Origin of the sequence: Microcoleus sp. B3-D2 (assembly GCF_036705345.1) — a bacterium.
Lineage (GTDB): Bacteria > Cyanobacteriota > Cyanobacteriia > Cyanobacteriales > Microcoleaceae > Microcoleus.
In genome coordinates, this window is sequence record NZ_JAUBUG010000027.1 from 1 (window position 1) to 57,671 (window position 57,671).

The 57,671-nt window shown below is 46.0% G+C and carries 43 protein-coding genes; 28 read left to right on the forward strand and 15 right to left on the reverse strand.

Annotated elements, in window-relative coordinates; all coding sequences use genetic code 11:
* Positions 1-172 precede the first annotated feature (172 nt).
* From QUB14_RS12360 to QUB14_RS12375, 4 genes are all read left to right on the forward strand, one after another.
* Positions 173-3,346: an SNF2-related protein gene (locus tag QUB14_RS12360; RefSeq protein ID WP_333217265.1), complete on the forward strand. Its 3,174-nt coding sequence runs from the start codon at positions 173-175 to the stop codon at positions 3,344-3,346.
* A gap of 129 nt (positions 3,347-3,475) precedes the next feature.
* Positions 3,476-3,781, forward strand: coding sequence for a small RNA NsiR4-regulated ssr1528 family protein (locus QUB14_RS12365; RefSeq protein WP_015178377.1), 306 nt, complete (start codon positions 3,476-3,478; stop codon positions 3,779-3,781).
* A gap of 342 nt (positions 3,782-4,123) precedes the next feature.
* Positions 4,124-4,393 carry a type II toxin-antitoxin system Phd/YefM family antitoxin gene (locus QUB14_RS12370; RefSeq protein ID WP_333217266.1) on the forward strand — a complete coding sequence of 90 codons (270 nt, stop codon included), beginning with the start codon at positions 4,124-4,126 and terminating at the stop codon, positions 4,391-4,393.
* Positions 4,380-4,658 carry a type II toxin-antitoxin system RelE family toxin gene (locus QUB14_RS12375; protein ID WP_015178374.1) on the forward strand — a complete coding sequence of 93 codons (279 nt, stop codon included), beginning with the start codon at positions 4,380-4,382 and terminating at the stop codon, positions 4,656-4,658. The genes QUB14_RS12370 and QUB14_RS12375 overlap by 14 nt, the downstream gene beginning before the upstream one ends.
* 51 nt (positions 4,659-4,709) lie before the next feature.
* On the opposite strand, the gene QUB14_RS12380 is transcribed toward QUB14_RS12375, so the two are convergent.
* The 6 genes from QUB14_RS12380 to deoC form a co-directional block, all read right to left on the reverse strand.
* Entirely contained in the window at positions 4,710-5,621 is a 912-nt protein-coding gene (locus tag QUB14_RS12380; protein WP_333217267.1) for an NAD(P)H-dependent glycerol-3-phosphate dehydrogenase, read from the reverse strand.
* A 111-nt stretch (positions 5,622-5,732) separates the two neighbouring features.
* Positions 5,733-6,161 (reverse strand): NUDIX hydrolase, encoded by a 429-nt coding sequence (locus tag QUB14_RS12385; RefSeq protein WP_333217268.1) that lies wholly within the window; start codon positions 6,159-6,161, stop codon positions 5,733-5,735.
* 90 nt (positions 6,162-6,251) lie between these two features.
* Positions 6,252-7,478: a glycosyltransferase family 4 protein gene (locus tag QUB14_RS12390; RefSeq protein WP_333217269.1), complete on the reverse strand. Its 1,227-nt coding sequence runs from the start codon at positions 7,476-7,478 to the stop codon at positions 6,252-6,254.
* A gap of 26 nt (positions 7,479-7,504) precedes the next feature.
* Entirely contained in the window at positions 7,505-9,076 is a 1,572-nt protein-coding gene (locus QUB14_RS12395) for an MFS transporter (protein ID WP_333217270.1), read from the reverse strand.
* Positions 9,077-9,307: 231 nt separating this feature from the next.
* On the reverse strand, positions 9,308-10,183 hold the full coding sequence (gene recO / locus QUB14_RS12400) for a DNA repair protein RecO (protein ID WP_333217271.1): 876 nt from the start codon (positions 10,181-10,183) through the stop codon (positions 9,308-9,310).
* 238 nt (positions 10,184-10,421) lie between these two features.
* Complete coding sequence (gene deoC, locus QUB14_RS12405; protein ID WP_333182041.1) at positions 10,422-11,102, reverse strand: deoxyribose-phosphate aldolase; 681 nt, start codon at positions 11,100-11,102, stop codon at positions 10,422-10,424.
* Between the two features lie 396 nt (positions 11,103-11,498).
* Between deoC and QUB14_RS12410 the strand changes: the two genes are divergently transcribed.
* The gene (locus tag QUB14_RS12410; RefSeq protein ID WP_190662530.1) at positions 11,499-11,861 is read left to right on the forward strand and encodes a hypothetical protein; all 363 of its coding nucleotides are present in this window, start codon (positions 11,499-11,501) and stop codon (positions 11,859-11,861) included.
* Positions 11,862-12,210: 349 nt separating this feature from the next.
* Positions 12,211-13,233: a tetratricopeptide repeat protein gene (locus QUB14_RS12415; protein ID WP_333217272.1), complete on the forward strand. Its 1,023-nt coding sequence runs from the start codon at positions 12,211-12,213 to the stop codon at positions 13,231-13,233.
* A gap of 89 nt (positions 13,234-13,322) precedes the next feature.
* Here the strand turns inward: QUB14_RS12415 and QUB14_RS12420 are convergent, their stop codons facing one another.
* The 3 genes from QUB14_RS12420 to QUB14_RS12430 form a co-directional block, all read right to left on the reverse strand.
* Positions 13,323-14,069 carry a hypothetical protein gene (locus tag QUB14_RS12420; protein ID WP_333217273.1) on the reverse strand — a complete coding sequence of 249 codons (747 nt, stop codon included), beginning with the start codon at positions 14,067-14,069 and terminating at the stop codon, positions 13,323-13,325.
* A gap of 576 nt (positions 14,070-14,645) precedes the next feature.
* Positions 14,646-15,368, reverse strand: a complete 723-nt coding sequence (locus QUB14_RS12425; protein WP_333217274.1) for a pyridoxine 5'-phosphate synthase — start codon at positions 15,366-15,368, stop codon at positions 14,646-14,648.
* A 62-nt stretch (positions 15,369-15,430) separates the two neighbouring features.
* A complete protein-coding gene (locus QUB14_RS12430) occupies positions 15,431-16,216 on the reverse strand; it encodes a nucleotidyltransferase domain-containing protein (RefSeq protein ID WP_333217275.1) in 786 nt (261 codons plus the stop codon).
* Positions 16,217-16,314: 98 nt separating this feature from the next.
* Here QUB14_RS12430 and QUB14_RS12435 point away from each other — a divergent pair, with 98 nt between their 5' ends.
* Together QUB14_RS12435 and QUB14_RS12440 are read left to right on the forward strand one after the other, a co-directional pair.
* Complete coding sequence (locus QUB14_RS12435) at positions 16,315-16,455, forward strand: hypothetical protein (protein WP_333167734.1); 141 nt, start codon at positions 16,315-16,317, stop codon at positions 16,453-16,455.
* A 32-nt stretch (positions 16,456-16,487) separates the two neighbouring features.
* The gene (locus QUB14_RS12440) at positions 16,488-17,348 is read left to right on the forward strand and encodes a Tab2/Atab2 family RNA-binding protein (RefSeq protein ID WP_333217276.1); all 861 of its coding nucleotides are present in this window, start codon (positions 16,488-16,490) and stop codon (positions 17,346-17,348) included.
* A 252-nt stretch (positions 17,349-17,600) separates the two neighbouring features.
* Here the strand turns inward: QUB14_RS12440 and QUB14_RS12445 are convergent, their stop codons facing one another.
* Positions 17,601-17,723 (reverse strand): hypothetical protein, encoded by a 123-nt coding sequence (locus QUB14_RS12445; protein ID WP_333217277.1) that lies wholly within the window; start codon positions 17,721-17,723, stop codon positions 17,601-17,603.
* Between the two features lie 80 nt (positions 17,724-17,803).
* Here QUB14_RS12445 and QUB14_RS12450 point away from each other — a divergent pair, with 80 nt between their 5' ends.
* The 6 genes from QUB14_RS12450 (at position 17,804) to QUB14_RS12475 (ending at position 25,388) form a co-directional block, all read left to right on the forward strand.
* Positions 17,804-19,099: a TldD/PmbA family protein gene (locus QUB14_RS12450; protein WP_333217278.1), complete on the forward strand. Its 1,296-nt coding sequence runs from the start codon at positions 17,804-17,806 to the stop codon at positions 19,097-19,099.
* Positions 19,100-19,248: 149 nt separating this feature from the next.
* Positions 19,249-20,205 (forward strand): GDSL-type esterase/lipase family protein, encoded by a 957-nt coding sequence (locus tag QUB14_RS12455; RefSeq protein WP_333217279.1) that lies wholly within the window; start codon positions 19,249-19,251, stop codon positions 20,203-20,205.
* 14 nt (positions 20,206-20,219) lie between these two features.
* A complete protein-coding gene (locus tag QUB14_RS12460; RefSeq protein ID WP_333217280.1) occupies positions 20,220-20,918 on the forward strand; it encodes a haloacid dehalogenase type II in 699 nt (232 codons plus the stop codon).
* A gap of 148 nt (positions 20,919-21,066) precedes the next feature.
* Positions 21,067-23,880 carry a chloride channel protein gene (locus QUB14_RS12465; protein WP_333217281.1) on the forward strand — a complete coding sequence of 938 codons (2,814 nt, stop codon included), beginning with the start codon at positions 21,067-21,069 and terminating at the stop codon, positions 23,878-23,880.
* Positions 23,881-24,021: 141 nt separating this feature from the next.
* Positions 24,022-25,143 (forward strand): glycosyltransferase family 4 protein, encoded by a 1,122-nt coding sequence (locus tag QUB14_RS12470; protein WP_333217282.1) that lies wholly within the window; start codon positions 24,022-24,024, stop codon positions 25,141-25,143.
* Between the two features lie 11 nt (positions 25,144-25,154).
* Positions 25,155-25,388, forward strand: coding sequence for a hypothetical protein (locus QUB14_RS12475; protein WP_190662553.1), 234 nt, complete (start codon positions 25,155-25,157; stop codon positions 25,386-25,388).
* A 119-nt stretch (positions 25,389-25,507) separates the two neighbouring features.
* On the opposite strand, the gene QUB14_RS12480 is transcribed toward QUB14_RS12475, so the two are convergent.
* Positions 25,508-26,443 (reverse strand): exopolyphosphatase, encoded by a 936-nt coding sequence (locus QUB14_RS12480; protein ID WP_333217283.1) that lies wholly within the window; start codon positions 26,441-26,443, stop codon positions 25,508-25,510.
* Between the two features lie 66 nt (positions 26,444-26,509).
* Here QUB14_RS12480 and bioF point away from each other — a divergent pair, with 66 nt between their 5' ends.
* The 7 genes from bioF to QUB14_RS12515 all read left to right on the forward strand — a co-directional run bounded on the left by bioF (position 26,510) and on the right by QUB14_RS12515 (position 38,560).
* On the forward strand, positions 26,510-27,682 hold the full coding sequence (bioF, locus tag QUB14_RS12485; protein ID WP_333217284.1) for an 8-amino-7-oxononanoate synthase: 1,173 nt from the start codon (positions 26,510-26,512) through the stop codon (positions 27,680-27,682).
* Between the two features lie 311 nt (positions 27,683-27,993).
* Positions 27,994-28,143, forward strand: a complete 150-nt coding sequence (gene pirA / locus QUB14_RS12490) for an arginine synthesis PII-interacting regulator PirA (RefSeq protein ID WP_006635290.1) — start codon at positions 27,994-27,996, stop codon at positions 28,141-28,143.
* Between the two features lie 980 nt (positions 28,144-29,123).
* Positions 29,124-32,066, forward strand: coding sequence for an ATP-binding protein (locus tag QUB14_RS12495; RefSeq protein WP_333217285.1), 2,943 nt, complete (start codon positions 29,124-29,126; stop codon positions 32,064-32,066).
* Between the two features lie 150 nt (positions 32,067-32,216).
* The gene (locus QUB14_RS12500) at positions 32,217-35,156 is read left to right on the forward strand and encodes an ATP-binding protein (protein ID WP_333217286.1); all 2,940 of its coding nucleotides are present in this window, start codon (positions 32,217-32,219) and stop codon (positions 35,154-35,156) included.
* Positions 35,153-35,524, forward strand: coding sequence for a response regulator (locus tag QUB14_RS12505; RefSeq protein WP_333217287.1), 372 nt, complete (start codon positions 35,153-35,155; stop codon positions 35,522-35,524). Before QUB14_RS12500 ends, QUB14_RS12505 begins: the two co-directional genes overlap by 4 nt.
* A 152-nt stretch (positions 35,525-35,676) precedes the next feature.
* Complete coding sequence (locus tag QUB14_RS12510) at positions 35,677-37,011, forward strand: ATP-binding protein (RefSeq protein WP_333217288.1); 1,335 nt, start codon at positions 35,677-35,679, stop codon at positions 37,009-37,011.
* Positions 37,012-37,168: 157 nt separating this feature from the next.
* Positions 37,169-38,560 carry an ATP-binding protein gene (locus tag QUB14_RS12515; RefSeq protein WP_333217289.1) on the forward strand — a complete coding sequence of 464 codons (1,392 nt, stop codon included), beginning with the start codon at positions 37,169-37,171 and terminating at the stop codon, positions 38,558-38,560.
* 256 nt (positions 38,561-38,816) lie between these two features.
* On the opposite strand, the gene QUB14_RS12520 is transcribed toward QUB14_RS12515, so the two are convergent.
* Positions 38,817-40,184, reverse strand: coding sequence for a TldD/PmbA family protein (locus QUB14_RS12520; RefSeq protein ID WP_333106075.1), 1,368 nt, complete (start codon positions 40,182-40,184; stop codon positions 38,817-38,819).
* Positions 40,185-40,706: 522 nt separating this feature from the next.
* Here QUB14_RS12520 and QUB14_RS12525 point away from each other — a divergent pair.
* The 4 genes from QUB14_RS12525 (at position 40,707) to QUB14_RS12540 (ending at position 50,710) form a co-directional block, all read left to right on the forward strand.
* A complete protein-coding gene (locus tag QUB14_RS12525; RefSeq protein WP_333217290.1) occupies positions 40,707-45,365 on the forward strand; it encodes a PAS domain S-box protein in 4,659 nt (1,552 codons plus the stop codon).
* 231 nt (positions 45,366-45,596) lie between these two features.
* Positions 45,597-46,454: a DUF1361 domain-containing protein gene (locus QUB14_RS12530; protein ID WP_333217291.1), complete on the forward strand. Its 858-nt coding sequence runs from the start codon at positions 45,597-45,599 to the stop codon at positions 46,452-46,454.
* Positions 46,455-46,664: 210 nt separating this feature from the next.
* The gene (locus QUB14_RS12535; protein ID WP_333217292.1) at positions 46,665-48,638 is read left to right on the forward strand and encodes an ABC transporter ATP-binding protein/permease; all 1,974 of its coding nucleotides are present in this window, start codon (positions 46,665-46,667) and stop codon (positions 48,636-48,638) included.
* Between the two features lie 428 nt (positions 48,639-49,066).
* Positions 49,067-50,710 (forward strand): NB-ARC domain-containing protein, encoded by a 1,644-nt coding sequence (locus QUB14_RS12540; protein ID WP_333217293.1) that lies wholly within the window; start codon positions 49,067-49,069, stop codon positions 50,708-50,710.
* Between the two features lie 67 nt (positions 50,711-50,777).
* On the opposite strand, the gene QUB14_RS12545 is transcribed toward QUB14_RS12540, so the two are convergent.
* The 3 genes from QUB14_RS12545 to QUB14_RS12555 all read right to left on the reverse strand — a co-directional run bounded on the left by QUB14_RS12545 (position 50,778) and on the right by QUB14_RS12555 (position 54,590).
* The gene (locus QUB14_RS12545) at positions 50,778-52,508 is read right to left on the reverse strand and encodes an NAD(P)H-quinone oxidoreductase subunit 4 (protein ID WP_333217294.1); all 1,731 of its coding nucleotides are present in this window, start codon (positions 52,506-52,508) and stop codon (positions 50,778-50,780) included.
* A gap of 291 nt (positions 52,509-52,799) precedes the next feature.
* A complete protein-coding gene (locus QUB14_RS12550) occupies positions 52,800-53,558 on the reverse strand; it encodes a Uma2 family endonuclease (RefSeq protein ID WP_333217295.1) in 759 nt (252 codons plus the stop codon).
* A gap of 102 nt (positions 53,559-53,660) precedes the next feature.
* Positions 53,661-54,590, reverse strand: coding sequence for an ADP-ribosylglycohydrolase family protein (locus QUB14_RS12555; RefSeq protein WP_333217296.1), 930 nt, complete (start codon positions 54,588-54,590; stop codon positions 53,661-53,663).
* Positions 54,591-55,016: 426 nt separating this feature from the next.
* Here QUB14_RS12555 and minC point away from each other — a divergent pair, with 426 nt between their 5' ends.
* From minC to minE, 3 genes are all read left to right on the forward strand, one after another.
* Positions 55,017-55,820, forward strand: a complete 804-nt coding sequence (minC, locus tag QUB14_RS12560) for a septum site-determining protein MinC (RefSeq protein WP_333217297.1) — start codon at positions 55,017-55,019, stop codon at positions 55,818-55,820.
* 410 nt (positions 55,821-56,230) lie between these two features.
* Positions 56,231-57,037 carry a septum site-determining protein MinD gene (gene minD / locus QUB14_RS12565; protein ID WP_006635273.1) on the forward strand — a complete coding sequence of 269 codons (807 nt, stop codon included), beginning with the start codon at positions 56,231-56,233 and terminating at the stop codon, positions 57,035-57,037.
* A 216-nt stretch (positions 57,038-57,253) separates the two neighbouring features.
* Entirely contained in the window at positions 57,254-57,625 is a 372-nt protein-coding gene (gene minE, locus QUB14_RS12570; RefSeq protein WP_445243823.1) for a cell division topological specificity factor MinE, read from the forward strand.
* Positions 57,626-57,671 lie beyond the last annotated feature (46 nt).

Sequence of the window (57,671 nt, forward strand, 5' to 3'; positions counted from 1 at the left end):
GGAAATTAGTTTCCACCCATTCCCCCCCAGATGTCAAGCCTGATTTTGTTAAGAAAGATGTGAGTAAGGCATAGCTTAATAAGGGGGGGACAAGAGTTTAATTCAAAGTCCCCCTTCTTAAGGGGGATTTAGGGGGATCGAAGATTGTGGCACATAACAAATAACTCATAACATGAATTTAACCGATTACCCCTGGCGGATTAGCTATTCTAGCAACGAAAATAACCCGATCGCCGATTTCTACATTCCCGCCCTAGAATGTGCTCTACAGTACGATCGCAAATCCGGCTTTTTCAACAGCGCCATCCTCAGTAAAGTAGCGCAGGGATTGGGCGCGATGCTGCACAATCAAGGGCGGATGCGGTTAATCATGGGCTGTCAGTTCAGCCCGCAAGACTTGCAAGCTATCCAACAAGGTTACGCCCTCCGAGATGCAGTTACCATCCGCCTCGATACCGATTTACAGCCGCCCAAAACCTTCGCCCAACTCAAACATTTTGAAATTCTCAGTTGGCTGATTCAAAACAGTTATCTCGATATTAAAATCGCCGTTCCCCTCAAATCTAACGGCTTACCAATAGATACTGAAAGTTTACTCGATCGGCAGCATATTTTTCACGAAAAAGTCGGCATTTTCACCGACTGTAACGGCGCACAATTAGCTTTTAGCGGTTCCAATAACGAATCTCTCAGCGGTTGGGAAAGCAACGTTGAATCTTTCCACGTTTATTGTGCTTGGGAAGGCGGCAGAGATGCAGAACGAGTTTCTGATGAGATTTTTCGGTTTGAACAGTTATGGAACAATTTATCGCCGAATGTGCGCGTTTTTGAAGTGCCGGAAGCGGTGAAAAATAAGCTGCTCAACTATGCGCCCCGCAGTAAACCTGTGTGGAATCGGGAGGAAGGTTCGGCAACGGATTTTGTAACGGATGTAACGGATGTAACAGATGAGGAAGGTTCGGCAACGGATTTTGTAGCGGATGTAACGGATGTTAGGAGTCGGGATTTAGGAGGAGTTGTTGGGGATTCTGAACTATTCCTAGATTATGCTAAATTTGAACCGCTTCTCAATTTGTACGCATCACCGACTTGTCTCGATTATTGTTTGAAATCTATTCCGATTAAACCTTGGCCGCATCAGATTAAGATATTGCGTAGAGTGGCGGCTAATTTTCCGAAAAGTTTCTTAATTGCGGATGAAGTCGGATTGGGAAAAACCATCGAAACTGGGTTAATTCTGCGTTACTTACTCGTCAGCCAAAAAGTTAAGCGCGTGTTAATTTTAGCACCCGCCAGCATTCAGCCGCAATGGCACGAAGAGTTGCGCGAAAAATTCAATTTGCACTTTTGGAGTTATAGCAAAGGTGAATTAAAAAATTCGTATGGGGAGAGGAGTCAGTCAGGCGAAGAGAATATTTGGAATTCCCGAAATCTCATTTTAGCATCATCTCATTTAGTCCGTCGGAGCGATCGCACAAAACAGCTTTTAGACGCGCAACCGTGGGATTTGGTGATTCTGGATGAAGCGCATCACGCCCGCCGCCAAAGCCCGCAAAACCGCAAGGAAACTCCGAATCGGTTGTTACAGTTAATGCAGCAATTGAAAGAAAAAAGCCGATCGCTGTTATTATTATCCGCCACGCCGATGCAGATTGACGCGATCGAAGTTTTCGATTTATTGCACCTTCTCGGACTCCAAGGACATTGGTCTTATGGTGAGAATTTCTGCACTTATTTTAGCACATTGTCGGAAAAGCCCGATCGCCAAACCTTGAATTTTTGGCAACTGATGTCTGTAGATTACTTCCAGCAAGGAGGTTCGCCCTGTTTGCGGTTGCAGGAATATTTACAGAAAGGCGATCGGCTACTATATTATAAGTTGCGCGATGTCTGGGAAAAAAACCAGCGAGTCAACCCAAAACAAGTTGCTGAAGACACGGATTTTATCGCCGCTTCCCGCCAATATTTGACAGTGAATACTCCCCTCAAGGATTTGATGTTCCGCCACACGCGCGACACCTTGCGCCAATACTATCAGCGGGGATTGTTGGATCGCGATATTCCCCACCGCGCAGTCACAGACAATGCGATTACTTTAGAAAATAACCGCGAAGTCCCCCTTTATCTCGCCGTCAGCAATTACGTGCGGCACTTTTATAATCTAGCGCAAAAAGACAACCGCAAAGCGTTAGGATTTTTGATGACTCTTTACCGCAAACGCCTGACAAGTTCGTTTTATGCGATTCGCGAATCCTTACAGCGCCGCCTCGAAGGAATTAGCATTACTGAGGATGATTTTCACGATTTAGATGAGGCCGATGATGTGATTCTGGAAGGAATGGAATCTTATTTTGAACCAGCCGATCCTGAAGAAATTAAATATTTAGAAGATTTACTTTATCAATTTGAGAATACAGGCGAAGATAGCAAGCTTTCGCATTTTATCACAATTTTGCGTCAAGAACTAATCGAGCGCGAAAGTGCGATCGTCTTTACGCAATACACCGACACAATGGATTATATCCGCAGCGCTTTACAACAATTATATGGTGCTCAGATTGCTTGCTATTCCGGGCGCGGCGGAGAATTGTATCAAAATGGCCAATGGCGAATTTTTCCGAAAGAACAAATCAAAACCAAATTCCGAGAAGGAATCATCAAAATTTTACTTTGTACCGAATCCGCATCAGAAGGGCTAAATTTGCAAACTTGCGGCGTTTTAATTAACTACGATATGCCTTGGAATCCCATGCGAGTCGAACAACGCATCGGCAGACTCGATCGCATCGGACAGATTTATGATACCGTCAGAATACATAATTTTTATTACGACGGAACGGTAGAGGCGAAGGTTTACAAGAAATTGCGCGATCGCATCGATGCTTTCCAAACCGTAGTCGGCAATTTGCAACCGATTCTCGCAACAGTTCCCACTTTTATCGAACAGGCTGTGATGAGTGCAGATCCCGAAGAAGAGGGCGTTTTGTTGGGAGAGTTCGATCGCATTTTAGACGCGCCGCCTTTGCGCCTTGCCCTCGATGAAATGGTAGCGATGGATGTAGAATCAGATTTGCAAGAAATCCGTCAACCTTTGTCGCCGACTTCTCTGTTTCCTGAAACCATCGAAGATTTGTTTGTCAATTCTTTGAGTTTAAAGCAGATTGGCGCTATCTTCGATCGCTCTGAAAATCGCACTTGGCATCTCAACTATAAAAGTCGCGATTATTATATCACATTTTACCCGGATATCTTTGACGAAAATGCTTCACTGCAATTGATGAGTTTTGGCAATCCGTTGTTTGAAGAAATGCTAAGTGCGATCGCCCTTGTGGCAAACTGTGCTTAATCGAATATTTTTAGCTTGTTTCACGAGTTTACGTTATTTTGAGCTGTACTAGAGTTTGGTGCTCAACTGTGGCACTTTTAGGACTAAACTACTTTTTATGACGATCGTCCTTTTTATTTTATTTGCACAATGTCTTCAGAAACAAACTCAGCGGCTCAATCTACAACTGGTGCAGATGCGATCGATGTTGCGATCGCCTCTGGAATCGACTTTGACGGTACTCCGATTCCGCAAGCAAAATTAGACCTCTACAAGCAAGTGATGGGCTTAGAAGCCGGCAGACAGCGCAGTGGCGTGTCAAATACAATGCGATCACGCATTGTCCGAATCGGTGTCAAACACATCGGACAAGAGGAACTCGATAAAATGCTGGTGGCGGCAAACTTTGCACCGCTGAAAGAGAAAGAAATTGCGTTTTATTACGGCGGTAAATAGATCGTATTTATCCCGCTTATATCATGTCTGGTTGCATCCTTCATGTAGGGGCGGGGCGGGTTTATTAGATCCTTAGTTTTCAACAATTGTGGTTGGTGAAACCCGCCCCTGATGATAAGGAACAGTCTTAGATGGTAGGGTCACTCTAGAAGGCGGTATTACGCAATGCAGGAAAAATACGGCTGGCGACTGCTGCGAAATTTCTCCCAGAGGTGCAGGATTTTTCTCAAAAACCGGGTTTTTTGCGTAAGTCCTACTTTTGTAATCCCAAATATCGATCGACCTCCCAATCCCTGCCGATTTGGCCTAAAATAGACATAACCCACGCTCATAACATCTGTCATGCAAAGTTACACCCTCGCAGAAGTATGTAATCCACAGGGGACAGTCTTTAACCGAGCTGCTGTGGAGCCAGTTTTACTCACAGATAAATCGCAGCCCAGCCACGTAATTATGTCGGCTGATGCCTATCAGCGCTTGATAGAGCGACTGATGGAATTAGAAGATATGCTTTTAGGAAAAGCAGCAAAATCGGCCATGAGTCAGTCTCAAATGGTTGGTACTAAAACCTTTGTAGAAACACTACAACAACTGGCAAATGGCGAAACTTGATGGTTTACAAACAGTTCTCGACTTTCTCAAGGGTTTGCAACCTAAAATAGCGGCTCAAATTGCTAAAAAAGTGTTAGCGCTGAATGTCGATCCTTTACCTAATGATAGCAAGCAATTAATCGGATATCCGGGTTATTATCGGGTAGATAGTGGCGAGTATCGGATTATTTACAGCTTTAATCCCGAAGAAGATTTGGTAGAAATTATTCTAGTTGGTAAGCGTAACGATGATGAAGTGTACAAAAAATTAGAGCGCCTTTTTTAAGAAACTCATTCTCAGTGATGCTGCTCTAAATATCTGGTAAGTATTTTGATATTACTCCGGTTTCAAAGTGCGTTCCATCAGCGATAAAACGGCTTGTTCTGGAGTAATTTCACTATTTAATAAGCGATAAACTTGACGAGAAACAGGCACTTCAATGCCGCGTTGATTGGCCAAATCAATCAACACATTAGTAGTATTGACTCCCTCAGCAGTGCTCTGCAATTCCTGCAAAATTTGCTCTAGAGATTTGCCTTTAGCTAACCCGAAACCAACCCGATAATTGCGCGATAAAGGACTGTTGCAAGTAGCAAGCAAATCTCCCAAACCAGATAAACCGTAAAAAGTTTCTGCGCGAGCTCCCAAACGAACTCCTACCCGAATCATTTCCGGCAAAGCGCGAGTCAGCAAAGCAGATTTAGCATTAGTTCCTAATTGTAAACCGTCGCAAACACCAGCAGCGATCGCAAATACATTTTTCAAAGTTCCACCTAACTCAGTTCCCAGCGGGTCTTCATTCACATAAACCCGAAAAATATCGGAACTGTAAATATTTTGCACTTGCTTGGCCGCCGCTAAATCCCAACTCGCCGCTACAGTTGCAGCAGGCAATCCTTGCTGGATTTCCTCGGAAAGATTAGGGCCCGAAAGTACCACTATTGAATTGTTAGGAAAGGCATTTTGCCAAATTTGAGATGGAGTGCGCGTACTCGCGGGGTCTAAACCTTTGGTGACAGTAACTATAATTGTACTCGGACTTAACTCTAAAGCCAAAAGTCGATCGACTGTTGCTCCAACTCCTTTCATCGAAACTGCCGAAACAACAACATCCGCACCTGTTATAACTGATTCTAGATTAAAAGAACTGCTGCGCGACCACAAATTAACTCGAGATCCTTTTTTGCCTCCCAGATTTGCCAGTGCCGAACCCCAAGCACCTCCGCCTAATATTGTCAAGCTTGGCATAGAATTTAGTTTAATGAATTTAACCGCAGATTAACACAGATAAATCACAGATAAATCATAGCAATCAACCTGCGTTAATCCGCGTGCATCTGCGGTTAACAAATCCTCACCCTACAAACGCGGCCGCAATCCATAATGACGGTAACGCCAATAATCGCGCAAAATGCGATCGTGATCGAAACATAATTGCTGGGGAATCTGCCAAGATTCAAAAATCTGTAAATTTTTAGCATCGTCGGCGGCTTGAGGTTCGCCCGTTGCAGAAGCCAAAAATACAATACTAATAGTGTGTTCGCGGGCGTCGCGATTTGGGTCAGAATAAACGTAAAATTGCTCGATTAATTCTACATTCAAGCTTGTTTCTTCTAAAGCTTCGCGTTTTGCCGCCGTTTCTACCGCTTCCCCGTAATCGACAAAACCGCCGGGAAGTGCCCAGCCGTAGGGAATATTGCGGCGTTCGATGAGTATGATCGGCCGATGGGGGCGATCGGCTAACTCGATGATAATATCAACTGTAGGAGCAGGATTTCGGTAAGTCATTTGTAAAGGAAGAAGGAAGGCACGACACGAATTTTGACACGGATACACGGATTAATTTCAACTGGTTCGGAGTTCCTTCTTCCTGTTGAATCATGCTAAACCGCGAAGTGGCACCCGCTGCTTTTGCAAAACCTCAGAGTACAGCTTTTCCAACTCAGTAATATTCTGACTGAGAGTGTAGCGGTCGAGCGCCCGTTGGCGTGCTTTTTGACCAAGCAGCATTCCCAACTCAGGATGATCGCAAAACAGCGGTAGCAAAGTTTGCAACTGACTCCGTACCCGCTGAGTGTTCAAAACAATCCCCGCGCCTTCCTCCAAGGCCTCGCCGTCAGCACCGGCATCCGTTGCCAAACAAGCCAAACCGCAGGCCATCGCTTCCAGCAGCGACAGCGACAGTCCCTCCACCAAAGAAGGCAAAATAAATACGTCGGCACCCCGCAGAATTTCGATCCGGCGTTCCTCCTCCGCAACAAATCCGAGCCACACAATGCCATCATCTTCGCCGTAAAACAGTTGCAGCGAGGCGGCTAGGGGCCCATCGCCTACGATCGCCAATACGTTCCCAGGGCCAAAATTGCACTGTTTCCATGCTTTGAGCAAAGCCTCGACATTTTTCTCCTGGGCAATGCGGCCTTGGTAAACAAAAACTCGATCGGCCTTTAATTCCGACTTCAACCCCGAAGGCCCGGGCGAATATTTAACAGCATCCACGCCATTGGGAATCACTGCCACCCGTTCTTCCGGCACTCCCAAGCGCACCAAAATATCCCGCTGAATGTAAGAAAATACGATCGTCGAGTCGTAGTTCGCCAAAAACGGAGCGTAAAGTTGATACATCAGGTGTTGGGTTCCCGATGTCAAATTCCGCAATTTGCGATCGAACGGCGGGTGAAAAGTCGCCACCAGAGGCAAATTCAATTCTTGACAAATTTCCGGCAGCAGAAAGTCTAAAGGCGAAAGCGTCAGGGAAGCGTGAACAACATCGGGTTTCAGCCGCCGCAGAGACTTCATCAGCACTGTGCGGGACTTGAGAGTGGGAATCGTATAAATTTGCGACTTGTAGTGACAGGGTAAAGAGACTTCGTTGCAACTAGCGGGCGATAGCGAATTCGTATATGAGGTTTGAGCAATTCCCTTTCCCCATGAACCATTTACCATGTTCCACCCCGTATTGTTCCTGTCCAGCGGGCCCGCTTCTTGGGCGAAGTGCAGGAAACTGACCTGGTATCCCCGGTCTAATAGTGCGTTGGTGACTTCCCTGGAGTAAGTGACGTTACCGCAAAAAGGTGATTTTTTTCCTAGCCAAGCGATGTGCATTCGAGTAAATCAGGGTTTGTTATTTTTTAGCTTCGATCGACTTTGCTATTACTGCTACGGGAAATATACCAGGTTAAGACACCGCCAGCGATCGCTAATCCTGCTAAAGCCAAAAATACTGTCGGCAAACCCAGAAATGTTTCGGCTACCCCGGCCAAAGCCAAGGGTAAACTCAAAGCGATATTAGTGGCATTGTTTTGCAGCCCGAAGACTTTTCCCCGCATTTCTTCTGGGGTTTCTGCTTGAATTGTAGTCTGCATCGGCACTCCCACCAATGAGGCAAATAAACCCAATAGGGTAATGAACAGCACCGAGAGCCACAAATGGTGTGTAAATGCAGAAAGGCCCATCAGAGCAAGTGCCATGCCGATCGATCCGATTAAACTCAGTTGGGAGTGAGAAAATTTATGGCCGAGATAGCCCACTGTCGCCGCCCCAGCAGCCATGCCAACGCCCACCGCAGCCAGCAAAAAGCCAAATTGCGACGCTTTCATACCGGGGAGGATTTCTGCCAGCCGAACTGCTAGAACTGCCAAGGCTGCAAAAATGGAAAATAGAATAATTAGTTGAATTAAAGCATTGCGGACTTTAGGTTGATCGTTGATGTAACGCAGGCCGTCTTGCAAATCTGCTAGGGGGTGCGGCGGTTCGTGTTCGGCATCGTTTTTTTCGCCTGTTTTCATCGACAGCAACAGCACTCCGGCGAAGGCGTAACTTCCGCCTACTACTAATTCTTTGCCGATGCCGAGTCCGCCGCCGAGGTTGGAAAATAAGGTGTCGGCTAAAGCTAGTAAGGGTTCTCCGACTGCAAAGCCAATAATCACCGAACCCATCATGGTTGTGGTGTAGAGGGAGTTTGCCGATAGCAGGTGGCGGCGTTCCACAATTAGGGGAATCACTGACTGTTCTGCTGGGGCGAAAAATTGAGTTAGGGTCGAAACGAGGAATGTCACTAGCAGCAGCAAGCAGAATCCGAGCGGCAGTTGACCGAGTTCCCACCCGTCAGAGAGCCACAGCAGCACGGGCAATGTTAAAACAAAGCCTCCCCGCAGCAGGTTTGTGGCTACGAGCACTGCTTTTTTCGACCAGCGATCGACATACACGCCTGCGGCGGCCCCGAACAGCACTGCGGGAATGGTAAAGGCGATCATGATTGCCGATACCCACCTGCTGATGGTTTGATCTGGCGCTTGAAAGCGGCTGGCCACGAGGGCGATCGTCAGTACGAGATAAACTTTATCTGCTAGTTGGGAAAAAACTTGCCCGCTCCACAATGCTAGAAAATTTGGGTTTTTGAGCACTGGCAGAAATCCTGTTTCTTCTTCGGGAGTTTCGGCTACTGCTTCGGAGAGTTCTGCTGCTGGCTCTGGTGTGGGAACCGGCGGGATTGCTTCGGCTTGTTGGCTTTTGCGGTTGCTTGACTCTGTTTCGGGAGTTGTGGGAGATTTATCCATTTCTGGGTGTTCGACGTTGCTCCATTGTCGATCGGCCAAGACGGGATCGGAGCGAAAATCGGGAAAATTTTCTCGTTCTTCCATTTTGTGGTGGGTCACAGCTAAAACAGATATTGTCAAATCAGAATCGGACAGTCGCATCATAGGATTTGGGGGGGATCGCCTGGGATGGTGGAGGTTGGGGGGACGGGAATTTCAAATTGAGGTGTTAACCCCTAAGTTTATTAATAATCTCGTAACTTTATCTCTATCTATTATCTGATGTCGCAACAACCTTGAGAATTTACCTGAAATGGCCGGCTGGTTCGGGTATCCGGCAGGCTGGGGGTGCGATGTACGATCGCCCGTTCCCCTATTTAACTCAACACTCAAAATTTAAAACTCAAAACTCTCTAGGTAGGTGTCGATCGAGCTTCCCGAGCGAATCGTGCAACCTAAATGATACTGGGCATATTGTCGCAAAATATTTTCTACTGATACCCATGTTGTTCGATCGGCAATCCCCTCTCCTAGTTCTGGACTAGCCAACTGTTGCAGCGCTGCTAATTCATTAGCATTAATCTCGAAATTTGTCAAGTGTTTGCTGCTATTCATTTGGCGGGAACGGGAGGGGGATTTGTACAAGCTACCGGTTTGTGAAGAGAGTTCTGCCTCTAAGTTAGCTAGTTCGGACAAGCTGAAGGTTCCCCCAGAGGGTATACTAAACCCGGTTTGCCAGTTCGGATCGGTGAAGTTTGGGATGAGCGGCTGTCTGGTGGCGCAGCAAACTTGGACTTGGGGCGCGAGGCCGGCTAAAGCTAGCAAGTGAAAAATGCCGTGGGCGAGGTGAGCAATCAGCACGGCGGCGGATTCGATTTCTGTGCGATCGGACAAACGCTCTAAACGGCTCAAATGTTCGCCCAGCAACCAAAAGAGTTCTTCTTGGGGCTCATCGGAAAGGGCACTGGCGATCGCCAATTCGGCCAGATATTGCGCGGCGGAGAGTTTCCCGAGGTTGCGGCTCAAACCCGGATGGGATTGTACGGTGTCGGCTTGGGTAATTTTGTCGAGCGATCGGCCTTTGGCAATTAGCAATTCGTTGACAACAAATAATTCGCTTCTACCGCCAATGGTCGATCGCTGTTTGCGAACACCCGGTGCTACGGCTCGAATTAAGCCGAATTCCCGCGTCAAAATTGTCAGCACTCGATCGGATTCGCCCATCGCCGCACTCTTAAGATTGATTCCAGTTGCTTTGTAAGTTCGAGTCACTCGATTTTAGATTTTAGATTTTAGATTTTAGATTGACTACATTACTTCGGACAGTTTCATTGTCCTCGTTGGTCGATCGAGCTGGAACAGTCATTCTACAGTTGGCAATCAAAAACTGTCCGAAGTATTGTTATTAGACAGTAGCAAAAACAGTCCAAGAGGCAGAACTTTTAGTTGTAGGGTGGGTAAGGGCGAACCAATTCCCAATTAGTCATTAGTCCTTGCTAATGACTAATGACTAATGACTTTTATCTAAATTATCGCGCTGGCGGATTAATTCCGGGCCGCGAGAAGTCCCCAAACGAGTTGCCCCAGCTACTACCAAATCTAGAGCTTGTTCGTGAGTACGAATTCCGCCGGCCGCTTTAATTCCAATTCGTCCCTTCGTAACTTCCTTCAGCAGTCGCACATCGTCAACTTTCGCCGGACCAAAAAAGCCAGTGTTGGTTTTGATGTAGGCGGCGCCGGCTTCCATACAAATCTCAGCCGCTAATTGTTTTTCGGCATCGGAAAGGAGCGAACTTTCGATAATTGCTTTAATGGTGAGATTAGTTTCTTCGCAAATTTGGGCTAATTCCCGGTGGAATTCGTCGATTCTTCCAGCTTTCAACAATCCTAAGTTAACGGAGACATCTAACTCTACGGCTCCATTATCTGCAGCTTCTAAAGCTTCGTAAACTTTCACGGTTGAAGTCGAAGCACCGGTGGGAAAACCTATAACTGTACAGACTTTGGGACGTTTGCCGTGCAGCAGTTCAACTGCTTGTCTGACGTAGGCGGGATACACGCAAACTGTGACAAACCCAAATCTCTCTGCTTGTTGGCAACAGTATTCTACTTGCTCTGGCGTAGCGGTGGGGTCGATCAGGCCGTAGTCGATCAAGGGGGCAATATCGATGTCTGCCTGGTTTGCAGCCATTGCTGTTTTTTCTCCGGAGTAACTACTTTATTAAGTATGTATCGAATTTACCCATTTTTGACCAAAAGCAGCCTGGGTACAACCCCCCGGATTCCTCCGTGAGGTCGCTTTCTCCAATTCTTCAATTCTTCAATCGATTGACTTTACTCGGGGTCTTAATAAGTACAAATACTCAATTAGCTGCTGGTGAAAACTCTTGTGGGAATTGGTTGACAGATTTATTTAAAAAAAATATTTTCGTATCTGCCTTTAGATACATTTTTAATCCTTCTTTAGGTATACTTTGTTAAAAGAGTTGCGGTAGAGCCTGCGTCAGCTACGCTAGGGCAGAGCCTGGTAGCGGCTACTGTTTTTACTTTTAGTAGTGCTTTAAAAACATAAAAGCCAGTGCCAAGCATGAATCATTTAGAACTCGAACAAGAAATTGGGAAGATGGCTAGAGCGATGATGAGTCGCAATAGCTTAATTGGTAAAGATTTGATTGCGGATCTCAGAGGGCGGCTGTCTGTTGACAGTGTAGCGGCTTTGATGATTGTCAGTATTGAGCGTTTGATTTGGTATGACTGCGAGTCCGTACTCTGGAGTTTGAGTTATTTGATTCCTGCTGACGTGATGGAAGAAATTCGCCGGATTACTGCGCTGGTTGTTTGCCAGCGGTTGATGGGCAAGGGTTTTGTGCTGGGCAAAGATTTTAGTATGGATGCAACAGGTCAGTTGCTGTTGAGTGAGAATGCTAAAACAGCGGTTGTGGTTGCTTGAATAGGGCAAGCAGAAGTTCGATCGCACTGTGAGATTTGCAGTTAGACTTGGGGCGCCCTAGGACTCTTTGTGTAACTGCAAACCTAATTCGGGATGCGGTGGTTAGATTTGCGCGATTCACGCAGAGTTAAGATTCGCAGCAGCTCTAAAAAACGATGAGTGCGGTTAGATAAAAGAGCATTTTACCCGAGGAAAATAGTTAGTTTCGACCGCAAATTGTTGAGGTTGTTACGGGTAGTTTGTACGGGCGATCGCCCTGTATCAAAAGTTTCCGATTTTTAGTGGAATTACAGTTTTACTCCCTGTAGGATTTCAGCTAGAATCATCCTTAAGATAGATACGAAATATTATGAACTTAATTCAAAACTTGGAAGCGGCTTGGTACTACCATCTGGGTTCGCGCCACCTCGAAGCTAACGATGATCATGGTGCTCTGGCGAACTTTAACAGAGCTTTGAAGTTGCAATCAGATCATTATAAGGCTTGGTTCGGCCGAGGTATGGCTCTGGGGAAATTAGAACGGCACTTAGAGGCGCTGAAGAGTTTTGATGAGGCCTTGGCGGTGGAGCCGAATGCGAGCTTTGGCTGGCACAACCGGGCTATTGCTTTAGGAAAGTTGGGCCGCTGGTTGGAGGCTCTCAACAGTTTTGACCGGGCTCTGGAGTTCAGTCCGTGCGCGGCGAGTATTTGGCACAACCGGGGACTGACGCTGATCGATATGGGGCTGTACGAGAAGGCGGTTCGGAGTTTCGATCGCTCTTTAACTTTGTACCCGGAGGCTGCTTGGGCGTGGTACAACCGAGGTAATGCCTTGTTGGAACTCAAGCTTTACTATCAGGCGCTCAACAGTTTTGAACGGGCGATCGAGTTTAAGCCTGACGACGCGAAGGCTTGGTACAATCGCGGTCTAGCTGCGAACTATATGGGACTTTACAAACAAGCAGTGGCTAGTTTTAGCCGATCGATCGCTCTACAACCGGGCAGAGCCGAAGCGGTGGGCGAACGGAGAGTTGCTTTGGAGAAATTAATAGGTTTAAATCAGAGAAATGCCAAGTTTACTCCCACATCTGAGCGTCCCTTTGAAGATTATTTGATTTGGTACAACCGGGGTGTGGAATTGGCGCGAAAACGCTGCTACTCTGAGGCGATTGCTTGCTACGAAACAGTCTTAGAAATAAATCCTGATTTTGCTAACGCTTTTTACAATAAAGCTTGCTGTTATGCGCTGCTGGGATTTGCTGATTTGGCCCTTGACAATTTGCAGCGGGCTGTTGAGTTGATCCCTAATTTATACCGAGAGCTAGCTTTAGCTGACTCGGATTTAAGCTGCATTTGGAAACAAGAACGTTTTGAAGCGCTGATCCAAGGTTAATGTTACGCAAAAAACAGCTCGCCCAATTGGGGAGCTGTTTTTTTGGGTGGCGCAAATTCGATCGCCCGACAGTATTTGTGCAATCTTTGCTATTGCAGAGAAACTCGGATTGAGGGCTTGACCGGCCTCTTGGCAACTACGATTACCCGGTAGGTTCCGGACTCGGGGAGTTGAGCAAAAGTTTGACCTTCGCCTTGATCCAGAAGTTGTCCCGACGGAGATTCGATCGCCAGATCTAGATTTTTTTTGTTAGCTGTCACCCTAATTGTCTGCCCCTGCTTGCCTTGAACCGTGATGGGCTGGATTTGGTAGCCGGACATTTTGAGTTTGATTGTGGCTTGTTTTTCCTTGAATGCTATGGGAATTGCGCGATCGGGCCTATAAGTCCACTTGGCGTTAAAGTCGCGTCCGAGTACGAAGCTGGTGGTTTCACCTTTCGGGGTAACTCGCACGCGGTAGATGCCGGACTCTGGCAACTGACCGATCCACTGATTATCTGTTTTTTCAATAACCCCCATATTTTCACCGTTGGGACTGTACAGTTCGGCTGTCAGTTTTCCAGCCCACAGGGAGAGAGTGAGTTCTCGCCCTTTGACGCCTTCAAAAATATAAGTGGTGGGTTGGTTGATGGTTTTTCGGATTTCCGAGGTTGACATTCGCTCGATCGGTTCGAGGTTGGGAACTGATTCAGAGGTAAGGGGTTTGTTAAGGGTTTCTGTAATTTCCGAGGCAGCCATCAGCTCGCTCGGCGCAATTTTGGGGGCTACTGGGCTGGCAAATACTGATTTTGCCGTCATCATGAGTAGCATTCCAGTCAGTAAAATTAGTTTTTTCATGTCGCACTTCCGAAGGGGGGTAAAGAGTTGTATATGGTTACTTGTGTTTGCCTGTTTTCACCGGATTAAATCTGGCGATCGCACAGCGGCTACAGGAGCATCTAGGATACACGTAAATATCCCGTACTGGCACAAAACCTGCTGGTAGCAAATTGGCAGTGCGGGAGCTAAGTAGTAGCCTCAGTTTGTCGGGACATTTTAATGATACTCCTTACGCATAATATCATCACGGAATATTAGTAATTTTGTCGAGGAAAATTAAAGCTTTTTCCCAGGATCTTGCTAAAGAAATGCCCCCACCCAAAAAACGCGGTGTCTGGGATGCTGGCTCTGCCTTGCTACTAGAAAACGGCCAGCACCCCCACGGGGTGACAGCCCGTAGTGTTACTTCATTTTTGGCGATCGTCTAATTATGTAGGGCGCTGCAAACCGCACATTACCATATTTGTAGCGCGTGCAACCCTTGTTTTCGTAAGTTTTGATACTGTATTTTTCTAGGGCAGATTTAGTCAGAAACGCTCATACAAACGAGTTTCTTACTGCCAAATCCGCCCTCCCCCACGAGGTTAATTCCTATTACGAACCTGCCAGGATTTGCAGATAAGCTTGTACTGTTTTGGACAAGCCCATTTCTAGGGCTTCCGCAATTAAAGCATGACCGATCGATACTTCTAGGATATCAGGAATCGAGCAAAATTTAGCTAAGTTTTGCAAATTTAAATCATGTCCGGCATTCACTCCCAAACCTGCTGATTGAGCGGCTTGAGCTGCTAAGACATATTGTTGAAAAACAAATTCTACTCTACCTTCGCGAAAAGCAGTCGCGTAGGGTTCCGTGTACAATTCTACTCGATCTGCTCCAACTTCTTTTGCTAGCGGCATGAGAGCAGCATCTGCGTCCATAAACAAGCTGACTCTGATGCCGTGGTTTTTTAATTTTTCAATGATTGGTAAGAGCCGATCGCGATTTTCGGGAATATTCCAACCGCTATCCGATGTTAGCACGTCTGGAGCGTCAGGGACTAAGGTACACTGAGCCGGTTTTACGTCGCAAACTATATCCATAAATGGCGGCTGAAACGGATTTCCTTCTATGTTAAACTCAACCGTTAGCATTTTAGCTAATTCGTAAACATCGGCAGCTTTGATGTGCCTTTCGTCGGGGCGGGGATGGACTGTAACGCCATGAGCTCCGGCAGCAATTACTGTTTTTGCGGCTTCCGTAACGCTGGGGATACCGATGTTTCGAGAGTTTCTGAGGAGGGCGATTCTGTTGATGTTAACGCTGAGTTTAGTCATGGGATGTTACTCTTTAAGGTTGATGCTACTATGTTAATCGCTTTCGGTACGAAACCTTGAGCCTATTGCGTTCGTGTTAGGGTGTTATCAAAGTAAAAATTAGCTTCTGCAAGCGGTAAACTTTCTGCAAAAAAAGATTCAGCTATTTGCTGTTTGGCTGCCAAATCTTCAAGGTTGGCAATGCAGAAAAGCGGTGCGATGCGATCGACTATTTGGGTCGGAAAATCTCGGGTGAAATATTTTAGTTCAAAGTCGTATCTGTGGGGACGGTAAATCATGCCCAACAGTTCGACTAAGGGTAGAAGCGTCCAATTGTGATAGTTGCCGATCGCATCTACTAAATGTCCTCGATAAATCTCTTTTTTAACCAGAGGTTGCAGCAAATCGAAACGGATTTTAATTTCGTTGAATCGGGTTTGCATTTGGGATAAATGATGGTTTTTATCCAAAAGATGTGGTACAGCTAGATTAGCTTTGTCAAAGGCTATCGGGACTTGTCCGTGCCTTTCTATTTCCAGAAAATCGTTGCGGCTGCTGCGCCGAAAAACGGCAAAATCAATTAGCAAAAACGGCGGGGTTTCTTTGAGCCGCCAGAAGCACTGCGATTGACCGTGCCAAGCGGGTTCGGGAACTCGATATTTGAGTTCGATTTCGGCAATTTCGGCGAGGGCTTTTTCAACAATCTCAAAAGTTTCTTCCACGCAGTTATCTTCAACCACAACGGCAATATCGAGGTCTGACCACTCGTCGGTGTATCCGTGGGCTGCTGAACCTCCTTGCCACAAAGCGAGAACAAAATCTAAAGGTTGTAAGGTAGAAACAATCTTTTCGAGAATGATTTGTCTCATGGAATCAAGCTATACTGTTTGTTTTCCCTGGCTTGCACAAGTTTAACAAACGATCGCGTGTTGAGATTGCTCCGCTACAGTTGTCCGAGGAGTTGCTAATGCTTCCGGTTGTGCACTGCTGCCAAAAATTACACGGGAAACTGCAAGGGAAAGTGGCAATCTTTGGGAAAGTGCGATCGCCCGCCATTGAAAATCAGCCTTATATTGTCAGAATCAGAAACTTGCCCGCTGTCCGGTAACATGAGAAAGGATTAATTTTTAACAGCGCGGCATGGCTACTATTTGGGAACTCGACTTTTACAGCCGTCCAATCCTAGACGAGCGAGAGAAAAAAAAATGGGAAGTGTTGATCTGCGAAAGCCCGCTGAATGTAGGCGACAAGGCCGAATCTCTGTTTCGCTACTCGCAATTCTGCTCCAGTTCTACCGTGAATTCCCTGTGGCTGGCTGGTGCAATTAAAGAGGCGATCGCCGCAGCACCGAAACGACCCGAAAAAATCCGCTTTTTCCGCCGCCAAATGGCGAACATGATTACCAAAGCCTGCGAGGACTTGGACATTCCCGCCGCCTGCAGCCGCCGCACCCTCGCCCTCAGCCTGTGGCTGGAAGAACGGATGCAAGACGTTTATCCCGCCGAACCGGGCTATCAAGCAGTTGTGAACCCGAGCGTTCAATTTGTACCCGAAACGCCAGTTGCGCTGCCCGATGCTTTAATCGGCGAAAAATGGGCGTTTGTGAGTTTGCCACTCGCAGCTTTTGACGAAATGTCCGAGTGGGATATCGGATTTGGCGAAGCTTTCGGACTGCCGATGACACGCCTCGCCCCAGAAACACAAATTCCGGGACTAATTATCTACTCGTCGAGAGCAGCGGCCCTGGCAGGTTGGATGTCGGGTTTGGAGTTGGCTTTTCTCAAATTTGAGAGCGGCCCACCCGCTAGGCTGGTATTAGATACGGGAGCTAACGATCGCTGGATTTTAGCTAATCTCAGAGACGCAGCAACTGAGAGAGAAGCGAAAGGATTTGAAGCCGCTAAAAAGCAAGCAAAAAAAGTACATTTCTTAGCAATTCAGTCGAATCCCGAATCGGAATCTTTTGCAGGATTTTGGCTGCTGCACGAACTAACTATTTAGTCGCTCGCTGGGCAATAACTGATATCGGGCAGCATTCTCAATCAGATTTAAGCAACCGGATTTTTTTAGGGAAAATCTCGGTTTTCAGAGCTGAATAGCAGTAAAAAAGTCGGTTTCTGACCGCAGCCAAAAACAGATACCGTCCCACGTACTCCTGGGGTGGAGATATCAAAATTTTAGATTTTAGTTTAAGTTCCCAGATTTATCTGTGGAGTAAATCTAAAACCTAAAATCTCAAAGCTAAAATCGACGCTAAGCGGTTGGCAAGATGCAAACAATCACAAATGCGTACAATCTTGCGATCGTGCATTCCACCAGTTTCCCCAAAGAATCTAAATGTATGCCCGCGATCCAAACCCATACCCAGTAAGTCATTGCCAATTCTTTAATCGAAAATCGAAAATCGAAAATCGAAAATAGTATTACCGATCGCCCATTACCAACCACCGAGAACAATGACCAACCAGCAATCAGCAGAACAACTGTTAGAACTAGCCACCAAAGCAGGTGCAGAAGCTGCTGAGGTATTGGAATCGCAATCGCTGTCAAGGCCGGTCTTTTTTGAAGCAAACCGCCTCAAACAGCTAGAAACCGCCCAAGCAGAAGGCATTGCACTGCGGCTGTGGCGGGATGGGCGGCCGGGTTTGGCGGTGGCCTACGGGCCCGTGGAACTGCAAATTTTGGTGGACAGGGCGATCGCACTTTCGCAACTCAACGAACCGGAAACCATCGAACTCGGCACGGGTGAGAAAGTTGTTTATCCCGATCGCGGAGTGTCGGTGTCGGCCGAACAGCTAGTAAACTGGGGAAAAGAGGCGATCGCGATCGTCCGCGAAGCCTATCCAGAAAGCCTCTGCACCGCCGAACTCGACTGCGAAATCGAGAGCACCCGCTTGCTGAACACCAGAGGCTTGGATTCCAGTCACACCGACACCACTCTCAGCGGTTACTTATCAGCAGAATTAGTGCGGGGAGAAGATTTCCTCAACATTTGGGAAGGCGAAACCGAACGCGGCACCCTCGACTTAAATACCAGCGCTAGGCGAGTTTTGCAACGTTTGGAATGGGCGAAAGACAATGTAGCCCCCGCCACGGGCCGCGTGCCGGTGCTATTTACAGCCAAAGCAGCCGATTTACTGTGGGGGACTGTGTGTGCGGCGTTGAACGGCAAACAGGTACTCGAAGGCGCTTCGCCTTGGAACGATCGATTAGGCCAACAAGTGACATCGCCGCTTGTCACCCTCTCGCAGCAGCCGGATATCGGACCCTATAGCTGTCCCTTTGACGACGAAGGTACTCCCACTCGGGCGATCGTCTTTATCAACAGCGGAGTGTTGCAGCTATTTTATACCGATCGCACCACCGGTCGAGCCTTGGGTAGCGGCACCACAGGCAACGGATTTCGCCCGGGTTTAGGCAGCTATCCGACACCGAGTTTGTTCAATGTTTTGATTAAACCAGGTTCGCTTTCGCTAATCGATTTAATCGCTCAATTAGACGACGGAATTGTAGTAGATCAAATGCTTGGCGGCAGTGCTGGAATTTCCGGCGATTTTTCAATTAATGTCGATCTCGGCTACCGAGTCAAAAAAGGTCAAATAGTCGGCAGAATTAAAGACACAATGGTAGCTGGCAACGTCTACAGCGTCCTCAAACAATTGGTAGAATTGGGAGGAGACTCCGAGTGGAACGGTTCTTGCCACACACCATCACTAATTGTAGAGGGATTGTCCGTCATCGGCAAGAATTAAAGGCAGTTGGCAGTTGGCAGTTAGCAGTTGTTAGTAGTCAGTTGTCAGTTGTCAGTTGTTAGTAATCATCAATCATCAGTCAACAGTCAACAGTCAACAGTCAACAGTCAACAGTCATCAATTCCCAATTCCCAATTTCCACACATAATATGCGTATTTGTTTTATCGGCGATTCTTTTGTAAACGGTACTTGCGATCCAAAATGTCTCGGTTGGACAGGACGGATTTGCGCTGCCGCTTGCGGACAAGGACACGATATTACCTACTACAATTTAGGAATAAGGGGAGAAACCAGTGCCGATATAGAAACTCGTTGGTTCAGCGAAGTTTCTTGCCGCTTACCTCACTACAGCGACGGCCGAATCGTATTTTCCTTTGGCGTCAATGACACTCACCTAGAAAAAGAAAAAAATCGCATAGAAGTTGAGAAATCAATTGAAAATGCCCGAGCTATTCTCACGTCAGCTAAAGAAATATTTCCCGTATTAATGGTAGGGCCACCGCCAGTTATCGATCCCGATCGCACAAGCCGGATTGCCAACTTATCCGAACAGTTTTCTCAAGTTTGCAGCGAGTTAAACGTGCCTTATCTAGATGTTTGCACCCCGCTGCAAAAATCGGAAATTTGGCAAAAAGAACTTACCGAAAACGATGGCTCCCATCCGGGCGCCGCCGGTTACGCTGAATTGGCTAAAATAGTTCACAATTGGAGCGGTTGGAAAGCGTGGTTTAAAAATATCAATATATCAGAGCAAGAAACAGTAACGCTGTTCCGAGCAGTGGGAAAAAAAGAAATGGAACTGATTAAAGAAAGCGATTTTATGGAATTTCCGCCGCGCTTATCTTTTCAGCCTACTTTTTATCCCGTGCTTCAAAAAGCCTATGCCATACAAATCGCGCGAGATTGGAATACAAAAGATGCAGCATCGGGATATTTCGGCTATGTTACCTGCTTTCGAGTGGCGGCAGAATTCTTGGCAAAATATCCCGTACAAACTGTGGGCAGTTCTAGTCACCAAGAATATTGGATTCCCGCAGAAGAATTGAGCGAATTTAATCGCAATATAGTTGGAAAAATTGAAATTTTTGCTGAATATCAACCCTAAACTAGGAGCGAACTATGCTGGAATTCAATCAATTTGAAGTGGTGAGTTTTGACTGCTACGGTACTCTGATAGATTGGGAAAGAGGGATATTGCTCGCCTTGAAACAATTGCTGTCAAATCGGGAAATGGATTTCAGCGATGAGGGCATTTTAGAGCTTTTTGCTGCGGTTGAATCAGAACTAGAAAACAAGAATCATCCTTATATAAAATATCGGAAAATTTTGCAAGAAACAGTGAAAAATTTCGGTAAACAATTGAAATTTGCACGGACAGAAACAGAAATAAACTGTTTGGTTGATTCCATCAAAAATTGGCAACCATTTCCCGATACCGTTGTAGCCTTGGAAGCACTCAAGCAGAAATACAAACTGGCAGTAATTTCCAATATTGACGATGACTTGTTTGCTGAGACAGCCAAACACTTAAAAGTTGAATTCGACTGGTTGATTACTGCGGAACAAGTGCGATCGTACAAACCGTCAACTCGCAACTTTGAAATAGCCCTAGAAACAATGGGAATTTCTGCTGACAAACTCCTGCACGTTGCTCAGAGCATCTATCATGACATGGTACCAGCCACATCCATGGGAATCTCAACGGTTTGGGTAAATCGCAGACACGACAAAACAGGATTTGGGGCGACACTGCCGGCCAGCGGCCAGCCAGACTTGGAAGTGCCCGATTTAAAAACATTGGTGGAAATGATAGGGTAAACAACCGCAGAGTAACGCAGATTAGTAAAATTCATCTGCGTTAATTTTGGTACACCTCCGGTTAAAAATTAGTTATATTTGGCCAAGTCGAAGGATTTTTCGCTAAAGTGCGATCGAGCAGACAATTATCAGGTCATCTACGCTATTTATGCCGTACATAACTATCCCTAAACAATTTAGGGAACCTTCCAGGGTCATCAAATCTCAACTTTTTTTACGGCCGAAACGCCTAGCCATTTTTGAAGCTTGTCTGATCGGCTTAGTGGCCGGACTGGCCGGTGTTTTGCTCAAATCAGGAGTGGGATGGCTCGGTAGTTGGCGAGTTGCTACCTCGACATTAATCCCAGCTTGGATATTACTGCCCAGCGTCGGTTTATGCGGCGGGTTGCTGACAGGTTTCTTGGTTGAGCGTTTTGCTCCCGAAACTGCAGGCAGTGGCATTCCTCACGTCAAAGCTGCTCTGGGCGGCGTCAATCTTGCCTTAGATTTGCGAGTAGCTGTCGCCAAACTTCTGACCACTATTTTAGCCGTTGGTTCCGGTTTAACTTTAGGCAGGCAAGGCCCAACTGTCCAAATAGGAGCATCTTTGGCCGGCTGGATAGGTCACTTGATGCCTACTTCCCCAGACTACCGCCGACAATTGATTGCTTGCGGTGCTGCTGCGGGATTGGCTGCAGGTTTCAATGCTCCCATTGCCGGAGTTCTTTTTGTAGTTGAAGAACTGCTGTATGACGTTTCGGGATTGACTTTAGGGACTGCCATTATCGCTTCATTTATCGGTGCAGTTGTCTCGCAGCTTTTGGGCGGCGATAGTTTGAGTTTGAACCTTCGCGAGTACCAAACCAGTTTTGATGCTCAGGAAATCCCGTTCTACATACTATTAGGAGTTTTAGCGGGATTGCTGGGAGCTTTGTTCACCAAAGGGATTATTGCTAGCTTGCAATTTAACAGGCGAACGCTCAAATTAGCCTTACCAGTGCGAATTGCTATAGCTGGCGTAATCTGCGGTTTAGTAATAGGTTTTCTCCCAGAAACTTTCCGCGATAATACGGGTTTACGGGAGTTTATGCTGACCGGCGAAGCAAGCGGGATAACGAGTTTAATTGCTTTTATAGCTCACTTTTTTCTAACAATTATTTCCTCGGCTTCTGGGGCTCCGGGAGGATTGTTTTCCCCTTCGCTAGTTATGGGTTCTGCACTAGGTCACATGGTGGGCATTGTGCAGGCAGATTCCCTGGGCGTCGGTTTGCCGGTAACTTACGCTTTGGCGGGAATGGGAGCATTTTTTTGCGCGGTTACTAGAGCGCCGATTACTGCGGTAGTAATTGTGTTTGAAATTACGGCGGATTTCAAATTAGTGCTGCCTTTGATGATCTGTTGTGTAGTTGCTTATTTAATGGCAGAAAAGGTAGAGAGTGGCTCGCTGTACACTCACCTTTTGGAGTTTAACGGCATTCAACTGACAAAAACAAAAGCTGCGAGCAATACTTTGAGCGACTTGTACGCAGAGGACGTGATGCAGCGCCGAGTTGAAACTCTTTCGAGTTTGCTGACTTTCGATGAAGTGATCCAGGCATTTTCGCGATCGCACCACCGAGGATTTCCCGTCGTTGAAGATGGCAAATTAGTCGGAATTGTCAGTCAAACCGATTTGGCAAATGCCAGCGAACGCAATTTTTCTGGAAACTCGCTGCTCAAAGAATTTATGACTGTACAGCCGATCGCAGTCAAAGCAAAGGATACTTTAAGCGAGGTATTGTACAGGCTCAACAACTACAATATCAGCCGCTTGCCAGTCGTAGAAGGTCGGCGTTTGGTGGGAATTATTACCCGCAGCGACATTATCCGAGTTGAATCCGATCGCCTCAGCGGAGAAACAACCCAGGGCCCGCATCCAGAACCTTCCTATGTTGTCTATCAAACCAGAGCTCCGCAAGTCGGAAACGGCCGCTTATTAGTGCCGCTTTCCAACCCCCAAACAGCACCCGCTTTGCTGCGGCTGGCGGCCGCGATCGCGCGCGATCGTCATTACGAATTAGAATGCCTGCAAATCATCTTAGTACCGCGCAACAGTTCCCCCTCAGAAACCGCAGTCCGGACAACAAAAAGCCGCCGCCTGCTGCAACAAGCCGAGCGAATTATTCGCAATTTGAACTTGCCTGTACACACCCAAATACGGGTAGCTCATGACGTGCCTCACGCGATTTTAGAGACAATTAAGGATCGACATATCGATTTAATTTTGATGGGATGGCAAGGCGAAACATCCACCACTGGACGCATTTTTGGTGATGTGGTCGATACCGTTATTCGGCAAGCCGGCTGCGAGGTTATTTTGGTTAAATGGAGCGAAAAAATATTAGCAACCCGCAAGAAAAATGAGCTTTCCGCCGCTCTTAGCGGGCGGAAATATGCGTCTATAGAATGGGACTTAAATGCCGAAGGAGTTGACGGCGCAGATCATCCCGCATTGGCGAGATCCTCAGATTCATCAGCGACTCCTGAGACTGAAATTTACCCGCCGAATTCAGACATTCCAGCCCCAGAATTGGGACTGCATACACTGATGGGTTTGCACCGCTGGTTGGTGCCTATTCGCGGCGGTTACAAGCAAGCTGCGGCTTTGCGGCTGCTACCTGCTTTAGTGGCTGCGAGTGCTGTACCGGAGATTAAATTGTGTCAGGTTCACCAGCCTTCTGGTGCAGAACCCGATCGCGGTGAATTAAAGCAAGCGGCGGAGTTTATCAAGCGCAGGGTTAGCTGTTCGATAATAGCAACTTCGGTTTGCGCTAAATCGGTTTCTGATGCTTTAATTGATTTGGCTCAGAACGATCAGTGCGATGCGATCGTCCTGGGAGCGAGCCGCGAAGGGCTGCTGAAGCAGGTGATTCACGGGAACATCCCGGAAGCTGTGGCGCGCGGGTGCGACTGTACAGTCATTTTAGTGCGATCGGCCCATTAGTCATTAGTTAGTTGTTATTTTTTATTTATTAATTTTTATGGTGCTATTTTAGTGTTCTAGTCTTGTCCCCTGGATCGGCTTGGGAATACATACCCGGAGGCTTTGTCTCCAACAATAACTAATAAGTAATAACCAATAAATATGGTTCACTTTAACGTTGGTTTTCAACACTTTAACTCCTTCGCTGATATTACGCTATCCCTGGCACAAACTTTAGACAAAATGGGAATTCCCATTTCTGTCGAACCTTCAACAATTGCCTCTCAGATCTGCGATAATTCCACAACCGAACAAAACCACCTGCTAGAAAAGTGGATGAACACCGCACCATCAGACTTATTTCAGATAAAATGGTCTCATTACTGGAAACCTTATTTTTTAAAAGAACTCAAGGGACATCTCAATTTTGAACTTTTTGCTATCAATTACGAATTCGCCAAACATACTGATGATTATGATTACTGGATTTACGATGCTGTCAATAATTTATCTCACAAACTAGCCGTCAGCCAATATTCTAAAAACGTTTTAATAAAAGCTGGATGTCCGCCTGACAAAGTATCAGTCATGCCTCTAGGTTTCAATCCTTTAATCTCGGAACTCTATTTTCCCCGACCGCCAAAAAACCAAAAAGATGTAAAGTATATTCTGCACATGACCAATTCTTTTGATTTTTATAGATTTGGCACGGATATCGCCATTCAAGCTTTTTGGGAAGAGTTTAGAGATGATTCTAAGGTAGAGTTAATAATCAAAGATGGCGGCAAACATTCAGATGTTATAGTGGAACATCTCGTAAATATTGAAAAAAAATTCGGCAAGTTCAAGTCAAGAATTCGGATAATGCCTAAATTTTGTAATAAAGCAGAACTAGCTGATTTATACTTGTCAGCCGATGCTTTTTTAGCTCCCTTTCGCGGCGAGGGTTTTGCGATTAAAATTTTGGATGCCTTTGCTGCGGGTTTACCTGTCGCTATGACTATGTATGGCGGCCCGACTGAGTACGCCAATGCTGATAACTGCTATCCCATTGCTTACGATCTCATTCCCGTAGGAAAGTGTTACGATACTCAGTATCTAAAAATCACAAATGCTCCTCATTGGGCCGAGCCAAATGTTCAGTCTGTTCGCCAACAGTTACGAAAAATTGTTGAAGACCCGAGGCGTTTTCAGGTAGCTCAAAAAGCTAGAGAGACGGCGAATTTGTTTAATTGGGAAGCTGCCGCTCAAAAATTGCTAAGATTAATGCGAGAATTGTTTTAGGAGCGGAAATTATGGGACTCGAACGCAAAATGTTTAGGGGAATGTTTTCACCGGGGGAAATGGTACGATTGAAACAGCCTTGTTTTACTCCCGGGCGATTGTTTGAGCCAGGAAAATATAACGCTGATGAGTTGCCGGATATCGCTTTTGATATGGGTTTGGTAGACCACTTGCCACCAGTCAAAGGCAACAGTTCAGAAAATCTCAATACCCAGAACCCGCCAGCTCAAAACCTTGAGGACTAAACTCCCATTTGCAGTAAGGACTTCAGTCCTGAAAATCCCCGTTTGTAGTAAGGACTTCAGTCCTGAAAAATAAAATAATCAAAGACTCAAGTCCTGACTGCAAAAAAGATAAAGCCAATTTAACCATTTTGCTCTATCTGGGCAATTAACTCTGTCAAAACTTTGCTAGCTTTATCATTCTCAATCTGACAAGTTCCGGCATTCTGGTGTCCGCCGCCACCATATCTTAACATTAACTCCCCAATATTAGTTTTAGAAGTTTTGTTAAAGATTGACTTGCCAACTGCGAAAACAGTATTTTGTTGTTTCAGTCCCCAAAGTACGTGAATCGATATATTGCATTCGGGGAACAAAGCATAAATTACAAAACGATTCCCCGCATAAATCACCTCTTCGTTACGCAAATCCAAAACAACTAAATTATTATAAACTTGGGCGCAGCGCTGTATTTGCTCTTTAAATTTTTCTTCTTGCTCGAAGTAGAGGTCTACTCTTTCTTTCACATCAGGAAGCTGCAATATTTCATCGATGGTATGATTTTTGCAGTAATCGATTAACTGCATCATTAACTGATAATTGGAAACTGTAAAGTCTTTAAACCTTCCCAACCCGGTTCTGGCGTCCATTATGAAGTTTAACAGCACCCATTCTTGCGGATGCAGAACCTCTTCTTGGGCAAATTGAGCGGAATCTGATTTGTCCACGGCCGCCATCATCGCCTCAGAAATATCAGGAAACTTTGCTTTGCCTCCATAATATTGGTATAGTACCCTAGCTGCAGAAGCTGCATAGGGATCGATGATGTGGTTAATTTTGATTTTCTCGTGTCTGAGAGTTTCGCTGAAATGGTGATCGAAAGCTAGATGAACTCCCTCAACATAGGGTAAATTGGTGCTAATATCGTTATTTGTTATTGCGATTTTTCCATCCTGCATATCTTTAGGATGCACGAATTTAATCTCGTCGATCATATCGAGTTCTTTGAGCAAAACGGCACAGACAAGACCGTCAAAATCGCTGCGGGTGACTAATCTGTATTTTTTAGTGAGTGGCATATGCTTCTGTGATAGGGAGGAACTGATCACCAGCTAATATAACGTATTACCCGATCGCTTTCCAATATGAACGCAGACCCTTACGCTTGGATAGAGAAGGCCCTGGACACAGTTCGCCGTGCCGATTGGTATCGATCGCCACTATCGATCGATAGTTGCCCCGGGCCTGTGGTAAAGTTAGCAAGCCACAGGCTGATTAACTTTGCCAGCAACGATTATCTGGGACTTGCCGGCGATGACAGGTTAATTCAAGCTGCTATGGCTGCAACTAAGGAATTTGGTACGGGTGCGACGGGTTCGAGGTTGGTCAGCGGACACCGCGATTTGCACCGACAGCTAGAACAAGCTATTGCTAATTTAAAACAAACTGAAGATGCTTTAGTCTTCAGTTCGGGATATTTGGCGAATCTAGGGGCGATCGCATCCGTTGTCGGCAAGCGCGATTTGATATTATCTGACAAGTACAACCATTCGAGCCTGAAAAACGGAGCCACACTCAGCGGTGCAACTGCCCTAGAGTACAATCACTGCAATCTTGAGGATTTAAAGGCCAAGCTAGAGCAAAATCGCGCAAGATACCGCAAGTGTTTAATTATTACCGATAGCGTCTTTAGCATGGATGGGGACTTGTGTCCGCTACCGCAGTTGTTGGCTGTGGCAGACACCTTTAACTGCATGGTATTAGTAGATGAAGCTCACGCAACAGGAGTTTTCGGTGCTAGCGGTGCTGGTTGTGCAGAACATTTCGGGTGTACGGGAACACCACTGATTCAAGTGGGGACACTCAGCAAAGCTTTGGGAAGTTTAGGTGGTTACGTTGCGGGCTCTGCTGCTTTAATTGATTTTCTGCGTAATCGAGCTGCGACTTGGACTTATACTACAGCATTGACGCCTGCTGATGCGGCGGCTGCTTTGGAAGCTGTGAGGATTGTACAGCAAGAACCAGAACGCCGAGTTCGGTTGCGACAAAATATCGAAACTTTCAAATATTGCGCGATTACCAATCACCAATTACCAATTAGCAATTCCCTCTCCCCAATTTTCAGTCTTCCGTTAAAAAATGCAGCGGCAGCTTTAACAGTAGGGAGCAAACTCAAGGACATGGGTATTTTTGCTCCGGCGATTCGGCCTCCGACTGTAAGTGTCAGTCGAATTCGGATTTCGCTGATGGCAACTCACGAGCTCGCACACATTCAGCAGTTGGTAGAGGCGCTGAAGCAAGTTTTGAGTTTTGAGTAAATGTTGGGTACGCCATAAGTACCTTACCCTTTGAGTAAATGTTGTGAGACGGGGAGAATTTCTACTTCTGCCTTCTGCCTTTTGCTGCTCTAGCCTTCTGCTGCTCTAGCTTTCTGCTTTCTGCTGCTCTAGGCTTCTGCCTTTTTTTTGATTGTCAAGATATCGCTATTGACTTATGGCCAATCTTATACATTAGTTTGGGCGATCGGTCAATAACTGTAAATTTTTTGTAAATTTAGATACTTTTTGAAATTTAGCGCTATATTAGAGAAGTAGCAGGTACACCAAATTTTATATAAGGAACGTCCACCATGAACACAAATCGTCAAAACGTAAAAAAAGTAGCAGAAACCCACCGCGCTAACATTCACAAGCAACTGATACACCGCATAGAAGTAGCGAGATCCAGTGGGAACCAAGATTTGGTTCGGGTGCTTGAAGAGGAAATGAGACAGCTTTAAAGAAGCTGCCACTAGAATTTGCCCGTAGTTTGGTTTAGAGGGTTGTGCGAGAAATGCAGAATTCCGCCAACCGCTACCTGTTAACTTTTGACTCCTCTCTTAGTTGGTAGAAAAAACCCCGGTTTCTTCAAGAAACCGGGGTTTTTTATTGAGAAGGAAGAAGAAAGAAGGAAGAGGGAACAGTCCTAAACGCACAAAGTCTATCTGTAGGGTGCGCCTCGGCGCACAGAGACTCTACCAATAGCAGATTAAACCATTTTTTGAGTAAGTTATGAAGTCAGAAGGAAGAGGGAAGAAGGAAGAACAGGACTTACGCTGCATTCCTGTTATTTTTAAACTATCTGTAGTAGTAAAGTGCGCCTCGGCGCACCCTACTAATAACTAACGAAACTGGCACATGGTGAGGGCGTGTTCACGCCCTCACCCATCACCTTAACCAGTCCGGATCACTGACAAGTTGACAGTCGCGACTAACGACCAAACTCAATAATAAGCGCACGAATAACGTACACTCATGTGTGTGCTATTAATTGGAAAATTGAGCAATTTCCTAGGGAACTCAAGCAATTAACCGGGAGAGAATCTTGCCAGTCCCGTCAAGCTAGAATTCAAAGAAATCCTATTGCTTGCCATGAACTGGTGTGGCTTAGGCGCTCAAAAGTTGAGCCAATAAAACTCGTCAAGTAATATATCAAATTAAACACGGGCTTCTATCAAATCATTGAATTGAGCCACTAAAAATTCCCGATGTTCTGATGTTTATTGGGTAATTTTAGGGTGCTGGTACACGGATATGTGGCAGTTGCCTAAGTCCTGGTTATATTAAAGATGGATTGAGATAGATTGCCCTGGTTTACTGGGAAAGGCAGCTTTGCCACAAGTTAAGACTAGCAAAAATGCTTAACGGAAAAAAGTTAAAATCTCTCAAGCTGAAAATCAGGGTCGCGACAGCAAAATCCCCAAAATAATAGGTAAAACTGATGGCGACAGACATCCGACACCAGCCGGAAAACGGCTACCACTCAGAACCAACTCAGCCTTCTCTAAGAGAAAATCTGAATAGGCGATCGCCCATGCGTCTCCAGCCAACCCTAACAACCCTGGAAACCTGGGGGTTTGGCCTTACGGGTCATCTGCTATGGATTAGCGCTGCACCGGCCATACACGCTGCTCTGGGGCCTCAAGCTATCTTCGTCTGGTTGCCAGCAACAATTGTCGCCATCATGCTGAACTTTCAGATGCAAAGCTTGGGATCTCAGTGGCCAGAGATGGCAGGGGGAACGCCCAACTACACGGCGCGGCTGCTGAACAAGTATCCTTGGTTGGGTAGGTATGGGGCGCTGGGATACTTTTTTAGTTGGTTAGCGGTGACAACGATCAACGCCCTGATCGTCACAGCCCTGATCGAAGCCAACCTGACACCCTTAGGGATTTCATGTCCCGATCAGGTCCTAAAAATTGGCTTTACGGCGATCGCCTTTATTGTGGCGTTTAGTGGCACCCGCGCCTTAAGTATCCTGCATCTATGTTTCGTTATACCCGCTGCCGGATTCCTGTTTGTTTTTTGCACTCAAGGCATCGGCTGGTTATTACTATCTCCAGCTAGCCCCGGCTTTTTCCCCAGCAGTTGGCCTAGCTTTTCCTTTGTTGAATGGGCCAAATGGTACTTTTTCGCCGTCTACGCTGCTTACGCCTGTGAAAGTGCTGCCTCATTTGTGGCTGATAGCAAACGACCTAGGGAGACTTTGCAGTTTCTTAGCTTCGCAGCTTGGCTGATTCCTATTGCCTATCTGGGGGGTTCCTGGGTACTGATGCGCTTGGCAACAGAGCCCGGGTTAAAAGACGACACATTCTTAAACCTATTAGCCTCCGCTAAACTCTTCTGGGGGCCGTGGGCCTCATTTATGGTGACGCTTTTGATCGTCGCGGGCTGCCTCCTAAGTTCTGCCACAGCGGTTTCCAACTCTCCCCGCGTTTTGTACCAACTTGCCTTGGACGGACACATATCGCCAGTATTCGCAGTTGTCTCCCCACGGGGCGTCCTCGGCCCAGCCCTTTTGCTGACGTTCTTGCTCAGTCTCATCTGTCTAGCTTGGGGAGATATCGCGCGTTTAGTAATGGTGTCCTCTACTGCCTTCGTAACCGCCTATATGACAGTCCATTTGGGCCTATGGCTGGGTCGGGATAGGCCAGAAGTGCTATGGCCTTGGTGGTCTGGAGGCTTTTTTCTGGTAGAAACAGTTGTCTTGATCGTTGGGGGCTTGGCTTGGGACTGGCAAGACCTGCTGATCGGACTGCTTTTGCCGATCGCTATTTTGGGAGTGGATGCTGCCATACGTCACATTGCATTTCCCCCCTTCCATCCTGCGTGGTGGATTAAGCTTTATCGGGGTCAATCCTACAGGATAAGCAAGGATTTTGTGGCGCTTCAGGTAGGCATCCTGATCTTTTTGATCTGTAGCACTGCCGCGATCGCCTGGGTGATTAGAGCCACGTTAGACGGACTTCCAGCCGATGCTGCCAATAATCTTTTGATTGTTCTGGTAATAACCGTAGGCTTTGTCGGAGTGGCCGTTGCCTGCTGGACGAGCTTACCCCAGGTCGTCTCCATGAACGAGGCACGAGAGGGAGCAGAACAACTCTTTACCATTGCCCTAGATGCGATCGTGGTGCTGGATGAAACCGGAGTGATTCGTCAGACTAATCCGGCTGCTGAAAGCGTTTTCGGAATCGACACCACTGGGCTCATAGGGCATCGCCTGAACAAACTACTGCCGGGATTAGCTTTTGAGCCAGAACGGTGGCCGGGCCGCAGCGAACAAGCTCTTAACCTACCCAATCGCGACTCGCGTATTCTGGAAGTTGCCATCTCCGACCGATTTTCTCAAAATGCTTCGCTTTCAAATCAAGGTATGCAAGAATATGTGGTGATTCTGCGCGATATCAGCGATCGCAAGCAAGCCCAAGAATCTCTACAAAAAGCTAATGAGGAACTAGAAATCCAAGTTGAAAATCGTACATCTGAACTCACCCATACTGTGCAGCAATTGCAGAATGAGATTGAAGACCGCCAGCGGATAGAAGCAAATCTCAGAGCGATGCAAAATCAGATTGTTGTCCAAGAAAAACTAGCTTCTCTGGGCAGTTTAACCGCGGGCATTGCCCACGAAATCAGAAACCCCTTAAACTTTGTCAACAACTTCTCAGAACTTTCTGCTGAATTAACCGAAGAACTGTTTGAAAAAATTGAAAATCAAGCAGAACGTTTAGATCCCGAAACCAGTGAGGATATTGCCGAGCTATTAACCGATCTCACAGCTAATCTTAAAAAAATCAATCAACACGGTCAAAGAGCCGATAAAATCGTTGGCAATATGCTTTTGCATTCTCGCGGACAAAGCGGTCACTGGGAAGCTACAGATATAAATAGTTTATTAGCCGAATATATCAATCTAGCCTATCACGGGATGCGAGCCAAGGAAGCTGCTTTTAACATTACCATAGAAACCGACTACGACAATGACATAGGCGAAGTAAATGTGGTGCCACAAGACATCGGCCGGGTTTTTCTTAACATTATTAGCAATGCTTGCTATGCAACCTATAAAAAGAAACAAGAAATGGGAGAAGTATTTTCACCGCTGCTTGACGTGAGAACTAGAAATCTGAGTGACGCGATTGAAATCCGCATTCGCGATAATGGCTCAGGTATAAAAGCCGAGGTAGTCGATAAAATTTTCAATCCCTTTTTTACTACAAAACCACCAGCCGAAGGTACTGGTCTAGGTCTGTCTATCAGTCAGGATGTTATCGTCCAGCAACATCGCGGAGAACTAAAAGTCGAAACAGAAGTAGGAAAATACACAGAGTTTATAATCACATTGCCCAAAAAAATAGCTGAAATTAAGGAGTTAAAAAAATAAAAGTAATGGTGGTAGACGAGGAAGATATTCAGTCACTGTTCAAGCAGAAATTTAGGAAAGAAATCAAAACAGGGAAAATTGAAGATGGCTAAAAAACGCGAAATTAGCTTAAGTCAGAAGTCAGAAATAAAATGTAATTAGGTAAAATTGATGGCTACAGACATCCGACACCAGCCAGCAAACGGCTACCACTCACAACCAACTCAGCCTTCCCCAACAGAAAATCTTAATAGCCGATCGCCCATGCGCCTCCAGAGAAGTCTGAGTTCTGTTGAAACCTGGGGCTTTGGCCTGAGCGGTCATATCGCATGGGTAACAATTGCACCACCAATGTACGCCGCTCTGGGCCCAAATGCAATTTTCGTCTGGCTGCCCGCCGTGGTGTTAGGAGTGATCCTGAACCTACAAGTGAAACGCTTAGGGGAACATTGGCCAGAAATGTCCGGGGGAACGCCCAACTATATCACCAGGCTACTGAGGAACTATCCCTCTCTGGGTCGCTATGCGGCGTTCGCTTACTTCCTGAGTTGGGTAGTATATCCCTCAGTGAATGCGATCGTCATCACAGACCTCATCCAAGCTAACCTGGAACCCTTGGGCATTCCGTGTCCCAGAACAATTCTCATAGTGGGATTCACACTGATCGCTTATATAGTGGCATTTAGCGGCACTCGCGCCCTAGGAATACTGCACGCATTTTTCGTGTTCCCAGCAATTGGATTTCTACTGGTGTTTGGCATTCAAGGGATGGGATGGTTAGCTTTATCTCCAGAGAGTCCCGGACTTTTCCCCAGCAGTTGGCCAACCTTAACCTTTGTGGACTGGGCTAAGTGGTCGTGCTTCGCGCTCTACGCTACTTGCGCCTGCGAAAGCGCTTCTTCGTTTGTCGCCGACAGCCGTCGTCCCAGTGAAACTTTGCGGTTTCTGAACTTAGCTGCTGCACTAATTGTTCCCATATTTCTAGCCAACTCCTCGGTACTGATGCGCTTAGCCACCGCTGAAGGACTGGGGGAAGACTCATTTAAGAATTTATTAGCAGCCGCCGTACCATTTTGGGGCCCGTCAGCTTCATTAATCGTGACACTGTTGCTGGCTTCAAGCTGTTTTCTAGCTTGCGCCACTGCGGTTTCTAACTCTCCCCGAATGTTGTACCAACTCGCTTTAGATGGATATGTTGCACCCGTGTTTGCGATCGTTTCCCGACGAGGTGTTCTGCAACCGGGCTTGATATTTTGCGTTTTAATTAATTTGATCGCTTTACTTTGGATAGATATAACTCGGCTATTGGTGATTGGTTCTGTTGGCTTCGTCGTAATGTTGATGTCACTCAATCTCGGACTCTGGCTGCGGCGAGGTTCTCCAGAAGTGCGATGGCCTTGGTTGGCATTAGGCTTCTTGATATTTGATGGTGTGGTGTTGCTGGTTGGAGGCTTAGCTTGGAGTCGGGAAGATGTGCTGATTGGGTTCCTGTTTCCTGGGGTTGTTTTCGTAGTGGATGCGGCTATCCGTCGCATTCCCTTTGCACCGTTTCATCCAGAGTGGTGGATTCAGGGTTATCGGCAACAGCGCAAGAGCTTGATACCAGATTTTGTGGCGTTTCAGGTTGTAGTCGTGATTTTACTGATTTCTAGCGCCGCTACGGTCGGCTGGTTGTTTGGTATCCCCTTAGAGGCTAACTCAAGTCTTGCCTCTAATCTTTTGGTAGTGCTAGTGTTGAGTATCACCTTTGTCGGGGTAGCCGTTGCCTGCTGGACGAGCTTACCCCAAGTCGTCTTAATGGACGAGGCACGAGAGGGAGCAGAACAGCTTTTTACCATTGCCCTAGATGCTATTGTAGTGCTGGATGGAAAAGGTGTAATTCGTCAGACTAATCCCGCTGCTGAAAGCCTCTTCGGAATAGATATTACAAGGCTAATTGGGTCTTACCTGAACAAATTACTACCCGGATTAGCGGCTCACCCAGATCAGTGGCTCAGTCGCAGCGAACACACCCTCAACTTACCCGATGGAAACTCGCGCATCCTCGAAGTTGCCATCTCAAACCGATTCTCTCAACAAGCTTCTCTTTCCAATCAGGATCTCCAAGAATATGTGGCGATCGTGCGCGATATCACCGATCGCAAGCAAGCCCAAGAAGCACTGCAAAAAGCTAATGAGGAACTAGAAATCAAAGTTGAGGAGCGTACATCTGAACTCACCCATACTGTGCAGCAATTGCAAAATGAGATTGAAGAGCGCCAGCGGGTAGAAGCAAATCTCAGAGCTATGCAAAATCAAATTGTCGTGCAAGAAAAACTAGCTTCTCTGGGTAGTTTAACAGCAGGCATTGCCCACGAAATCAGAAACCCATTAAACTTTGTCAACAATTTCTCAGAACTTTCTGCTGAATTAACCGAAGAACTGTTTGAAAAAATTGAAAATCAAGCAGAACGTTTAGATCCCGAAACCAGTGACGATATTGCCGAGCTATTAACCGATCTCAAAGCCAATCTTAAAAAAATCCATCAACACGGTCAAAGAGCCGACAAAATCGTTGGTAATATGCTTTTGCATTCTCGCGGACAAAGCGGTCACTGGGAAGCTACAGATATAAATAGTTTATTGGCTGAATATATCAATCTAGCCTATCACGGGATGCGAGCCAAGGAAGCTGCTTTTAACATTACCATAGAAACCGACTATGACAATGACATAGGCGAAGTAGAGGTCGTGCCACAAGACATCGGCCGGGTTTTTCTTAACATTATTAGCAATGCTTGCTATGCAACCTATAAAAAGAAACAAGAAATGGGCTCAGCATTTTCACCGCTGCTTGACGTGAGAACTCGAAATCTTGGTGACGCGATTGAAATCCGCATTCGCGATAATGGCTCAGGTATAAAACCCGAGGTACTCGATAAAATTTTCAATCCCTTTTTTACTACAAAACCACCAGCCGAAGGTACTGGTCTAGGTCTGTCTATCAGTCAGGATGTTATCGTCCAGCAACATCGCGGAGAACTAAAAGTTGAAACAGAAGTAGGAAAATACACAGAGTTTATAATCACATTGCCCCAAAAAATAGCTGAAATTAAGGAGTTAAAAAAATGAAAGTAATGGTGGTAGACGACGAGGAAGATATTCAGTCACTGTTCAAGCAGAAATTTAGGAAAGAAATCAAAGCAGGGCAAATTCAATTTCATTTTTCCCTATCCGCAGAGGCAGCTTTGAACTACTTAGAAAACCAGGATGAAGCGTCTATTGTCTTGATTTTATCGGATATTAATATGCCAGGAATGAATGGGATCGAACTGCTCAGGATTCTCAAAGAAAAGTTTCCCGATTTAAAAGTTTTTATGATTACGGCTTATGGAGATGAGAGAAATTACCAAACCGCAATGGCTTATGGAGCTGATGACTATATTACTAAGCCTGTTAATTTTGATACACTCAAAAATAAAATACTCAACTTGGAGTAAATTTACAAGGAAACATATTTAGTAATTGGTAATGAGTAATTGGTAATTGAAAGCAGTACCTCAGTCGAGTTAAAATTGCTCGATTGCATTTTCCTTCTGTTCTTCTGGAACGCTAAATCTTTATGAGTTTTAAGAGTCACTGAAAAATTAATATGTCAACAAAAATAATGTTTGTGGATGATGAACCCGATTTAGAATCTCTACTTTCCCAGAGATTTAGGAAAAAAATCCGCGCCGAAAAATGGCAGCTTTTTTTTGCCCACAATGGCGTACAAGCGCTGGAAAAATTGAAAGAATACCCGGATGTAGATATAGTAGTGACCGACCTTAATATGCCTGAAATGGATGGCCTGACTTTACTCTCTAAACTTAATCAGATAAACCGCCCTTTCAAAACAATAGTTATATCAGCCTATGGCGACCTGAAAAATATAAGAAATGCGATGAACTTCGGTGCTTTTGACTTTCTAACCAAGCCGATAGATTTTCAGGATTTAGAAATTACCCTCAACAAAACGCTACGCGAGGTGCAACAGTTAAAAGAAAATCTGCGCTTGCGGGAGTCAGAAGCTCGCGCTAGAGAAGAAGCTCAGCATTTACAGAACTGTATGCAAGACCTAAAAAAGACCCAAGCTCAACTGATTCAGACCGCAAAAATGTCTTCTTTGGGTCAAGTGGTTGCGGGGATTGCCCATGAAATCAACAACCCCGTCAACTTTATCTACGGCAATATCAGCCACGTCAGTGATTATATTCAAGACCTACTGCACCTGCTGCATCTCTATCAGCAGTACACCCCTCCCAATTCTGAGATTAAAGCTGAAATCGAAGCCATAGATTTGGAATTTATGATAGTAGATTTACCCCACATTATGGCTTCGATGAAAGGGGGTGTTGACCGCATTCAGAAGATTATTTTGTCTTTGCGTAACTTCTCAAGACTGGATGAAGCTAACATAAAGTCGGTTGACATTCACGAGGGGATAAAAAGCAGCCTGCTGATTTTGCATAATCGATTTCAAGCAAGGGCAGCGCGTCCAGAGATTCAAGTGATGGAGGAGTACAGCAATCTGCCTTTAGTGGAATGCTATGCCGGAGAACTCAACCAGGTGTTTATCAACATCCTTTCTAATGCGATTGATGCTTTAAATGAGTACAACAAACAACGGTCACTAGATAACCCCCCCGCTTGCCCCCTCGCCATTACTATTCGGACTTTTCTGCTAGAGGAAAAATCCCGTGTCGTCATTCAAATTCGGGACAATGGGCCGGGAATAACGGCAGAGGTGAGAGACCGTATTTTTGAACCATTTTTTACTACTAAGCCTGTAGGTGAGGGTACTGGTTTGGGTCTCTATATAAGCTACCAAATTGTACATGAGAAGCATGGGGGCGCATTGAACTGTTTTTCAGAGGTGGGGCAGGGAACAGAGTTCTGGATTGAAATTCCAATCAGACAAACTCGGGCCGCACTCAACCTTAGCTAATCCATCGACTTTTACCAAACTCAGGGCCTATTCCAGCCATCTGGTTGGCCATTGTAGAAATCAGCCTTTTCATTACTCCTGAAATAATCTATAATAGGACGTAAAGTAGATAAAAATTACTCGGCGGATAAGTTAATGAATCCCAGGAGTTCAAAAAATGTCACCTACGACCGCACTGGCTCGCAATATGCCAGCTAAAATATTATTTGTGGATGACGAGCCTGATTTAGAATCTTTAATTTGCCAGAAATTTAGACAAAAGATCCGCACCGGAGAATACCAAGTTTTTTTTGCACACAATGGCGTAGAAGCGCTTTCAACGTTGCGAGAGCAGCCGGATATAGATATTATCCTGACAGACATTAATATGCCCGTCATGGATGGTATGGCTTTGCTAGCGAAACTTAACGAGCTAGTTACTATGGTCAAAACAGTAGTTATATCTGCCTATGGCGATTTGGGGAATATCAGAAAGGCGATGAATGGCGGGGCCTTTGACTTTTTGATTAAGCCTATAAATTTTCAGGATTTAGAAATTACCATTAACAAAACTTTATGTCATGTGCAGCAGCTAAAGGAAAACGAGCGCGCCCGCCAAGAAAGAGAGGAGAAATTGCGGCAATCGGAAGCGCGAGAGCGAGAAAAAGCCATCCAACTAGAACTGGCCCTGCAAAATTTACAGCGCACCCAATCTCAGCTTATTCAGACTGAGAAAATGTCTAGCTTAGGACAACTAATTTCCGGGATTGCCCACGAAATTAATAATCCTGTTAACTTCATCTATGGCAACTTAAGTTATGTCAATGATTACACTCATCAGCTATTGAGTTTAATCACGCTTTACCAGGATCACGATGCCCATAACTACCCTGAAATCGAAGCTTTAATTGAGAAAATAGAGCTGGAATTTATCAAAGAGGATATGCCTAAAATGCTGTCTTCGATGAAATTGGGGGCCGAACGTATCCGTCAGATTGTGCTGACGTTGCGGAACTTCTCGCGCCTAGACGAAGCTGAGATGAAACCCGTTAATATTCACGAGGGAATCGACAGCTCTCTAGTAATTTTGCAGAGTCAGCTCAAGGCTAAGCCGAATTCTTCGTCTATTCAAGTTATTAAAGAATACGGAGATTTGCCACAAATAGAATGTTATGCCTGTCAGTTGAATCAGGTATTTATGAATTTGCTAAGCAATGGCATTTATGCCTTGAATCACTATGATAAAAAACTCAGCCCTGAGCCAATTAAAAACGAGCCTAGGACGATTACGATTGCTACTTCTATGCTGAATCGCGAGTGGGTAAGAATCAGTTTTAAAGATAATGGCCCGGGGATGACAAGCGATGTAATAAATCGGCTGTTTAATCCTTTCTTCACAACTAAACCTGTGGGTGAGGGCACTGGCTTGGGATTATCGATTAGCTATCAGATTGTGGTGGAGAAGCACGGCGGAGATTTGAAGTGTTTTTCGCAGCCAGAGCGAGGTGCAGAATTTGTGATTGAGATTCCGATTAGCCAGAATAATCGGATAGAGATGAAGGCAACTTAAGGGGAATTAAAAAAAAATCAACAAAGTCTGGTAAAGTCTATAATCGCGATCGCACTTCCCCAATTTCTCTGTAATTTCTGAAGTCCCCCAAACACCGAACGACCTAGCTGAAGGCCTCTATAGTAGATTTTGAATCACTTGTCAACTTGTCAGTGTCCCGGACTGGTTAAGGTGAGGCGTGAGGGCGCGAGCACGCCTTCACCCTCTGCCAGTTGCGTAAGTTTTGAACTAATAATTAACGACTAATGACTAATGATTATCTTCCTCCGACGACGACATTTTTAATCCGCAAATGGGGGCCGCCGACGCTTACGGGTAGACCGCTCTGACCGCCTTTACCGCAACCGCCGTAGGCATAAACCGAGTCGTTTCCTATAGACTCAATATCCTTTAAGGTCTGAAATACATTGCCGCTTAAAGTGACATCGCTCACCGGTTCGGCCAATTTGCCGTCGCGAATCATGAACCCTTGAGCCGCCGCAAACGTAAACATTTCGCCGTTGGTTTGTCCTCCCAACATCCGCACTGCATAAACTCCTTCGTCAATGTCGGCAACCATTTCGTCAAAAGAATGTTCGCCAGACTCGATCGCAGTATTAGTCATCCGCACCAAAGGCATAAAAGTAGCGCTCAGAGCCCGGGCATTTCCCGTCGGACTTTCGCCCATTTTGCCCGCCGTCTCGCGATTGTGCATCCGAGCGGCTAAAACTCCATTTTTAATTAAATGCTTGCACTGAGCCGGCACACCTTCGTCGTCGTATTTCAAAGTTCCCGGCAATCCCGGCACAGTTGCGTCGTCTATTACATTCAATTGTTCGATCGCCACAGGCTTGCCCAAAGTCAACAATTCCTGCATTTTCGGGTTTTCGTAAATACCGTCTGCTTCCGACAAATGACCGAAAGCTTCGTGAATAAAAACCCCCGACAAATAAGGGTCTAAAATCACCGGATACTGACCGCCTTTCACCGATTTTGCCTCTAGTTGGCCCACAGCTCGAACGGCCGCACTTTTAACACGATCTTCAATATTTGTCAACACATCGTAATCCGATCGCGAGTGAATCGACTCAAACCCTTGGCGGACGACACCGCCCTCGCCGCGGGCGATCGCTCCGAAACGGCCGGTCACGTCCAAGCGCTCTTGAGCGATGCAAGTACCTTGAGAATTCACAAAATAAGTAATCCCAAATCTGTCGCTGTAACCAGCCATTGTCGTCTGAATTCGCGGGTCATAATCTAACAGCAACTGATTGTAAGATTCGAGCAATTTCCGCTTTTCGGCTAGAGTAATAGAGCGCGGGTCGCGGCCCAATTCCACCGCTACATAATCTTGAATCGGGGTGACATCTGCTAGTAGAGTTTTTTCGCTGCCAACCAAACGAGACTGCACTACAGCTTCTTCAATGCGGTCTTTTAACTCATCTAAACCGTTAAAAGTTACAAAACTCCAGCCGCCTTTGTGACAGGCGCGGATGCCGCCGGCGAGACTAAAACTGCGGTTGACAGCATCTAACTGAGGGCCGCGAAAACTAATCGCAGTTGACTCGCTTTGTTCGAGGCGAACTTCTAGATAATCTACGCGATCGCGGTAAGGTGCGATCGCTTCCATCAACTGTTCTTGCATCAAATTGCCCCTATGAATGATTTGCCGTAGCGCTGAAAAAAATTATTGCTAAACCTATTTTAGCTAATAACTCCCGTCTTTCGGGTGCGCGCTCCCCCCCCGGGTGTGGTACGGTATCGTGGCGCGCCCTACCCGAGCAAGGGCGAGTCAACCAATTTTAGATTTTAGATTTTAGATTTTAGATTGATCTCGTCCTGAGCCTGCGAAGGAATGAATCCGGAGGCTTTTTAGGAAGGATGCAAAGCTTTTTAAAGTCTCCGTCCTGAGTCTGGGAAGGAATGAATCCGGGGGCTTATGACCACGTTACTTTCGGTCAGTCGATTGTAGATTTAAAACTTTTTCCATAGAATTAATCATGAGAGGCTTGCCGATCGCCGACGCTCGGCGGGCGTCCTAGAACACAACAAACTCCCGCCCGCTTGCGACAAGCCCGGTATGCCGAAAATCTGGCATTGGGTTAGATAAATCAAACTAAACTAAATCTATCTAAAGATCTAAAAAATATACCTTAACCGCCGGCAGATGGAATACTTTAAGGTAAAAAAATTCCAAATTTCACCGTATTTAGCAGCAATTTCGGCATCAATAGCAATTTTGGTCGGAGTTGGCCTTTTAGATCGCTCAGAACAGCGACGCTTTTTTCACTACAACCGCGCTAGCACCCTCGAACGCCTCAGCACAGTCCGTTCTAAGCTGGAAGGCGCTTTGAATTCCCGCGTATTTTTGACGCGGGGTTTGGGGGCTTACCTTTCCAACAACCCAAACATCACCGAAGCCGAGTTTACAGCGACGGCGAGAATTCTGGTGGCACAGCAACCGGGCATCCGCGCCATAACTTTAGTTAAAGGCACGACGATCGCTTACATTTACCCACGGGAGGGCAATGAAGCGCTGATCGGGGTTGACTTGACGGCGCTACCCGCACAGCGGCAAATGGTCAAAGAGGTTATCTACACCAGAAAAACTTTGCTAGCCGGGCCCGTGAAATTATTGGAGGGCGACGAGACGTTCATCAGCCGATCGCCGATTTTTCTCACACCCTCCGGCGCCGAGCCTGAAACAGGAGTTTACTGGGGCTTGACAGGCCTGATCATCGACAAAAATTCCCTGATTGAGGAAGCAGGACTCAATGACTCCTCAGCGAAGCTGCAATACGCTCTGCGGGGCAAAGACGGGAAGGGAGCATCCGGCCCAGTGTTTTTCGGTGACGGGTCAATTTTTCAGCACAATCCCGTGATGCTGGAAGTGACTTTGCCCAACGGTTCCTGGCAGTTGGCAGCAATTCCGGCGGGAGGATGGCCTGCGAATTCGCCGTTTCGGGGGTGGCTGATCTTTGGAGGCGCCTTGCTGGCTGTTTTCAGCGGGGTTGTGGCGTTTAGCTGGGTGTATGGCCCTGTGAAGCTGCAGGCAAGCGAAGCTAAGTACCGACAATTGGTTGAGAATGCTAACAGCATTATTGTGCAGTTAGACAGTGAAGGCAAAATTACTTTTTTTAATGAGTTTGCTGAAACTTTTTTCGGGTATTCAGAAGCAGAAATCATCGGCAAAAGTGCGATCGGCACAATTATACCGAAAACAGATTTATCAGAAAGTGGCCTGGCGGCAATGATTCGAGACTGTTTGGCACAGCCGGAAAAATACTTGCAAAACGAAAATGAAAACATCCGCAGCAATGGAGAAAGGGTGTGGATAGCGTGGACAAATAAACCTTTACTAGATGGGAAGGGAAATTTGGCAGGACTGCTTGGTATCGGGACGGATATTAGCGATCGCGTCTTAGCACAAGCCGCGCTGCTTAATAGCGAATCTCGCTATCGGGCAATTATTGAAGACCAAACCGAACTGATTTGCCGTTTCTTGCCGAGCGGAGTTTTGACTTTTGTCAACGATGCCTACTGCCGCTATTTCAATAAATCGCGATCGGATTTGGAGGGCCATACTTTTATGCCCTTGATACCGGCAGAAGACCGAGAAATTATCAGCCGCAGTTTCAGCACTCTAAGCCTAGAAAACCCCGTCGTTACCTGTGAAAACCGCGTCGTGCTCGAAACAGGGGAAACTCGCTGGCAGCAGTGGACGAATCGGGCGATTTTTGACAGTACGGGCAGCTTGATTGAGTGTCAAGGAGTGGGGCGCGACATTAGCGATCGCAAACAAGCTGAAATCGCCCTCCAAGCTTCTGAATCGGAACTTCGAGCTTTGTTCGCTGCCATGAACGACGTAATTTTCGAGCTCGATCTTGAGGGACGGTTCCTGAAAGTTGCCCCGACCAATCCCCAATTATTGTACAAGCCGACGGCAGAATTTGTCGGTAAAAAAATTAACGATTTATTCGCTCCACAAAAGGGAGAATTTTTTCTGGAGCAAATTCGCACCGCCCTCGCTACAAATCAAACCTGTACTTTTGAATATAACCTGGAAATTGCCAGCTTACAAAAGTGGTTTGCCGCTACCATTTCGCCAATGAAAGAAAACACGGCTCTGTGGGTGGCCCGCGACATTACAGAGCGCAAGCAAGCTGAAAATTGGTTAACCGGTCAGAAACAAATTTTAGAAATGATTGCTAAGGGCGCAACTCTTGGCGAGACTTTAAATACTTTAGTTAAAATTATCGAGCAGCAATCTAGAGATGTCATCTGTTCGATATTGCTTCTAGCTCCAGACGGCAAACATTTGCTGCACGGAGCCGCGCCCAGTTTGCCCGACAGTTACAATGCTGCTATTCATGGCATAGCCATCGGCCCAGATGTCGGTTCCTGCGGCACTGCTGCCTTTAGTCGCCAACAGGTAATCGTTACAGATATTGCCAGCGATCCTTTGTGGAAAAATTTTCGAGATTTAGCCTTGAGTTTTGGACTGAGAGCTTGCTTGTCTACTCCTATTTTCTCATCTCAGGGTCAGGTTTTGGGAACTTTTGGAATGTATTATTCCCAACCGCGCCACCCCCATTTTTTTGAGCTGCCATTGATAGAAGCGATTATTAATTTAGCAGGAATTGCGATCGAACGCAACCAGGCAGAAGAAAGTCTAAAACAGCTCAATCAAGAACTAGAAAATAGAGTCAAACAGAGAACTGCTCAATTGATGCAAACTGAAGAACGCTGGCAGTTAGCACTCAAAGGCAACAACGACGGCATTTGGGACTGGAACTTGCAAACAGGGGAACTATTCCTGTCCGATAGATTTAAAGAAATAACTGGATACGAACCCAGCCAAACTCTCGATTACTTTGACGAATTGAACAGGATCACGCATCCCGACGATTTAGCCTTAGTAATGCAAGCTCTCCAAGACCATTTAAACAAGAAAACGCCGCATTACATCGTCGAATACCGCTGCTGGTGCTACAACAGCGCTTACAAATGGATATTGAGTCGGGGACAAGCTTTGTGGGATGTATCTGGAAAAGCAGTCCGCATGGTTGGTTCAATTACGGACACCACGGAGCGCAAACAAGCAGAGGAAGCACTACGGGAAAGCGAGGCAAGATTCCAAAAGCTGTCGGGTAATGTGCCGGGAGTAATTTATCAATTTGTATTGCGTACAGATAGCTCTTTCAGTTTCCCTTACATTAGTCCGGCTTGCCGAGAAATGTTTGAGCGAGAAGCAGAAGCTGTTCTGCAAAATGCGGCTTTGATAACAGATTTAATTCATTCCGATGACCGCCAAAATCATGACGAATCCGTTGCTATTTCAGCCCAAACTTTGCAACCTTGGCACTGGGAAGGACGGTTCGTGCTACCTTCGGGCAAAATTCGATGGTTTCAGATAATTTCGCGTCCTGAAGCTAAAGAAAACGGCGATATTATTTGGGACGGAATCGCGGTTGATGTTACGGATCGCAAACAAGCTGAATTAGCTTTGCAAGAAAGTCAGCAGTTCATTCAAAAAGTAGCATCGGCTACTCCCGGTATTTTGTATCTCTACGACTTGGAAGAACAGCGAAATATCTACACTAATACTTCAATGCTCGCGCTTTTGGGCTATACCAGCGACGAAATTACAGCGATGGATTCGTCACTGATGTCTCAGTTAATACACCCCGAAGATTTGCCTAAAATTGTGAAACATCACGCCAGCTTTGCAGGAATTGAAGATGGCGAAATTAGGGAAATTGATTACCGGGTGCAGGCCGCAGATGGTCAATTTTTGTGGCTGCAAAGTCGGGATACTATTTTTAGCAGGAATCCTGACGGTCAGGCTAAGGTAATAATTGGATTTTGCCAGGATATTACGACTCGCAAGCAAGCAGAGGAAGCACTGCGACAAAGCGAGGCGCGAGAAAGAGAAAAAGCTCGAGACTTAGAGTCAGCGCTGCTGGAATTGCGCTCTACTCAAACTCAGCTCATTCAAACAGAAAAAATGTCTTCTTTGGGGCAATTAGTGGCCGGCATCGCTCACGAAATTAATAATCCCGTTAACTTCATTCACGCTAACATTGATTATCTCAACCAGTATACTAAGGAGTTGCTGGATCTGGTGAGTCTGTACGAACAGGAGTATCCCGAACCTAATTCAAAAATTGTCGATCGCATTCAAGAGATAGATTTGGACTTCATGGCTGAGGATTTAAGAAAACTTGTGGGTTCAATGCAGGTAGGAACCGAGCGCATCAGGCAAATTGTGTTGTCCCTTAGAAATTTCTCGCGGCTGGATGAATCCGCAATGAAGCCGGTCGATATTCACGTGGGAATTGAAAGCACTTTGTTAATTTTGCAGCACCGCTTGAAGAGTCGGGACAACCACCCGGAAATTGAAGTAATTAAGGAGTTTGGAAAACTGCCACTGGTGGAGTGCTATGCGAGCCAACTGAATCAGGTGTTTATGAATATTATTGCTAATGGAATTGATGCTATTGAAGAACGATATCACCAGTTATCGGTTCCACAATCAGAGACAAAGAGTGGACGGATTGCTATTTCCACGAGTGTAACCCCCCAGAACACTGTTAGGGTAGAAATTTCGGACAACGGTACGGGCATTCCCGAGGGGATAGTCGATCGAATTTTTAACCCATTTTTTACTACCAAAGCTGTGGGGAAAGGTACGGGGTTGGGAATGTCTATCGCGCACTCGATTGTGGTGGAAAAGCACAAGGGTAAGATTGAGTGCATTTCTTCCATAGGATGCGGAACGACTTTTAAGATTGAGATTCCGATCGACAAAGTTTATAAACAGTAGGGTGCACGAGTCGATTTGAGATTTTAGATTTTAGATTGACTCCACAGTGGTAGGGTGCACCCGTCTATGTGAGATTTGAGAGTGACTCCACAGCGCTAGTATGCGTCAGCAGTTGTTGATTTTCAGGCGCGCAGCGATAAGCTGACTCACCCTACAACTTAAAGACTAAAATAGACGGAAGCTGCGAATGAAGCGGTCCTGCATCAAACCTTTAATTGTATAAAAATTGACATGATGGGATTAATCCTGGAAGCGCTGCAAGCAATGGGACACAATGTCCGCTGGATGTCTTGGAATTTGTTTTTGAGTTTAGTACCGCTGGGCTTGAGTTTTTGGCTGTTTCGCAAACCTCGATCGCGCTGGCTGCTGTGGGGTACGGCCTTTCTCTTGGGCGCTACTTTTTTGCCCAGTACGCGCCATGTTTTAGGCTATCTGAAGCATATTGTGCAAGATGTCGGCAAAACTTACGTTTTGGGGGCGATCGCGATTACGCTAGCACTGATGGCTTTAGACATCTGGGTACTGCGGCAGCGCGGAGTTCGCTCTCTCCGCTGGTGGGGCGGTTTTTTCTGGTTTATCGCATTTTTGCCTAATGCGCCCTACGTTTTAACTGATATCATTCACCTGATTGAGCAGATTAAAGAGGGGAACTCGGTGTGGACTGTGACTCTAGCTTTAATCCCGCAGTATCTGGCGTTTATGCTGGTTGGGTTTGGGGCTTACGTGCTGTCGGTGATGAATTTGGGTTACTATTTGAAGCAACAGGGTTGGAGTAGATTTATCCTGGCAACGGAGATAACTATACACGCACTTTCGGCGATCGGCATTTATTTAGGGCGATTTATCCGCTTCAACACTTGGGACATTCTTACTAATCCCGATGCGCTAGTTAACACAGTAATGAACGATTTGATAGGCAAGCGTCCGGTTTTAGTAATGGTTGTAACTTTTGTAGTAATTGCTGTTTTGTATTGGGTAATGAAACAAGTAATTTTAGGAATTAGCCAGCGATTTTACAGCAGCAAATTGCAGTCGGAGTTGTCCGGCGAAAGCGCCACTGCTTCTGATCCAATCGATTTGAGATTTTAGATTTGAGATTAAAGGATTGACTCCACAGATGAATCAAAGAGCTTGAACTAAGCTCCCAATTTTTTTCTCTCCACCAGTTAACTCGGAAAACAAGTTTCCGTCTCTGGATGAGACAAATTTTTTCGCTAAACTCCGAAATAAATTACTGCTGCAGTTTGTCACAAGACTTGATATGTTAGAACAGTCAAAGTAGTTTTGTAAACAGCAAAGATGAATCGATTTGACCGTCAGTTGTGGCAGAGATTTATTGCGATCGCTCAACCTTACTTTTATCCTTTAGAGCCTGGGAGTGGCAGAATCTTTTTAGGATTAGTAGCGCTGCTGTTGATATTTCTCTTCGCTGCGATGTTTGTGCTCGTCAGCGCTGTATGTTTGGGTACTCAAGTCTTATTTCCCGAATTTGTCAATAGTATTGCTGCAGGCTTAGTTACTTTGTTGAAAGGAATTATTAATTCGCCCGCAATTGCGATCGTGGCTTTAATGTTAATTCTTCCTTTCAGCGCTTTTGTCTTTTTCAAAGGCAGATTAATCCCGCAGTGGCAATCGTGGGCCTTACTGGCTTTATTGCTGTTATTGTCCCTATCCGTCAGCGGTCTGAATGTCATAATTAGCTACGTCAGTAACTTTTTTGACACAGCACTGGCAAAGAAAGACCAGCTCAATTATTGGAAGTATCTTTTTGTCTATGCGAGCGTTTTTGTCGTAGGCACTCCCATTGTGGTAATTTACCGCTATACCCAAGATAAATTGGGTCTCTACTGGCGGGAGTGGATGACTAATAAGTTCCTCGATAAGTATTTTCAGAATCGGGCTTATTACGAAATAAATTCACACAAGGAAATTGACAATCCAGACCAGCGAATTTCCGAAGATGTCCGCTCTTTTACCCGGACAAGTTTGTCATTTATGCTGATCATCCTGGGTTCAATAGTTGATATTATATCTTTTACTGGTATCCTGTGGTCTATCTCAAAAGAACTTTCGATTTTTCTGATTATCTATGCTATTGTGGGCACGACCGCTACTCTAGTTTTTGGTCAAAGATTAGTACCTTTGAATTTCGAGCAACTTAAAAAAGAAGCAAATTTTCGCTACGGGCTGGTTCACATTCGCGACAACGCCGAATCTATTGCTTTTTATGGAGGGGAGGAGCAAGAATCATTTCAAATAAAGCAGCGATTTGTGGAAGTATTCCGCAATTTTAATTTGCTAATTGGTTGGCAGCGGAACTTAGATTATTTCACAACTGGATACGGATATGCCGTTGTGATTATTCCGGCTTTGTTTCTAGCTCCAACTTATTTTGCCGATCAAAGTGGTACCATCGAGTTTGGAGATATCAGTCAAGCTGGTTTTGCTTTCAGTCAGGTTTTGCGCGCTTTTTCTGTAATTGTAACTCAGATTGAGCCGCTGAGTTCTTTTGCCGCTAGTATCAATCGTTTGACTGTATTTACAGATACTCTGGAAGCGGAAAAAGCGGTATCTCGTGCCGGAGGAACTGCTATAGATGTAGTAGTAGATTCTCAGTTGACACTGGAACACGTTACTTTAGATACTCCGAAACATCAAAAGACTTTGATTAGGGATTTGTCGCTAGCAGTGCAGCCCGGTGAAGGACTGTTAATTGTCGGGCAAAGCGGTGCTGGGAAGAGTTCTTTGCTGCGGGCAATTGCGGGTTTGTGGGACTCGGGAACGGGCCGTTTGGCGCGGCCGGAATTGGGGGAAATGCTGTTTTTACCGCAGCGTCCTTATATGATTTTGGGTAGTTTGCGATCGCAACTTTTGTATCCCAATACCAGCAGCGAGGTTAATGAGGAAAAATTGCGCCGCGTTTTGGCATCAGTAAATTTAGCAGATTTGCCAGACAGATTGGGCGGTTTTGATGCGGATTTAGATTGGAGTGAGATTTTGTCGCTGGGAGAACAGCAACGTTTAGCTTTCGCTAGATTGTTATTGACGGAACCTAGATACGCTATTTTGGATGAGGCGACAAGTGCTTTGGATTTGAAGAACGAGCAACATTTATACCAGCAATTGCAAGCCACTAAAACTACGTTTGTGAGTGTCGGCCACCGAGTGAGTTTAGTGAAATATCACCAGCAGGTTTTGGAACTTGTGGGTGATGGGAGTTGGCGGCTGCTTTCTGCCCAAGAATACCGCGCTAGTGCGACAATTTTTGGCTGATACAGCGTTGCTTTCAAAAATTGTAAATTTACCCGGTTTTTGGTTGGCGGTGGGTTGTGGTGCGGTTGGAGATTTATGGTTGGGTGCTATAAATTAAGCGCCGCGCCTCCACTCTACAATAGGTTTTACGGGTAGGGAAATAGCAACAATTAATGCCGCTCAACTCCGCGTTCCTCATACCATCTTAGATTAAAGAATTAAAGAATAGAAGAATTGGGAATGACTGATTGTGTATTGGTTTGGAGCTTGCCTACAGTTGCATTTTTTTTAACAGGTCTCACAATTGATAATTGGGTATAAATATCTAAAACTGCCCAAACAACAAAAAGCAAGCTGAACGTTGGTAGATTCGATTCAATTGCTCGCCCGCGAGAACTCACACAATATAATAGAAGATAGATTTTTTTAGTATAGGCGAGATTCCTACCTTGACTACTCCGATTCCTCAAAACTTTGTGCAAACGATCGCCAAACAGCGCGGCGTCACAGATGCCGAGTTAGAAACTGTGTTGATGGCTCTCGACGGTCAATCTACGGCGACGATCGCCACAAAGCTTGGCATTAGCGACATCGCCGTTCGCAAAAGACTCGGCGAAGTTTACAAAAAGTTTCAGATCGGGGGGAACGGCCCTGGAAAGCTTTCGGAATTGAGGCATCAGTTGCTGTTTTCATACCACACCGATCAGGGAACGAGCGATTTTAGTCGAGGTAAAGGCTCTCTATTGAAGATGGCGAGCCTCTCCGAGGGCAACGCTTACGGACACCGACAGGAAGATTGGGGCCAAGCACCGGATGTTTCAGTTTTTTACGGACGGACTGAAGAATTAACTACTTTAAAGCAGTGGATTGTATCAGATAATTGTCGCCTGGTAGCGCTGCTGGGTTTGGCTGGTAGTGGCAAAACAACTCTGTCGGTGCAGTTGGCAAAACAGGTACAAAATGAGTTTGATTTTGTGATTTGGCGATCGCTGCGATCGGCACCAGCACCATCCGACTTCCTAGGGAGCTTAATTCAACTTTTTTCTAACCAACCAAAACCCGATGTACCCATCGACCTCAACAGCAAAATTTCGCGCTTGGTCGAGTATCTGCGGAAACACCGCTGTCTGGTAATTTTAGACGATTTTGAAGCAGTTCTCAGACCCGAAGAATTAGCGGGACACTACCGGGAGGGCTACGAAGGATATCGAGATTTAATTGTCCGGCTGTGTGAGGTCAATCACAATAGCTGTTTACTGCTAGTTAGTTCGGAAGAACCTACGGAACTGGCTTTGCTGGCGGGAGAAAAAGTGCGGTCTTTAAAACCTGCTATTTCCGAGGAAATAGCGCGGAAAATTTTCCAAGAAAAAGGTTTGTCGGCTCAAGATCGAGAGTTGGAAATCTTGTTGTCCCGGTACGGGGGCAATTTGTTAGCATTAAAGATTGTAGCGACAACAATTAACGAGTTTTTCGAGGGAAATGTTTTAAAGCTTTTGGAAGCAACGGGGTTATTTATTGAAGAACATATCAGCAATTTGCTGGCGCAGCAGTTCGATCGAATGTCGAGTTCCGAACAAGATATTGCCTACTGGATTGCTATTGCTCAAAGCCAGATTTCCCTGGCAACTTTACGAGAGCAGATGTTGGCCAATTCATCGCTGTCAGATTTGCTAAAAAATCTCGATTCTCTGGGTCGTCGCTCGCTGATTGAAAAAATTAGTGAGGGCGGGGAAACGGTTTTTATGCTTCAGCCTTTGATCGTGCAATATGTGACCGACAGATTAGTCGATCGGATTCGAGCGGAGGTTTTGGAGACGGTTAAGACCCAAGGAATAGAAAGAATGCGGCTGTTGAAAACTCACAAATTGAGCATCAACATTGCTAAACGGAAAGGGGATAAAGGCGAACCCAGTAGCTCTATTTTAGCATTATTAAAAAATCGGTTGCAACTGTTGTTTTTGAAGACGACAGGCTCTGAAGAACCGCTAAATATCTTGAATAAAGTTGCCTCTGAACTGGAGGATAAATCGATTCTTGAGGTGGGATATGCTAGGGAGAATCTGGCGCAAATTATTTCAGAAATTCAGCGATAAGAAAAAAGCGATCGCCCTTTGACAAAAGCGATCGCCCAATTTTCAACAAAAACAGAATTCGATAAAATTATTTGACCAGGCCAAAAACAGATGCAGATTCAGACCCGGTAATTTTGCCCAAAGTCGGCACTTTTGGAGCTTGGGCAATTTTGGGAACCAAAAATCCCTTCGCATAAATCTCAGGATTGTCTTGAGCAATTTGGATGTAAGATTGGCGGACTTCTGCGTTCACCGCCACAGTCTTCGCGTCGTAGACTTGCATGGCCATGTTGGGATAAAAACCAATGCCGACAATCGGTATCAAAAAGCAAAATGCGATCGCCACTTCCCGAGGTTTAGCATCAATAAACGGTGCATCACCAGGCAAAACGCAACTATTACCAAAACAAACCGCTTCATCCAGATTGTTTCTCTGATTCTGCAAATTTAGATCTTCAAGGTCGCAAGCCGCTAGTGTTCCACAGTTGTAAAATAACTGTCGCAGCATCGAGAGCAAATAAATCGGGGTCAAAATCAGTCCCACAGCAGCCAGGAACACTGTCACAGCCCGGAAAGAACTGCTGTACATATCGCTAGTTGCGACGCCCACAAACACGGACAATTCGCTAGCAAAACCGCTCATTCCGGGGAGTGCCAAAGAGGCCATCGCACCTGCGGTAAACAAGGCAAACACTTTCGGCATGACTTTCCCAATCTCGCCCATCTCGTCCATGATCATTGTATGGGTGCGATCGTAAGTAACGCCAGCCAGGAAAAACAATACTGAGGCGATTAAACCGTGGGAAATCATTTGCAACAGCGCCCCGTTGATTCCCAAATCCGTGAAGGAAGCAATACCCAACAACACGAATCCCATGTGAGAAATCGACGAATTCGCTAAGCGGCGCTTCATGTTCGACTGGCCGAAGGAATTCAGCGCGCCGTAGATAATATTGACCACGCCGAGCACCGCCATAATTGGTGCAAAATAAACGTGTGCTTGGGGAAGAAGTTCCAAATTCAGCCGAATCAGTCCGTATCCGCCCATTTTCAGCAATACGCCGGCCAGAATCATCGACACGGGAGAAGATGCTTCACCGTGGGCATCAGGTAGCCAAGTGTGGAAGGGGAAAATCGCCAGTTTCACGCCGAAGGCAATTAACAATCCCGCATAAAGCAGTAATTCTAAACCCAGTGGGTAGTCTTTCAAGCCTAGTTCTACCATGTCGAAGGTGGGGGTGCCTCCGCCGTAGAATGCCATTGCTAAGGCAGCTATCAAAATAAAGATGGAAGCGCCTGCGGTGTAAATCAAGAATTTGGTAGCTGCGTAGCGACGGTTTTGTCCGCCCCAAATCGAGATTAGCAGGTACACCGGAATTAATTCTAGTTCCCACACAATGAACAGCAGCATGATGTCTTGGGCGACGAACACTCCTATTTGTGCGGAGTACATCACCAGCATCAGAAAGTAAAAGAGTCGTGGCTTGCGATCAACTTCCCAGGCTGCAAAGATTGATAGTGTCGTCACCAATCCCGCCAACAATACCAACGGAACTGACAGTCCGTCAACGGAAACAGACCAGTTGAGGCCTAAAGAAGGTATCCAGGGATATTGTTCTACGATTTGGAAACTAGAGATGCTTGGATCGTAATGAGTCCAAAACACCCAGCACATTAATACAAAATCTGCAATGCCTACGCCTAGGGCATACCAGCGAATGGTTTTGCCGTCGGTATCGGGCACAAAAGGGATGGCGAGGGAAGCTAGGAGGGGTAGGATGACAATTGCGGTCAGCCAAGGAAATTGATCCGCTACCATAGTGAGAATAAATACTTAGTTGGAAGTTACCAAAATTATAATACTAAATTTTATTAAAACTTAAGATTTATTCATAAATATTTTTTATATCCAGACAAATGCGGATAAAAATATCACGAATTGCTACATACGTCAATTGATTTTCGATTTTTGATTTTCGATTCAGGACTTACGCACAACAAAATATAGCGTTTTGTAGGTGCCATCTGGCGGGGATTGAGCGTATTCTGGTAGATGGTTGCGTAAGCCCTGTCTATTAAGGGCGATCGTAAATTAGCTTTCAATCAGCGTTCAATCTGGATCAACTCCCAATTCGCGCAACTTAGCCGCCAATCGTTGTGCCCTTTGCCTTTCCTGGTCAGCCCTTTGACTTTCTTGCTCAGCCCTTTGCCTTTCTTGCTCAGCTTGTTCTGAACTCCACAGCAACAAATTACCTCGATCATCCCACCAACGCAGCCAGTTCATGGTTTGTCCCAACCTTTCCCCCGACCAAATCCCGAGATATAGTTCCAGTTGGGGAATCCACACCCGCCCCTGCTCATTGGCTGAATGTAAAACATACCGCCCATCTTGCAAATAGCGCACTTCTAAAATACCTTCGTAGGGGTCATAAGTGACATAAGTAGGTACTTGAAGAATCTGTTCGTAAAAGTGGAGTTTTCCATAGGGCGGAGTTGCTCTGACCGATAGTTCTCCTCCCTCTGCTTCTGAGAGAAACTCCATCACGATCGCCACATTAGCACCATCAGTATGAGGAGTATAACTACGGCGAATTACCCCCTCTGCTAGAGGATGCACTTGCGGCACATAAAACCAGTCTGGAGCTTTGACAACAATCTTTTTATTGACTGTGGCGACTAACCCCAAATTAGAGGCAATCAGCATTTCTGGCTGGATACATCCTGCGGCTCCCAGTGCATCGGTGAGACCAGCGGCGAGAGAAGGTTGTTGAATATTTTCCACCGGATCGTCGGGTAATACGAAGTTAGCTGGTAGGGGTTCCCAGGTGACGGTTGGTTTGGCTTTGATAGACGGGGCTTCGAGTACCATTGTATTAACCCTCAACCAGCAATTTTTGTGTAAATTTATCTATATTAACTCAAGTTGCGAGTCATTGTAAAAACAAAGAAGGTTGAAAACTGATATAAGTATTCAGAGCGATCTAGATAAAGTCAAAAGCCGATCGCCAAAAGATGCAATTAAAGTGCGATCGACTAATTGCGAGATCCATTTTTCCGGTATACCAGATTCTCCGTAAAAAGCCCCCGCCAACTGTCCGTAAACCGCACCAGTTGTATCCGCATCGTCGCCCAAATTCACAGCCAACAAACAGCCTTCAGCAAAAGAAGAACTGTTGTAAAAAGCCCAAAGTGCCGCCTCCAAAGACTTGACAACATAACCAGTACCTTTGATTTCAGGAGGTTGTCGCCGTTTAAAAGAACCCGCCGCAATCTCATCAATCTCTGCTACCAGGGGATTTGCTGCCCAATATCCCGAAATCGCACAATATCTTTCCGAAAGCAACACATCTTTAGCAACTCCATTCACAGCCCCCGCAATTAAAGCACCAAAATAACTGCAGGCATCCACACAAGTAGCAGCACCGTGAGTAGTTCGAGAACTTTCTCCAGATTTTTCTATTACTTCTAAAGGATTTTTAGCATAAAACAAAGGCACGGGAGCCAAGCGCATAATCGAACCATTGCCAGCAGTCCCAGCATCGGTAGAACCGCAGTAAGGTTTTCTTGTATCTTCAAACTTCCAAAGTGCTTGTTGAACCGTATTGCCAATATCAAAACATTCACCAGTGCTGCTCAAATGTCCCTCTCGCTTCCACCGCAAGTATGTTTCTAACTGATGGACTGGATCGAAACCTTCTTTCTCAATCAAACTTTCAGCCAAACAAAGCGCCATCGAAGTATCGTCCGTCCACTCGCCCGGTTGCAATCGAAACGGGCCGCCGCCAACCATATCGTTAATAGGCGCAAACGTTCCAGGGCGACAGAACTCTAAAGTTGTTCCGAGAGCATCGCCAACTGCTAAACCGAGAAGACTGCCGCGATAATGTTCTATTTGCTGCATAACGTAATTGACAATTAATAATTACTAAGCGCTAGAGCCTTCAAAATTATTTCTATCTGCATCTTATCTGCGTGTATAACAATCGATGCCCAACTTGTCAAGTTCTCTCTTTATCTCTTCTCTTAATTTTCTTTCTCTGTGTCAACAGCGCCCTCTGCAGTTCATTAAAACAAAATATCGTTCACAATCAATACCAAATTTGTGAACTTCTCTCATTCTCTCTTCTGAACTCTTAATTCTCTTTCTCTGCACCCTCTGCGCCCTCTGCGGTTCATTAAAACAAAATCTCGTTCACAAACACAAGAGAATTGCCCTAGCTGTCGTTAAAAATAAAAAAACAAGACTTTTCCTCCCAAATGCTGAGGCAAAAGACGAGTCAGGCTAATATTGATGTTAACCTGTCCCTACCCGATATCAAACTGTCCCATGACACCCGATGCCTCCGCCGCAGCCGCTGCTGCCGCCCCTCAATCAACACCCGAAGTCAGCTTGGAGCTGCAAGTCCGACTCAAAACCGAAGATGGACAGCTACTGTTGCTACTCCCCCCCGAAACCAATAGCGAACCCGCAACAGCCTCCGCCTCGACTTGGACTGAACTTTGGCAGCAGCTAAAAGTCAGGCTGAATGCAGGAGAACGCTTTTGGCAGCCAAACGCAGAAGTACAATTGATGGGGAGCGATCGACTTTTAGATATCCGCCAACTGCAAGAAATCGCCGATGCCCTCTCCGAAGTAGAACTGCAACTCAAACGAGTCCACACCAGTCGCCGCCAAACCGCCGTAGCAGCAGCAACGGCTGGCTATTGTGTAGAACAGCAGCCTCCGGTTTCTTCCCTCAATAAAGCCGCCGCCCAAAAACCTCAATCGCTGGCGGAACCTTTATATTTGCAGATGACAGTGCGATCGGGCGTAGAAATTCGCCATCCAGGCACCGTCGTACTTTTGGGAGACGTAAATCCAGGCGGATCAGTCATCGCCGGAGGCGATATCCTAGTTTGGGGCCGTTTGCGGGGAGTCGTGCACGCCGGTGCCGGTGGCAACACCAAAAGCGTGATTATGACCTTGCAGATGGAACCGATGGTGATTAGGATTGCTAAGTATGTTGCCAGAGGCCCAGAAACCTCACCCGCTCAGTTTTTCCCGGAAGTCGCCTATGTGACGCCTCAAGGGATTCGGATCGGTAGAGCCTCTGATTTTGACAAATCGCAGTTAGTCGGGGGTAATGAGTAATCGATAATGGGTAATTAGGAATTAGTAATGAGTAATTGGTAATACTCTTTCTCTTTCAGCCTGCACTTGATAATTTTTGCCTAGGCTAAATCAGTCACTAAAAGACGATTTAAAATTTAAGTGCAAATTCATAGAGAATTAGTAAAACAAGGAGAGTTGTGAGTTTATGAAGTAGGGGCAAAGGCTTTCGCCGTGCCACTACGGCGGGGGAGCGATAAGCGGGTGTCCTTCATAAACGTGGAATCTGCTGTTATTCAGTGAATTACAGATTACTGCCAAATTACCAAAGAATAATTGCTAATTATCAACCAAGAATAATATCAATTACCCATTACCAATTACCCATTACCATTCCCAATTACCAATAACTAATTCCCAATCACCAATTCCCAATAAATCAAAAATCGCTTATGGCTCGCATTATTGTTGTTACATCAGGGAAAGGCGGGGTAGGAAAAACTACCTCCACAGCCAATCTCGGCATGGCTTTAGCTAAACGGGGGCGGAACGTTGCCGTAATTGATGCCGATTTCGGTCTCAGAAATTTAGACTTGCTGCTGGGCTTAGAAAATCGGATTGTTTACACGGCATTAGAAGTTCTCGCTGGAGAGTGTCGGTTAGAGCAAGCTTTGGTGAAAGACAAGCGGCAGCCGCGCTTGGTGCTGTTGCCGGCTGCCCAAACTCGGATGAAAGATGCCATCAGCGCCGAGCAAATGAAGCAGCTTGTGGGGATGTTGGGAGCCAAATACGACTATATTTTGATCGACTCTCCTGCTGGAATTGAACAAGGTTTTCAAAATGCGATCGCGCCGGCTCAAGAAGGGATAATTGTCACCACTCCCGAAATCGCTGCTGTCCGCGATGCCGATCGAGTCATCGGTCTGCTGGAAGCCAACAACGTCAAGAAAATCAACCTGATCGTCAACCGGATCAGACCCGCAATGGTGCTGGCAAATGATATGATGTCGGTACAAGACGTGCGGGAAATCCTCGCCATTCCGCTGTTAGGCGTCGTTCCCGACGACGAGCGCGTCATTGTTTCCACCAACCGAGGCGAACCATTAGTATTGTCGGAAACGGCCTCTTTAGCTGGAACTGCCTTCGACAATATTGCCCGCCGCTTAGAAGGCGAAAAAGTTGATTTTCTAGATCTCAATCCCCGTCGGGAAAACTTCTTTACTCGCCTCCGCAAGTTCTTAAATACTAAAATTATGTGATGTGCTCATTGGCGATCGATCTTTAACAGCAGCGACCGCATCACAAAAACTACCCCAAATTTTCCCCCAGTGACAGCAGTTCCCAAAAAGAATGAAACTGTAGACCAGCTCCAAACCAGACGGGAATCAGTGATTCCCCTATCGAAAATCGAAAATCGAAAATCGAAAATGGTATGACCTTTTCTATGCCTAACCCTTGACAAACCCGCCCGACCCATGATATATACACTTCTCGAACGACTTTTCCCGCGCACCCCTGACAACAGCCGCGACGAGGTAAAACGGCGCCTCAAACTGGTTCTAGCCCACGACCGCTCAGAACTCAGCCCAGAAATGGTTGAGTCGATGCGCCGAGAAATTCTAGAGGTGGTATCTCGCTACGTGGAAATCGATACCACCGGGTCTGAGTTCTCGCTGGAGAGCGACCAGCGGGCCACAGCACTAATTGCAAATCTCCCGATCCGGCGAGTCAGGCTCGAACATCCACCGGAGAAGGTTCCCCAGAATGTGCCCCCGAATCGATCCGAAAATCGACCCGAATATGTACCGGAGTATGTAGTCGAAATTCTCCCCGACACTATAGAGTGATAGGGATTGAGATTTTATTGTCCGGCAAAGAGTTCGATTCGAGCCG

Bases quoted from the DNA above. Each gene is read 5' to 3' on its own strand.
- QUB14_RS12360 (WP_333217265.1), top strand. From the start codon at position 173: ATGAATTTAACCGATTACCCCTGGCGGATTAGCTATTCTAGCAACGAA.
- QUB14_RS12365 (WP_015178377.1), top strand. From the start codon at position 3,476: ATGTCTTCAGAAACAAACTCAGCGGCTCAATCTACAACTGGTGCAGAT.
- QUB14_RS12370 (WP_333217266.1), top strand. From the start codon at position 4,124: ATGCAAAGTTACACCCTCGCAGAAGTATGTAATCCACAGGGGACAGTC.
- QUB14_RS12375 (WP_015178374.1), top strand. From the start codon at position 4,380: ATGGCGAAACTTGATGGTTTACAAACAGTTCTCGACTTTCTCAAGGGT.
- QUB14_RS12380 (WP_333217267.1), bottom strand. From the start codon at position 5,621: ATGCCAAGCTTGACAATATTAGGCGGAGGTGCTTGGGGTTCGGCACTG.
- QUB14_RS12385 (WP_333217268.1), bottom strand. From the start codon at position 6,161: ATGACTTACCGAAATCCTGCTCCTACAGTTGATATTATCATCGAGTTA.
- QUB14_RS12390 (WP_333217269.1), bottom strand. From the start codon at position 7,478: ATGCACATCGCTTGGCTAGGAAAAAAATCACCTTTTTGCGGTAACGTC.
- QUB14_RS12395 (WP_333217270.1), bottom strand. From the start codon at position 9,076: ATGATGCGACTGTCCGATTCTGATTTGACAATATCTGTTTTAGCTGTG.
- deoC (WP_333182041.1), bottom strand. From the start codon at position 11,102: ATGGCTGCAAACCAGGCAGACATCGATATTGCCCCCTTGATCGACTAC.
- QUB14_RS12410 (WP_190662530.1), top strand. From the start codon at position 11,499: ATGAATCATTTAGAACTCGAACAAGAAATTGGGAAGATGGCTAGAGCG.
- QUB14_RS12415 (WP_333217272.1), top strand. From the start codon at position 12,211: ATGAACTTAATTCAAAACTTGGAAGCGGCTTGGTACTACCATCTGGGT.
- QUB14_RS12420 (WP_333217273.1), bottom strand. From the start codon at position 14,069: ATGAAAAAACTAATTTTACTGACTGGAATGCTACTCATGATGACGGCA.
- QUB14_RS12425 (WP_333217274.1), bottom strand. From the start codon at position 15,368: ATGACTAAACTCAGCGTTAACATCAACAGAATCGCCCTCCTCAGAAAC.
- QUB14_RS12430 (WP_333217275.1), bottom strand. From the start codon at position 16,216: ATGAGACAAATCATTCTCGAAAAGATTGTTTCTACCTTACAACCTTTA.
- QUB14_RS12435 (WP_333167734.1), top strand. From the start codon at position 16,315: ATGCTTCCGGTTGTGCACTGCTGCCAAAAATTACACGGGAAACTGCAA.
- QUB14_RS12440 (WP_333217276.1), top strand. From the start codon at position 16,488: ATGGCTACTATTTGGGAACTCGACTTTTACAGCCGTCCAATCCTAGAC.
- QUB14_RS12445 (WP_333217277.1), bottom strand. From the start codon at position 17,723: ATGACTTACTGGGTATGGGTTTGGATCGCGGGCATACATTTAGATTCT.
- QUB14_RS12450 (WP_333217278.1), top strand. From the start codon at position 17,804: ATGACCAACCAGCAATCAGCAGAACAACTGTTAGAACTAGCCACCAAA.
- QUB14_RS12455 (WP_333217279.1), top strand. From the start codon at position 19,249: ATGCGTATTTGTTTTATCGGCGATTCTTTTGTAAACGGTACTTGCGAT.
- QUB14_RS12460 (WP_333217280.1), top strand. From the start codon at position 20,220: ATGCTGGAATTCAATCAATTTGAAGTGGTGAGTTTTGACTGCTACGGT.
- QUB14_RS12465 (WP_333217281.1), top strand. From the start codon at position 21,067: ATGCCGTACATAACTATCCCTAAACAATTTAGGGAACCTTCCAGGGTC.
- QUB14_RS12470 (WP_333217282.1), top strand. From the start codon at position 24,022: ATGGTTCACTTTAACGTTGGTTTTCAACACTTTAACTCCTTCGCTGAT.
- QUB14_RS12475 (WP_190662553.1), top strand. From the start codon at position 25,155: ATGGGACTCGAACGCAAAATGTTTAGGGGAATGTTTTCACCGGGGGAA.
- QUB14_RS12480 (WP_333217283.1), bottom strand. From the start codon at position 26,443: ATGCCACTCACTAAAAAATACAGATTAGTCACCCGCAGCGATTTTGAC.
- bioF (WP_333217284.1), top strand. From the start codon at position 26,510: ATGAACGCAGACCCTTACGCTTGGATAGAGAAGGCCCTGGACACAGTT.
- pirA (WP_006635290.1), top strand. From the start codon at position 27,994: ATGAACACAAATCGTCAAAACGTAAAAAAAGTAGCAGAAACCCACCGC.
- QUB14_RS12495 (WP_333217285.1), top strand. From the start codon at position 29,124: ATGGCGACAGACATCCGACACCAGCCGGAAAACGGCTACCACTCAGAA.
- QUB14_RS12500 (WP_333217286.1), top strand. From the start codon at position 32,217: ATGGCTACAGACATCCGACACCAGCCAGCAAACGGCTACCACTCACAA.
- QUB14_RS12505 (WP_333217287.1), top strand. From the start codon at position 35,153: ATGAAAGTAATGGTGGTAGACGACGAGGAAGATATTCAGTCACTGTTC.
- QUB14_RS12510 (WP_333217288.1), top strand. From the start codon at position 35,677: ATGTCAACAAAAATAATGTTTGTGGATGATGAACCCGATTTAGAATCT.
- QUB14_RS12515 (WP_333217289.1), top strand. From the start codon at position 37,169: ATGTCACCTACGACCGCACTGGCTCGCAATATGCCAGCTAAAATATTA.
- QUB14_RS12520 (WP_333106075.1), bottom strand. From the start codon at position 40,184: ATGCAAGAACAGTTGATGGAAGCGATCGCACCTTACCGCGATCGCGTA.
- QUB14_RS12525 (WP_333217290.1), top strand. From the start codon at position 40,707: ATGGAATACTTTAAGGTAAAAAAATTCCAAATTTCACCGTATTTAGCA.
- QUB14_RS12530 (WP_333217291.1), top strand. From the start codon at position 45,597: ATGATGGGATTAATCCTGGAAGCGCTGCAAGCAATGGGACACAATGTC.
- QUB14_RS12535 (WP_333217292.1), top strand. From the start codon at position 46,665: ATGAATCGATTTGACCGTCAGTTGTGGCAGAGATTTATTGCGATCGCT.
- QUB14_RS12545 (WP_333217294.1), bottom strand. From the start codon at position 52,508: ATGGTAGCGGATCAATTTCCTTGGCTGACCGCAATTGTCATCCTACCC.
- QUB14_RS12550 (WP_333217295.1), bottom strand. From the start codon at position 53,558: ATGGTACTCGAAGCCCCGTCTATCAAAGCCAAACCAACCGTCACCTGG.
- QUB14_RS12555 (WP_333217296.1), bottom strand. From the start codon at position 54,590: ATGCAGCAAATAGAACATTATCGCGGCAGTCTTCTCGGTTTAGCAGTT.
- minC (WP_333217297.1), top strand. From the start codon at position 55,017: ATGACACCCGATGCCTCCGCCGCAGCCGCTGCTGCCGCCCCTCAATCA.
- minD (WP_006635273.1), top strand. From the start codon at position 56,231: ATGGCTCGCATTATTGTTGTTACATCAGGGAAAGGCGGGGTAGGAAAA.
- minE (WP_445243823.1), top strand. From the start codon at position 57,254: ATGATATATACACTTCTCGAACGACTTTTCCCGCGCACCCCTGACAAC.